Source organism: Sphingomonas endophytica, assembly GCF_014199415.1.
GTDB lineage: Bacteria > Pseudomonadota > Alphaproteobacteria > Sphingomonadales > Sphingomonadaceae > Sphingomonas > Sphingomonas endophytica.
Genome location: NZ_JACIJN010000016.1, coordinates 1 through 41,489, shown reverse-complemented (window position 1 = coordinate 41,489; position 41,489 = coordinate 1). Strand labels below are relative to the sequence as shown.

Annotated in this window: 37 protein-coding genes; 19 read left to right on the top strand and 18 right to left on the bottom strand. The window is 68.7% G+C overall.

Annotated features, from left to right (window positions below):
- Positions 1–122 precede the first annotated feature (122 nt).
- The 12 genes from FHS97_RS16985 to FHS97_RS16930 form a co-directional block, all read right to left on the bottom strand.
- Complete coding sequence (locus tag FHS97_RS16985) at positions 123–1,673, bottom strand: methyl-accepting chemotaxis protein (protein WP_184040945.1); 1,551 nt, start codon at positions 1,671–1,673, stop codon at positions 123–125.
- The gene (locus FHS97_RS16980; RefSeq protein WP_184040942.1) at positions 1,670–1,990 is read right to left on the bottom strand and encodes a hypothetical protein; all 321 of its coding nucleotides are present in this window, start codon (positions 1,988–1,990) and stop codon (positions 1,670–1,672) included. Before FHS97_RS16980 ends, FHS97_RS16985 begins: the two co-directional genes overlap by 4 nt.
- 68 nt (positions 1,991–2,058) lie before the next feature.
- Positions 2,059–2,577 (bottom strand): GNAT family N-acetyltransferase, encoded by a 519-nt coding sequence (locus tag FHS97_RS16975; RefSeq protein ID WP_184040939.1) that lies wholly within the window; start codon positions 2,575–2,577, stop codon positions 2,059–2,061.
- An 11-nt stretch (positions 2,578–2,588) separates the two neighbouring features.
- Positions 2,589–3,392 (bottom strand): enoyl-ACP reductase FabI, encoded by an 804-nt coding sequence (fabI, locus tag FHS97_RS16970; RefSeq protein ID WP_343053485.1) that lies wholly within the window; start codon positions 3,390–3,392, stop codon positions 2,589–2,591.
- A 13-nt stretch (positions 3,393–3,405) separates the two neighbouring features.
- On the bottom strand, positions 3,406–4,359 hold the full coding sequence (locus FHS97_RS16965; protein ID WP_184040936.1) for a YhjD/YihY/BrkB family envelope integrity protein: 954 nt from the start codon (positions 4,357–4,359) through the stop codon (positions 3,406–3,408).
- A gap of 6 nt (positions 4,360–4,365) precedes the next feature.
- The gene (locus FHS97_RS16960) at positions 4,366–5,325 is read right to left on the bottom strand and encodes a DnaJ C-terminal domain-containing protein (protein ID WP_184040933.1); all 960 of its coding nucleotides are present in this window, start codon (positions 5,323–5,325) and stop codon (positions 4,366–4,368) included.
- A 60-nt stretch (positions 5,326–5,385) separates the two neighbouring features.
- Positions 5,386–6,273 carry a transglutaminase family protein gene (locus FHS97_RS16955; RefSeq protein WP_184040916.1) on the bottom strand — a complete coding sequence of 296 codons (888 nt, stop codon included), beginning with the start codon at positions 6,271–6,273 and terminating at the stop codon, positions 5,386–5,388.
- 373 nt (positions 6,274–6,646) lie between these two features.
- Positions 6,647–9,034 (bottom strand): circularly permuted type 2 ATP-grasp protein, encoded by a 2,388-nt coding sequence (locus FHS97_RS16950; RefSeq protein ID WP_184040913.1) that lies wholly within the window; start codon positions 9,032–9,034, stop codon positions 6,647–6,649.
- Positions 9,035–9,191: 157 nt separating this feature from the next.
- Positions 9,192–11,630 (bottom strand): DNA ligase D, encoded by a 2,439-nt coding sequence (gene ligD, locus FHS97_RS16945; RefSeq protein ID WP_184040911.1) that lies wholly within the window; start codon positions 11,628–11,630, stop codon positions 9,192–9,194.
- A gap of 27 nt (positions 11,631–11,657) precedes the next feature.
- The gene (ku, locus tag FHS97_RS16940) at positions 11,658–12,551 is read right to left on the bottom strand and encodes a non-homologous end joining protein Ku (protein ID WP_184040907.1); all 894 of its coding nucleotides are present in this window, start codon (positions 12,549–12,551) and stop codon (positions 11,658–11,660) included.
- A gap of 62 nt (positions 12,552–12,613) precedes the next feature.
- Positions 12,614–12,862, bottom strand: coding sequence for a type II toxin-antitoxin system RelE/ParE family toxin (locus tag FHS97_RS16935; RefSeq protein ID WP_184040891.1), 249 nt, complete (start codon positions 12,860–12,862; stop codon positions 12,614–12,616).
- 26 nt (positions 12,863–12,888) lie between these two features.
- Positions 12,889–13,140 carry a type II toxin-antitoxin system ParD family antitoxin gene (locus tag FHS97_RS16930; protein WP_184040888.1) on the bottom strand — a complete coding sequence of 84 codons (252 nt, stop codon included), beginning with the start codon at positions 13,138–13,140 and terminating at the stop codon, positions 12,889–12,891.
- An 84-nt stretch (positions 13,141–13,224) separates the two neighbouring features.
- On the opposite strand from FHS97_RS16930, the gene pdxH reads away from it, so the two are divergent.
- The 3 genes from pdxH to FHS97_RS16915 are packed head-to-tail and all read left to right on the top strand — an operon-like array spanning position 13,225 to position 15,558.
- Positions 13,225–13,806: a pyridoxamine 5'-phosphate oxidase gene (gene pdxH, locus FHS97_RS16925; protein WP_184040885.1), complete on the top strand. Its 582-nt coding sequence runs from the start codon at positions 13,225–13,227 to the stop codon at positions 13,804–13,806.
- Entirely contained in the window at positions 13,803–14,750 is a 948-nt protein-coding gene (locus FHS97_RS16920) for a cation diffusion facilitator family transporter (RefSeq protein ID WP_184040882.1), read from the top strand. Before pdxH ends, FHS97_RS16920 begins: the two co-directional genes overlap by 4 nt.
- A gap of 13 nt (positions 14,751–14,763) precedes the next feature.
- The gene (locus FHS97_RS16915; RefSeq protein ID WP_184040879.1) at positions 14,764–15,558 is read left to right on the top strand and encodes a PhzF family phenazine biosynthesis protein; all 795 of its coding nucleotides are present in this window, start codon (positions 14,764–14,766) and stop codon (positions 15,556–15,558) included.
- Positions 15,559–15,561: 3 nt separating this feature from the next.
- Here FHS97_RS16915 and radC read toward each other — a convergent pair whose 3' ends face one another.
- Positions 15,562–16,251 carry a RadC family protein gene (gene radC / locus FHS97_RS16910; protein ID WP_184040876.1) on the bottom strand — a complete coding sequence of 230 codons (690 nt, stop codon included), beginning with the start codon at positions 16,249–16,251 and terminating at the stop codon, positions 15,562–15,564.
- 110 nt (positions 16,252–16,361) lie between these two features.
- Here radC and FHS97_RS17735 point away from each other — a divergent pair, with 110 nt between their 5' ends.
- From FHS97_RS17735 to FHS97_RS16845, 13 genes are all read left to right on the top strand, one after another.
- Positions 16,362–19,433 (top strand): intermembrane phospholipid transport protein YdbH family protein, encoded by a 3,072-nt coding sequence (locus FHS97_RS17735; protein WP_184040873.1) that lies wholly within the window; start codon positions 16,362–16,364, stop codon positions 19,431–19,433.
- A gap of 23 nt (positions 19,434–19,456) precedes the next feature.
- Entirely contained in the window at positions 19,457–19,645 is a 189-nt protein-coding gene (locus FHS97_RS16900) for a YnbE family lipoprotein (RefSeq protein ID WP_246346742.1), read from the top strand.
- A 9-nt stretch (positions 19,646–19,654) separates the two neighbouring features.
- Positions 19,655–20,026 (top strand): YdbL family probable chaperone protein, encoded by a 372-nt coding sequence (locus FHS97_RS16895; protein WP_184040870.1) that lies wholly within the window; start codon positions 19,655–19,657, stop codon positions 20,024–20,026.
- 339 nt (positions 20,027–20,365) lie between these two features.
- The gene (locus FHS97_RS16890) at positions 20,366–20,698 is read left to right on the top strand and encodes an AtpZ/AtpI family protein (protein ID WP_184040867.1); all 333 of its coding nucleotides are present in this window, start codon (positions 20,366–20,368) and stop codon (positions 20,696–20,698) included.
- Positions 20,699–20,724: 26 nt separating this feature from the next.
- The gene (locus FHS97_RS16885) at positions 20,725–21,513 is read left to right on the top strand and encodes a F0F1 ATP synthase subunit A (RefSeq protein WP_184040864.1); all 789 of its coding nucleotides are present in this window, start codon (positions 20,725–20,727) and stop codon (positions 21,511–21,513) included.
- Positions 21,514–21,553: 40 nt separating this feature from the next.
- A complete protein-coding gene (locus FHS97_RS16880; RefSeq protein ID WP_019515901.1) occupies positions 21,554–21,781 on the top strand; it encodes a F0F1 ATP synthase subunit C in 228 nt (75 codons plus the stop codon).
- A 61-nt stretch (positions 21,782–21,842) separates the two neighbouring features.
- Positions 21,843–22,337, top strand: a complete 495-nt coding sequence (locus FHS97_RS16875; protein ID WP_184040860.1) for a F0F1 ATP synthase subunit B family protein — start codon at positions 21,843–21,845, stop codon at positions 22,335–22,337.
- Positions 22,330–22,947 (top strand): F0F1 ATP synthase subunit B family protein, encoded by a 618-nt coding sequence (locus tag FHS97_RS16870; RefSeq protein WP_246346741.1) that lies wholly within the window; start codon positions 22,330–22,332, stop codon positions 22,945–22,947. Before FHS97_RS16875 ends, FHS97_RS16870 begins: the two co-directional genes overlap by 8 nt.
- A gap of 251 nt (positions 22,948–23,198) precedes the next feature.
- On the top strand, positions 23,199–25,004 hold the full coding sequence (locus FHS97_RS16865; RefSeq protein WP_184040857.1) for a DUF885 domain-containing protein: 1,806 nt from the start codon (positions 23,199–23,201) through the stop codon (positions 25,002–25,004).
- 196 nt (positions 25,005–25,200) lie between these two features.
- Positions 25,201–27,120: an excinuclease ABC subunit UvrC gene (uvrC, locus tag FHS97_RS16860; RefSeq protein ID WP_184040854.1), complete on the top strand. Its 1,920-nt coding sequence runs from the start codon at positions 25,201–25,203 to the stop codon at positions 27,118–27,120.
- Positions 27,121–27,369: 249 nt separating this feature from the next.
- Positions 27,370–28,101: a DNA repair protein RecO gene (gene recO / locus FHS97_RS16855; protein ID WP_184040851.1), complete on the top strand. Its 732-nt coding sequence runs from the start codon at positions 27,370–27,372 to the stop codon at positions 28,099–28,101.
- A gap of 29 nt (positions 28,102–28,130) precedes the next feature.
- On the top strand, positions 28,131–29,183 hold the full coding sequence (gene leuB / locus FHS97_RS16850; RefSeq protein WP_184040848.1) for a 3-isopropylmalate dehydrogenase: 1,053 nt from the start codon (positions 28,131–28,133) through the stop codon (positions 29,181–29,183).
- A gap of 120 nt (positions 29,184–29,303) precedes the next feature.
- The gene (locus FHS97_RS16845) at positions 29,304–30,398 is read left to right on the top strand and encodes a glycosyltransferase (RefSeq protein ID WP_184040845.1); all 1,095 of its coding nucleotides are present in this window, start codon (positions 29,304–29,306) and stop codon (positions 30,396–30,398) included.
- A gap of 128 nt (positions 30,399–30,526) precedes the next feature.
- Here the strand turns inward: FHS97_RS16845 and FHS97_RS16840 are convergent, their stop codons facing one another.
- Positions 30,527–31,762, bottom strand: a complete 1,236-nt coding sequence (locus tag FHS97_RS16840; protein ID WP_184040843.1) for a glycosyltransferase family 39 protein — start codon at positions 31,760–31,762, stop codon at positions 30,527–30,529.
- 116 nt (positions 31,763–31,878) lie between these two features.
- On the opposite strand from FHS97_RS16840, the gene FHS97_RS16835 reads away from it, so the two are divergent.
- From FHS97_RS16835 to FHS97_RS16825, 3 genes are read left to right on the top strand one after another with little or no spacing between them, the layout of a single operon-like run.
- Positions 31,879–33,084: a trans-sulfuration enzyme family protein gene (locus tag FHS97_RS16835; RefSeq protein ID WP_184040840.1), complete on the top strand. Its 1,206-nt coding sequence runs from the start codon at positions 31,879–31,881 to the stop codon at positions 33,082–33,084.
- Between the two features lie 14 nt (positions 33,085–33,098).
- Positions 33,099–33,497, top strand: coding sequence for a Co2+/Mg2+ efflux protein ApaG (gene apaG / locus FHS97_RS16830; RefSeq protein WP_184040947.1), 399 nt, complete (start codon positions 33,099–33,101; stop codon positions 33,495–33,497).
- A gap of 4 nt (positions 33,498–33,501) precedes the next feature.
- The gene (locus FHS97_RS16825) at positions 33,502–34,293 is read left to right on the top strand and encodes a LysR family transcriptional regulator (protein ID WP_184040837.1); all 792 of its coding nucleotides are present in this window, start codon (positions 33,502–33,504) and stop codon (positions 34,291–34,293) included.
- A gap of 62 nt (positions 34,294–34,355) precedes the next feature.
- On the opposite strand, the gene FHS97_RS16820 is transcribed toward FHS97_RS16825, so the two are convergent.
- The 4 genes from FHS97_RS16820 to FHS97_RS16805 form a co-directional block, all read right to left on the bottom strand.
- The gene (locus tag FHS97_RS16820; RefSeq protein WP_184040834.1) at positions 34,356–35,561 is read right to left on the bottom strand and encodes an MFS transporter; all 1,206 of its coding nucleotides are present in this window, start codon (positions 35,559–35,561) and stop codon (positions 34,356–34,358) included.
- Positions 35,562–35,736: 175 nt separating this feature from the next.
- Positions 35,737–37,518: an EAL domain-containing protein gene (locus FHS97_RS16815; protein ID WP_184040831.1), complete on the bottom strand. Its 1,782-nt coding sequence runs from the start codon at positions 37,516–37,518 to the stop codon at positions 35,737–35,739.
- Positions 37,519–37,762: 244 nt separating this feature from the next.
- Positions 37,763–40,120, bottom strand: a complete 2,358-nt coding sequence (locus FHS97_RS16810; RefSeq protein ID WP_184040828.1) for a DUF3772 domain-containing protein — start codon at positions 40,118–40,120, stop codon at positions 37,763–37,765.
- A 55-nt stretch (positions 40,121–40,175) separates the two neighbouring features.
- The gene (locus FHS97_RS16805) at positions 40,176–41,033 is read right to left on the bottom strand and encodes an SDR family oxidoreductase (protein ID WP_184040825.1); all 858 of its coding nucleotides are present in this window, start codon (positions 41,031–41,033) and stop codon (positions 40,176–40,178) included.
- Positions 41,034–41,489: the final 456 nt, after the last annotated feature.

Below are 41,489 nucleotides of genomic sequence, written 5' to 3'. Positions count from 1 at the left end.
CATACACCCAGAAAATGCCTCGGCTTCCAAACCCCCGCTGAGGCCTTCTTCCCGTTGCACTTCGAATGTGAATCCACACCCGGATCAAGTCCGGGGCGACGGGCGCGAGCAGCAAGCGCCCGCTATTCCGCCGCCGCACGCTCACACGTCAGGAACGCCACGAAGCGATTGGTCGACCCGTGCAGATCGCGCGCGCTGGTCGCCAGCGCCCCCGCGCTATTGCGCACCGTCGCCGACAGCGTCGACGCCTTACCGACCGTGTCGACCAGCGCGCCGATCCCGCCGCCGATCGCCTCCGCCATCGTCGCTGCGCGGGTCGCGCCGCCATCGACCTCCAGCGCGCTGCTGCGCTGCTCGTCGACCGCCACCTTGATCCCATGCGCCGCGCCCGACACTTCGGCGACCGCCTGCGTCACGCTGCGCAGTTTCTCGCCGGTCTCCGCCACCCCCTCGCGGATGCCCGCGATCAACACCCCGATCCGGTCGCTGGCGCGGGTGGTATCGGCCGACAGCGCCTTCACCTCGCCCGCGACCACCGCAAAGCCGCGCCCGGCCTCGCCGGCGCGCGACGCCTCGATCGTGGCGTTGAGCGCCAGCAGGTTGGTCTGCGCCGCGATCCGGCGGATGTCGTCGAGGAAGCCCTCGATCTGCACCGCCTGTTCCTCCAGCATCGCCGCGGTCTGGACGCTGCGCTGCGCCGCGATGCTGACGCCGTCGGTCAGCTGCGACTGCCGGTCGGCCGCCACCGCGATCGTCTGGATCGAGCGCGTCAGGTCGCGGATCGAGGCGGCGACCTGCGCGATGTCGGTCGCGGCCTCGTCGGCGCTGGTCGCGGCGGTCACCACCTCGCCGCGCGCCGCGGCGGTGCCGCTCTCCAGCTGGATCGCGGCCTGTTCCAGCCGCTCGCTCGCCTGCGCGATCCCGCCGACGATCGACGTGACTGAGCGTTCGAATTCGCCCGCCAGCATCATCAGCTCGCCGCGTCGTTCCTGCGCGATCTGCGCCGCCTGTTCCTCGCGCCGTCGCCGCTCGCGCGCCGCGCGTTCCTCGGCAAGCCGCGCCTGTTCCAGCGCGCTTTCGATGGCGCGGCGGCCTTCCTCGGCGCTCGCGGTCAGCTCGCGAGCGCGGCGCAGGCTGCGCTCCTGCGCGGCAAACAGCCGTTCCAGCATCAGCGTCACCACCGTCAGCGCCCCGAATTGCAGGCCGACCGCGACGACATGGAACAGCACCCGCCCCAGATCGCCGCTGCCGTCGAACACCCAGTCGGGCGCGAACCATTCGAGCAGCAGGTGATGCACCGCGGTCAGCCCGGTGGTCAGCAGGATCGGCCGCCAATCGGCGAGCACCAGCAGCGCCGCCATCGCGACGAAGAAATACATGTGCGCGTCCATCTGCCACGCGCGGCCCTGCAGGACGAACACCAGCAGCGCCGGCAGCACCGTCGCCAGCGACCCCATCATCGCGCGCGCCACCGCGTCGTGCCGCCCGAGCACCATCATCGCGGTCGGCCCGATATTGGCGAGCAGCCCGATCGCCAGCACCGCCGGCAGCTTGCCCCCGCCGATCAGCACGTCGCCCGCGCACAGCCCGGCGAGCACGATCCAGCCCGCCCACGCCCAGCCCTTCACGCCGTACATCCGCATCCGGTCGAGCGGTTCACCTTGCGCGGTCATGCGACGCCCGCCGGTCTGGAGGGGGTGCCGCAACCGGCCGGCGGGGCCGCGAGCATCAGGGTTCGCCATGGCCGGATCTGCGCCGCCAGCCGTGCGCGGCTCCCCACCACCACCAGCGACCCGCGCAACGGTCCGGCGCCGAGCAGCATCGCCCCCGACGACAGCGCCAGCCGCGCGGTGGCGTTGACGTCGCGGTCGGCGACCGGGACCAGCAGGATGCGCCCCTCGGCAGGCGGGTACAGGCTCATGATCGCCAGCGCGACGACGCCGACGCCCGCCTGCGCCACGAGTAACAGCCGGTCGGAACGGTGATCCATTCCCCGGGCTTGTAAGGATCGGTGCTTAACTTACCGTAAGGGAGGGAAAGCTGTTTGGGCGATCCCGCTCAGCCGAGCCGCGCGAAGGCTCCGGCATGCGTCGCCGCTCCCCGCTGCCCGCACGGCATCAACCCGCCCTGCACGGGCAGCGCCAGCAGATGCTCGCCCGCATAGGGCGAGGCGAAGTTCTTCGCATAATCGGCATGGAAGCCGAACCGCCCGTAAAAAGCCGCTTCGCCGAGCACGAAGCACAGCACGATCCGCGCCGCCTCGATCCGCTCGATCCCGGCGTGGATCAACGCCTCGGCGACCCCCTGCCGGCGATAGCGCTCCGCGACCGCGACCGGCGCGAGCGCCATCGCGGCGATCGCCTTGCCGCCGACCTCGACCGCCATCCGGCTGAACGCCACCGCCCCGACCAGCGCGCCGCTCTCTTCGTCCATGGCGACCATCATCAGCACCATGTCGCCGTCGACACACAGCTGCCGCACCAGATCGGCCTCGTCCGCACGTGGGAAGACCGCGCGGAGCAGCGCGTCGATCGCGGCGACGTCGCCGCCCGCCGCCGGGCGGATCGCGATCGTCATGCCCGCAACGCTCACGCCAGCGCGATGTCCGGCGCGTCCTCGGCCTTCATCCCGATCACGTTATAGCCCGCGTCGACATGGTGGATTTCGCCGGTCACGCCGCTCGCCAGATCGGATAGCATGTACAACCCAGCGCCGCCGACATCCTCGATCGTCACGGTGCGGCGCAGCGGCGCGTTCAGCTCGTTCCACTTGAGGATATAGTTGAAATCGCCGATCCCGCGCGCCGCCAGCGTCTGGATCGGCCCGGCCGAGACCGCATTGATGCGGATATTGTCGGGACCGAGATCGACCGCGAGATACTTGACGCTCGTCTCCAGCGCCGCCTTCGCCACGCCCATCACGTTGTAATGCGGGATGACCTTCTCGGCGCCATAATAGGTCAGCGTCAGGATCGAGCCGCCGTCGGGCATCATCCGCCGCGCGCGCTGCGCCACCGCGACCAGCGAATAGGCCGAGATGTTCATCGTCATCAGGAAATTGTCGAGCGTGGTGTCGTAATAGCGCCCGCGTAGCTGCGACTTGTCCGAAAAGCCGATCGCATGGACCACGAAGTCGATCGTCGGCCATTCCTCGGCCAGAGCCGCGAAGGTCTCGTCGAGCGCGTCCATGTCCGCGACGTCGCAATCGAACAGCCGCGCGACGCCCAGTTGCTCGGCGAGCGGGCGCACGCGCTTCTCCATCGCCGCGCCCTGATAGGAGAAAGCAAGCTCCGCGCCGGCCTCGCTCAGCTTCTTGGCGATGCCCCACGCCAGCGACTTGTCGTTGGCCAGCCCCATGATGAGCCCGCGCTTGCCCGCCATCAATCCGTTCACGCGTGTACCTGCATTATAATTCACCCTGTCCGGCCCCCTCTACAACCGGTTCGGGCGGCTCCGCCAGTGCCGCGTTGAGATGCGCGCCGAAGACCAGTCCCAGCCCGATCAGATAGAAGAACAACAGCATGACCACCACACCCGCCAGGCTGCCATAGGTCAGGTCATAGCCGCCGAGCTGCGACAGCGCCCATGGCAGCCCCGCGGTCATGCTCACCCACCACAGGGTCGTGAACAAGGCGCCCGGCCATTTGCGCGCATCGCTGCGGCGATATTTGCCCGGCGTCACCGAATAGAACAGCATGTACAGCGCGCCGAACATGATCGCCGCCGGCACCAGCCGCGCGATGTTGAGCCATTCGGCGACATGCTGCGCGACCGGCAGCAGGCGATAGATGAACTGCTCGGCGGCGGTCAGGATGCCCTGCACCAGAAACGCGAACAGCGCGATCACCACCGAGGCGATGATCGCGATGCTCAAGCCCAGCCGCGCGCGCCACAGCGACTGCGACGACCGCGTGCCATAGGCCTTGCGGAAGATGTCGCGGATTGTCTCGGCAAAGCTGCCGACGGTCCACAGCCCGACCAAAGCGCCAAACCACAGCAACGGCCCGGTCCGCGCCTGCAACACGTTGGCGATCGGCGTCCGTAGCACTTCCGCGACGTCGCGCGGCAGCACCGACAGGAAGCTGGCCAGTCCGTGCTGCACCTCGTCGCTCTGCCCGAACAGCGACGCCACCGCCGCGGCGACGATGAAGAACGGAAACACCGTCATCAGCGCGAGATAGGCGAGGTTGCCGGCATAGATGAACCCATCAGTCCACACCCCGATCGCCGCGCGCTTGAACACCTCCCACGCATAGGCGCCGGGGCGGACGCGCGCGAGCTGGCGGTCGAGCCGACGCCGCGCGGCGCCGTGGTGGCGCCCGCGATCTTCAGGCGTCAGCGATAGCGGGGCCTCGGTCACGCACGATCAGACGCCCATCGCCGCGCGTGGGTTCCCGCCGCCGTCCCAGCCGGCGACGAACGCCTTCAGCGCCGCATCGTCCGCCGGCACGTCGACGATCAGCGTCACCAGTTGATCGCCGCGCTCGCCGCCTTTGCGGTGAAAGCCTTTCCCCTTTAAACGCAATGTCTTGCCGGAAGTTGCCCCGGTCGGCACCGTGATCATCACCGGCTTGTCGACGGTCGGGCACTTCACCTTGCCGCCCTCGACCGCTTCCTTGAGCGTGATCGGCAGGTCGAGCCGCACGTCGTCACCGTCGCGCGTGAAGAAGCGGTGCGGCTGGACCTCGATCGTCACGATCGCGTCACCCGCGCCGCCCGGGCCGTCGTCGCCCTTGCCCGCGAGCCGCATCTGCGTGCCGGTCTCGACCCCGGCGGGCAGCTTGAGGTCGATCGTGCTGCCGCTCGCCAGCGTCACGCGCTGCGGCGCGAGCGTCGCGGCATCGGTGAAGGGGACGCACAGCGAATAGGCGACGTTGCCGCCCTTGGGCGGGGGCTGCCGCCGCCCGAAGCCGCTGGCGAACCCGCCACCCGCGCCAGCGCCGCCGCGCGCGCGGCCGCCGCCGAACAGCCCCTCGAAGATGTCGCTCATGTCGGGGCCGCCGGCACCGCCGCCCATCCCGCTCATGTCGAAGCCCTCGGCGCGGAACCCGCCGTTGCCCGCCTGCCCGCGCCCGCCCGCGCCGAACCCGAACGGCGCGGTCGGATTGCCGTCGCCGTCGATCTCGCCGCGATCGAAGCGCGCGCGTTTGTCCTTGTCGGTCAGCAGGTCATAGGCGCTCGTCACCTGCCCGAACTTCTCCGCCGCCTTGGGATTGTCGCGGTTGCGGTCGGGATGCAGCTCCTTGGCGAGCTTGCGATACGCTTTCTTGATGTCCGCCTCGCTGGCGCCGCGCGCCACGCCCAGCGTCGCATATGGATCGGCCATGTCGTCCCCGGTTGGTGTGTTACTCGCCTATGTGGGGAAGTGCGCGGCGAAGCGCAATCGTTACGCGGGCTCCATGATCGGGGCGACGTCGACGCTGACCTCCATCGCCTGCGCCCCCGATCCCAGCACGACCCCGTCGACCGGTGCGATCTCGGCATAATCGCGCCCGATCGCGACGACGATATGGTCGCCCGCCATCCAGATGCCGTTGGTCGGATCGACCCCGACCCAGCCGCGCTGCGGCCCGCACCAGATCAGCACCCAGGCGTGCGTCGCGTCCGCGCCGACCAGCCGCTCCTGACCGGGCGGCGGAATGGTGCGGATATAGCCCGAGGCATAAGCCGCGGGCAGCCCGGCGGCGCGCAGGCCCGTCAGCATGATCTGCGCGAAATCCTGACAAACACCGCTGCGCTTGGCGAACGCCTCGTGCGGCGGCGTGTCGACCAGCGTCGCGGCGGGATCGAACGCGAAGTCGCGCTGGATGCGCCGCGCCAGCGCAATCCCCGCCTCCAGCACGTTGCGGTCAGGCGACAGATCGGGCGCGCAATAATCCGCGATCGCGCGGTCGAGCGGGATCAGCGGCGAGGGGAACAGATACGCCGCCGGCCCCGCCGCCGACACGTCGCCCGACGCCCGCGCCAGCGCACAGACCTCGGCGATCGTCAGGTCGCTCGGGTCGGGCACCGGCACCAGCCGGTCGACGGTCAGCCGCGCGACGCTCTCGATCGTCAGCCGACGGACGCGCTCGTCGACCACCAGTCGCGTGACATGCGCCAGCCCGGCCTCGGCATGCGCCTCGGTCGTCCGCCCCGAAGGCGCGACGTGAAGTGCGTATTCCTCCAGCTTCTGCCCCGGCCAATCGATCGGCTTCAGCCGCAGGTTGCAGCGCGCGAACTTGACCGCATTGCCGTAATCGAAGCGGGTTATGTGGCGAATGTCATAGCGCATCGATCAGGCCCCATTCGTCATTGCGAGCGTAGCGAAGCAATCCAGGGCGTCCTGGCCCAACCCTGGATTGCTTCGCTACGCTCGCAATGACGAAGTATGAGTGTGTCGCTCACGCCAGCGTCAACCCGCTCGCCCGCAACGGCTCTGCGCCCTGCAAGGAATACCGCCGTGCGATCGCCTCCGACAGCCGAAACCGCCGGTGCTCCGCCTTCGACAACGTCTCCCCTCACAGTCCCCGTTCGTGCTGAGGAGGCATTGAGCCTGTCGAAATGCCGCCTCGAAGCACCTTGTGGCACGCACCCTTCGAGACGAGGCTTCGACAAGCTCAGCCTCTCCTCAGGGCGAACGGGGGCGGTGGGAAGAACAACCCGCGTCACGCCAGCGTCAACCCGCTCGCCCGCAACGGCTCGGCGCCTTGCAGGAAATACCGCCGTGCGATCGCCTCGGACAGCCGGAACAGCCGGTGCTCGACCTCCGACAGCGTCTCGGGATCGAGCAACGCCGCCTGCGCCGGGGCGACCAGCGCATGCAGCTCGGTCGCCTCGATCTGCTGCGGCTCGGCCATCCCGTCGTCGTCGAGCACCGGCAGCGCCGCCAGATGCTCGCGGATCCGCTCGACCTGGAACGCCAGCGCGCGCGGGTTGCCGGGGTCGAGCACGGTCAGGTCGACCACCGGCACGCGTGCGATCCCGGTCAGGTAACGCTGGCGATAGCTGATCTGGCTGTCGGCGAGATCGAGCAGCGTCGACAGGTCGCCCGCCGACGCGCCGCTCATCCCGAAGATCCGCGCCGCGCGCGTGATCGCGCGCGCGCGCTCGATGCGACGCCCGAGATCGTGGAACCGCCATGCCGCGGTCCGCCCCATATGCTCGGCGGACAGCCCGGCGATCGCGGCATAGCGGCGCTGGAGCGACCCGGCCCGGTCGAGCATCCCGCGATGCGTCGGGAACGGTGCATCGAGCAAGCGCACCATGTCGACCGACAGCCGGTCGCGCGATCCGCCCGCGATCCGCTGCGCATGGGTATTGATCGCCGCCACCGACTGCCACCCGCCGTCGCGCGCCTCCATCGCGGTGCGCGCGAACGCGATCAGCTCGGCGCGGCGGAAGCCGGTCGGGGCAGGGGCCGCGCCGCTGTCGACGATCTCGGCGACCAGCTTGGCGATCGTCGCGTCGTCGGGGGCGGCGCCGGTGTCGGCGTCGATCGAATGGCCGAGCATGACGCGGATCGCCGCCAGCAGCGCCTCGCCGCGTTCCAGATAGCGCCCGAGCCAGAAGAAATTGTCCGCGACCCGGCTCGGCAGCGTCCCCGGATTGCGCCGGACGTGCAGCGAATCGGGCGCGGGCAGCAACGACACCGGCGACACCGGCTCCGCCCCGTGCACGCAGACGTCCGCCGACCACGTGCCCTCGCCCAGCACCGCCGCGCGCGGGTCGGGATGTTCGCCGATCCGCGCGAAGCCGCCCGGCAACACCTGCCAGTCGCCCTGCGCATCGCGCGCCGCGAACACCCGCAACGTGAACGGGCGCGGCTCCAGCCGGTCCTCGATGATCACCGGCATCGTCGACAGCCGAACGATTTCCTGTCCGACATAATCCTGCGGACGCCGCGTGAGGTCGTCGAGGAAGGCGGCGCGCTGCTCGGGCGTCAGATCGGCCCCCGCGACCGGCGCTTCGCCGGGCAGGCCGAGCGTCCGCGCCCCGAACGCGGAGGACAGCAGCATCGACCCGAACTCGCCCGCGACATGCGCCGCCTCGCGCGGCTGTCCACACCACCAGGTCGCGATGTTCGGCAGGATCAGGTCCGCGCCGGTCAGCCGCGTGCTGAGCTGCGGCAGGAATGCCCCGAACGCCGGACTTTCCAGCACGCCCGCGCCCGGCGCGTTGGCGAGCACGACATTGCCCTGCGCCCAGACGTCGATCAGCCCCGGCACCCCGATCCGCGAGTGCGAATCGAACGCCAGCGGGTCGAGCAGCCGCGGATCGAGCCGCCGCCACAGCGCATCGACGCGCTTCAGCCCGGCGATCGTCCGGACATAGAGCCGGTCCTCCAGCGCGGCGAGATCGTCGCCCTCGACCAGCAACAGCCCCAGATAGCGCGCCAGATGCGCCTGTTCGGGGTAACTGGGATTGTAGCGCCCCGGCGTCAGCAGCCCGATCCGCGGATCGCTGCGCCGGCACGCCGCCGCCAACCCCTCACGAAACGCAGCGAAAAATGGCGCGTGCCGACGCACGTTGAGCCGCGCCTGCAACCCGCCCAGCGTGCGGCTGACCGCGAGCCGGTTCTCCAGCGCATAGCCCGCCCCGGTCGGCGCGCGCAGGTGATCGGCGAGCACGCGCCACTCGCCCGACGGACTGCGCCCCAGATCGATCGCGACGAAATGCAGGTGGTGTCCGCCCGGCGGCGCAAGCCCGACCAGCGGCCGCAGGAAGAACGGGCTGCCGGTGACCAGCGTCGCAGGGAAATGCCCACGCTCCGCCAACTTGGACGGGCCATAGAGATCGCGGAGGATCGTCTCGAACAGATCGGCGCGCTGGACGATCCCGCGCTCGATCCGCGCCCATTCCTGCGCCTCGATCAGCAGCGGCACCGGGCTGACCGGCCACGGTCGCTCGCTATCCTCGCCGATGATGCGAAAGCCGGTGCCGATGTCGATCGCGTGCCGCTGCACCCGCTCGCGCGCATGGCCGAGATCGTCGCCCGCGACCGCGGACAGTTCCTCGAGCACCGCCAGCCACGGCGCGGCGGCACCACTGCGCATCGTGTCGGACGGCGTGCCGGCGTAATCGTCAAAGCGGCGGCGGGCGAGGGTGCCGGGGTCGAAGAGAGGCTGCGTGGCCAGCGGTTCCTCCTTCAGCCAACCGGGGCGGACCCTAGTGCGGCCTTCGGGTTAAGCAATCGGAATCGACCGATTGGTCTCAAAGGTCAGGCAGCACCTGATCGGCGACGCCCCAGCCCTTCAGCGACCGCCCGTTCGCACGCGCGATCAATGCCTCGGCATCGCCGACGTGCCAGTGCGCGGCGCTGTCGAGATCGCGCAGCTCGGTCCACGACACCGGCGCCGCCACAGGCGCACCGGCGCGTGCCCGCGCGGCATAGGGCATGATCGCGGTCGCGCCGCGCTGGTTGCGCAGATAGTCGATGAAGATCCGTCCCTTGCGCTTCGCCTTGCTCATCACCGCCACGAACCGCTCCGGATCGGCATGGGCGAGCGCGCGGGCGAACCGCTCGGCGAAGTCGCGCACCGCCGGCCATTCGGCCCTGGGGGTCAGCGGGACGACGACATGCACGCCCTTGCCCCCCGACAGCAGCGGGAAGCTGACCAGCCCGAGTTCGGCGAGCTGCTCCTTGAGGTGAACCGCGGCGCGCTTGGTCTCCTCGAAGCCGAGGCCCTCGTCGGGATCGAGGTCGAACACCATCCGGTCGGGGCGTTCGAGCGCGTCGACGCGCGATCCCCAGCCGTGGAACTCGATCGTCCCCATCTGCACGCACGCGACCAGCCCGTCGGCATCCTCGACATACAGGTAGTTTTCGGTGCTGCCGTCCTTCTCGCGGATCGGCACCTGATGCACGGTGTCGCCGAACGATCCGGCGTCATGCTTCTGGAAAAAGCATTGCCGCGCGCGTCCCTGCGGGCAGCGCACCAGACTGATCGGCCGATGCCCGGCCCATGGCAGCATGATGCCCGCGATCGCGGCGTAATAATCCGCCAACTGCCCCTTGGTGATCTTGCCCTCCGGGAAGATCACGCGGTCGCGATTGGTGACCTTGATCCGCGACTCGACCTTGGGTGTGGGGGCGGGCGCTTCGACGACCACCTCCGCCGCCGGCTTGTCGCCGCGCAGCCCGATGAAGCTGGAATGGCGCAACACGCCATCGGGCGTCACTTCGGCGAACGCGACTTCGGCGACCAGCTCAGGCTTCACCCACTGCGCGCCTTTGACCGCGGCGCGCGGCGCGTCGACGGTGGCGGTCTTGCGCGACAGTTTGTCCAGCCGCGTCCGCAACTCGTCCATCATCGCCGCATCGAAGCCGGTGCCGACCTTGCCGGCATAGCGCAGCGTGTCGCCGTCATGCACGCCGAGCAGCAGCGAGCGCAGACCGCGCGACTTGGTGGAGGGCAGCCAGCCGACGATCACGAACTCCTGCCGCCGGATGCACTTGATCTTCAGCCACGACTGGGTGCGTCGCCCGCGATACGGCGCATCGGCGCGTTTGGAGACGACACCCTCATAGCCCTCGCGGCACATCGTCTCGAACAATTGCTCGCCGGATCCGACGATATGCTCGGCGAAGCGCAACCGCTCCTCGCCCTCGCCGACCAGCGCGCGCAGCCGCTCCTTGCGCGCGACATTGGGCTGCTCGCGCAGATCTTCGCCGTCGACTTCGAGCAGGTCGAACGCGAACAGCGTCATCGCGCCGCCGCTGCCGATCGCATCCTTCAGCGTTGAGAAATCGGGACGGCCATCCTTGAAGGCGACGATCTCGCCATCGATCAGCGCGGTCGTCGCGGAGAGCGCGGCGGCGGCTTCGGCGATGCCGGCGAATTTGTCGCTCCAGTCGAGTCCGCTGCGCGTGTAGACCTTGGCCGTCCCGCCGCCGATCGCGATCAGCGCGCGATAGCCGTCATATTTGACCTCATGGATCCATTCGCCGCCGGTCGGGACGTGATCGACCAGCGTGCAAAGCTGCGGCGGCTCAAAGGCGGGCGCCTTGGTGGCGCTGCGCTTCCTCGCCGGCCCCGGCTTCGTGCGACTGCCCGTGCGCGGGGCTGCCTTTGCCTTCTTTCCCTCGGCAATCTCCTGCATCGTCCGACCGGTCGCGACGCTGGTCAGCGCGGTCTCGACCAAGATGTCGGTGCCGCCGGCCTCGGCGTCCTCGATCTTGCGCAACAGCCAGTTCTCGCGCTTCTCCTTGCCGCGCGGGCGCAGCCGGATCAGCAGCCACTCGCCCTTCATCCGCTCGCCGTCGAGGATGAAGTGGAGGTGGCCCTTGTCGATGTCGGCGGCGCTCTTCCCCTTGACCGGCGACCAGGTCCCCCGGTCCCACAACATCACCGTCCCGCCACCATATTCCCCCGCCGGGATCGTCCCCTCGAAGGTGGCATAGGAGAGAGGGTGATCCTCGGTCCGCACCGCGAGGCGTTTCTCGTTCGGGTCGAGGCTCGGGCCGCGCGTCACCGCCCAGCTTTTCAGGACGCCATCGACCTCCAGCCGAAAGTCCCAGTGCAGCCGCGTCGCATCATGCTTCTGGACGATGAAGCTGTTGCCCTTGCCCGGCGCGAGCGTCCCCGCCGGCTCGGCGGTCTTCGCGAAATCGCGCTTGGCGTTATAGGAGGCGAGCGGATCGGTCGTCACCCGATCCTCCCGTCATGGCCGTGCGGCTCAAGCACGTTTCTTCGCCGTCGATGCCTTGCCGGTCGACGCCTTGGCCGCCGGCTTGCGGGTTGCGGGCTTGCGCGTCGCGGTCTTCTTTTCCGTGGCGCCGCCCTTGCCCTCCATCGACTTCTTGAGCGCCGCCATCAGGTCGACGACGTTCGATACCGAGCGTGCGCCATCGTCGCCCTTGTCCTCGATGATCTTGCGGCCCTTCGCCTTGCGCTTGCGCTCGATCAGGTCTTTCAGCGCATCGACATAGCGGTCGTGGAACTCGGCCGGGTCGAAGGCGGCGGCCTTCTTCTCGATCAGCGCCTCGGCGAGATCGAGCAAGTCGGCATCGGGCTGGTCATCGGGAATGTCGCGGAAATAGCCCTGCGCGCGGTGCACCTCGTCGGCGTAGCGCAGTGTCTCGAGGATCATCCCGCGCCCGCACGGCTTGAGGCTGACGACATATTCGCGCCCGCGCATCGCGAGTTGCCCGAGCCCGACCTTCTTGGTCCGGCGCAGCGCCTCGCGCAGCACGATGAACGCTTCCTCGGCGAGATCGTCGGCGGGAACGACGAAATAAGGCTTCTCGTAATAGAGCACGTCGATCTCATGCGCGTCGACGAACTGCGTCAGTTCCAGCGTCTTCTTGGACTCGAGCTTGACCGCATCGATCTCGTCCTGTTCGAGCAGGACGTACTCGCCTTTCTCGATCTCGAAGCCCTTCATGATCTCGTCGGTGTCGACCGGTCCGACGCCGGGCGCGACCTTCTCATATTTGATCCGCTGCCCGCTGGGTTCGTGGATCTGGTGAAAGGCCACCTGCGCCCCGGACTTGGTGGCGGAGTAGATTTCGACCGGAATCGACACCAGCGCCAACCGGATCTGCCCCTGCCAATATGCGCGCGCCGCCATCGGATCAGCCTCTCGTTGCGAAGGCGATTCAATCGTCGGGCAAGGCGGGGGTTCCGATCGGATCAGAAAGACATGTTCGGATCGCGCGCGGCATGAACGATCGCGACGATCACGACATCTTCGCCCTGAAGGCGATAGATGATGTGGTAGTTGCGAAAAGTGCGCCGTCTTATGCCGGTGCCGAGCTGGGGCGCTTTCGGAAAGCGACGGGGAAAAATACTTAGCTCGGTACAAGCGACGCGCAGCTCGGTGATGAAGGAGAGCGCGGCATCAGGATTGTCGCGCGCGATCCAGTCGGCGAGATCGCGCAAATTGGTCTGCGCACGCCGCGACAGGCTTACCGAGGCCATTGCCGATATCGGTCTGCAAGGTCGTCGAATGCTTGATCAAGGCTTATGACCCGCCCGGCGTCGACGTCGGCCAGACCTTCGTTCACCTGCGCCTGCACCATCTCCAGCCATGCCTCGCGTTCGTGGACGAGCCGCACGCCTTCGCGGAGTACCTCGCTACGCGATCCGTAGCGACCCTTCTCCACCAGTTTATCGACGTAGCTTTCCAGCCGGTCGCCAAGTTTTACGCTGCTCGCCATAAGTCACCTCCATGGTGATAATAATCAATACCACCCCCAACGACAATGATGACCTTTCCCCGCAGTCGCGGTAAGAGCGCCGCCATGGCCGATGATCCCTTTTCCTTGTTCGACCGCTGGTTCGCCGAAGCGCGCGACAGCGAATTGAACGATCCCAATGCGATGGCGCTCGCGACTGCCGATGCCCGCGGTCGTCCGTCGGTGCGGATGGTGCTGCTGAAGGGGCATGGTTCGGACGGCTTCGTCTTCTATACCAACCGCGGCAGCCGCAAGGCGGGCGATCTCGCCGCCAATGCGCAGGCGGCGTTGCTCTTCCACTGGAAGTCGTTGCGACGGCAAATCCGGATCGAGGGCGCGGTCAGCCACGCCACCGATGCGGAGAGCGACGCCTATTTCGCCAGTCGCGGCCGCGACTCGCAGCTCGGTGCCTGGGCGTCCGAACAGTCGCGACCGCTCGACGATCGCGCCACGTTCGAGGCACGATTCGCGGAGATGAAGGCGCGCTTCGACGGGCAGGACGTGCCGCGTCCGCCCGATTGGGGCGGCTATCGCGTGACGCCCGTTCATTTCGAATTCTGGCACGACCGCGCGCATCGCCTGCATGAACGGCGCGTGTTCACCGTCGACGAACAGGGCGGGTGGCGCGAGGGATTGCTGTTCCCATGACACGCGACGAACGCCGCCGCGTCATTCCGCTCGCGATGCAGGCCGCGCTGGCCAGCGTGGCGATGGCCTGTACGCTGTTGATCGTGAAGGCCTATGCCGCGTGGCATACCGGATCGGTCGCGATGCTGGGCAGCCTGGCGGACACCGGGCTCGACCTGCTCGCCAGCCTCGTCACCCTGTACGGCGTCAAGCTGGCGGCCGAGCCCGCCGACCATGACCATCGCTTCGGCCATGGTAAGGCGGAGGCGTTGGCGGCGCTGTTTCAGGTCGTGCTCATCACCGCTTCGGCGATCGGGATCGCGGTGCAGGCGATCCGGCGTTTCTCGGATCCCGTCGCCAACGAGGATGCCGGGCTGGGGATCGGCGTGTCGATCGCGGCGATCGTCGCGACCTTCGCGCTGCTCGCCTATCAACGCAGCATCATCCGCCAGACCGGCTCGATCGCGATCATGGCCGATAACGTCCATTATCAATCGGATATGCTGCTCAACGTCGCGGTGATTGCGGCGTTGGTGCTCGATCAATATGTCGGCATCTCCGGGGCCGACCCGGTGTTCGGCATCGCGATCGCGGCCTGGCTGGTGTGGGGCGCGTTCCAGGCGTCGAGTCAGGCGATCGACATGCTGATGGACAAGGAGTGGCCGGAGGCGCAGCGCGCCGCCTTCATGGAGGTTGCCGCGCGTCAGCCCGGCATCCGCGGCATTCACGATTTCCGTACGCGCCGCGCCGGCAGCCACGATTTCGCGCAATTCCACATGGAGGTCGATGCCGCGCTGTCGGTCCGCGACGCGCACGACATCGTCGAGCGCGTCGAGCGCGCGCTCCGCGACACCTTCCCGCGCGTCGAGACGCTGATCCACCTCGATCCCGAGGGCCATGTCGATACCGACAACCCGCTGGTCGAGGCGGACGTCACGCCGCATTGGTTCTCGAAACGCCTTTAGGAAGCTACCGCCGATGCGTATTCCCTTCACGCAGGTCGATGCCTTCGCGGCGCAGGCGTTCGAGGGCAATCCGGCGGCGGTGATGCCGCTGTCGGCGTGGCTCGACGATGCGACGCTGCTGCGAATCGCGCAGGAGAACAACCTGTCCGAAACCGCATTCCTGGTTCCCGATGCCAGCGGCTCGGCGGATTACGAATTGCGCTGGTTCACCCCGACCGCTGAGATCGCCTTGTGCGGCCATGCGACGCTGGCCAGCGGTCATGTCGTGCTTGCCTCCGACCCCGACCGCGCGCGTGTCCGCTTCGCGACGCGTCAATCGGGCGTGCTGGAGGTCGCGCGCGACGGGGCGGGCTATGCCCTGGCGCTCCCGGCCTTGGCGCCGGCGCCGCGCGACCTCCCCGGTGTCGTGGCCGCGCTGGGCGTCACGCCCGCGGAGACGCTGTGGCGCGATGGTGGCTATGCGGTCGCGGTGCTCGCCGATGAAGCGGCGGTGCGCGCCTGCGCGCCGGACCAGCGCGCGTTGGAACAGGAGGGGCGGTTGCTGGTGATCGTCACCGCGCCCGGCGACACCAGCGACATCGTCAGCCGCGCCTTCACCCCGGCGTTCGGCATCCCCGAAGACCCCGTCACCGGCAGCGCGCATGCGGTCGTCGTGCCTTATTGGGCGAAGCGACTGGGCCGCGACGCTTTCTCCGCCGTTCAGGCCAGTGCGCGCGGCGGGCGGCTCGGCTGCCGCCTCGACAACAAGCGGGTGGTGCTCAGCGGGACGTGCGTCACCACCATCGAAGGCACCTTTTTGCTGCCCTGATCGTCAGATCAGTCCCTTGGCGCGCAGACTGACCTGCCCGTTCAGCCCGACGATCAGGTGATCGTGGACCGCGATGTCGAGCGGCTTGGCCGCGGCGATGATCGCGCGGGTGATCTCGATATCCGCGCGGCTCGGCGAGGGATCGCCAGACGGATGGTTGTGGACGAGGATCAGCGCCGCCGACCCGAAATCGAGCGCACGCTTGATGACCTCGCGCACGTGAACGGCCGCCTGATCGATCGTGCCGTGCGCCATCACCTCGTCGCGGACGAGCATGTTGCGGGTATTTAGATGCAGCACGCGGAACCGTTCGACCATGTCGTGCGCCATATCGGCATGAAGATAATCCGACAGCGCCTGCCAGTTCGACAGCACCGGCGCCGCGCGCGCACGGGCGCGCACCAGCCGGATCGCGGTTGCGTGCGCGATGCGAATGGCCGCGACGCTGGTCTCGCCGATCCCATCGACTTGCGCCAGCACGGCGGGATCGGCGGAGAAGATGCCCGGCAAATGGCCGAATCTCTCCAGCAGCCGCTTCGCGAGCGGCTTGGTATCCTGCCGCGGGATCGCAAGCGCCAGCAGGTATTCGAGCAGTTCGTGGTCGAGCAGCCCCTCGGGGTCGGCCAGCAACCGCGCGCGCAGCCGGGCGCGGTGCCCCTTCGCATCCAGCGCGCGCGTCTCGTCGTCGGCCATGAGCGTCGGCCTAGGTCGGTTCGCGGTGCCACGCAATTGCACGGCCCGCGCGCGCTGCCCTATGACGGCGAAACCATGAGCGAGGCAGGCCAGCAACCGACAGGGCGCGCGTGAGCGACACGGGGCGGCGCATTGCGATGGCGGTATCGGTGCTGGCGCTCGCCGCCGGCGGCGGGCTGTGGCTGTCGCGCGTGCCGATCGCGACGCGGGTGATCGACAAGGAACTGGCCGCCAAGGGCGTGCCGGCCCGCTATCATATCGCCGATCTCGGGCTCGGACGGCAGCGGCTGACCGACGTCGTGATCGGTGATCCCGCACACCCCGATATGGTTGCCGACTGGATCGAGACGCAGACCGACCTGACGCTGGCCGGACCGAAGCTGATCGCGGTGCGCGCCGGACAGGTGCGCATCGCGGCGCGGCTACGCGACGGCAAGCTGTCGCTCGGCGTGATCGACCGGCTGCTCCCCGCTTCTTCGGGCGGCCCGATGACACTGCCCGTGCTCGACGTGGACGTGGCGGACGCCCGGATCGCGCTCGACACGCCTTATGGCGCGGCGGCGTTGCGGCTGAGCGGGCGCGGGCGGCTCAACGACGGGTTTCGCGGGCGACTGGCGGCTGACGCGCCGCGGCTGACGCTGGCGGGATGCCGGATCGGTGCGCTGCACGCCGACATGGCGCTGCGCGTGACCGCCACCGCGCCGCGGATCGCCGGGCCGGCGCGCGCCGCCGCGATCGCCTGCGACGGCGCGGCGGCCCAGGCGGTGGCGGGCGATCTCGACCTCGGTCTGTCGCCGCGGTTCGACCGCTGGTTCGGGCGGACGCAAGTGACGGCAGCGCGCGTCGAGGCGGCGGCGGCGACGCTCCGCAACGTCAATCTGGCGACACGCTTCCGTGGCGACGCCGCCCGCACCACGGGGATCGGGACCGTGATGGTGGACGGCGTGCAGACCGCGGCGGTGACGAGCGGCGCGACCGACTGGCACGGGCAATGGCGGCTGACGAACGGTCGCGCGACGCTCGCCGGGCGGCTGGTCGCGCAGCATGTCGCGCTGTCGGCGGCCGGACGGCGCGGGATCGCAACGCTCGGCGATAGCGCGGCGGGGTTGCCGGTCGCACCGTTGCTGGCGGGGGCGGCGCAGGATGCGGCACGCGCGAGCCGCGACCTGCAGCTCGCCGCCGAACTCGCGCTGTCGACCGGCGACCGCACGCTGCTGACGGTCGAGCGCGCGGCGGTGACCGCCGCGACCGGCGCGCACGCGACGCTCGACGACGGCGCGGTGACGATCGGCCACCCGGCCGGGGTGCAGCTTGCCGGACGGGTGACGCTGGGCGGCGGCGGGTTACCCGACGCGACGATCAGGCTTGCGCAGGCGGCGCCCGGCGCGGCGGTCAGCGGTACGGCGCAGGTCGCGCCCTATGCGCGCGACGGCGCGGCGCTGACGCTCACCCCGGTGCGATTCACGACCGGCGGGCAGGGCGCGACACGGATCGCGACCGATGCGACCTTGAGCGGGCCGCTGGCGGGTGGGCGAGTCGAGCGGTTGCGCATCCCAATTGCCGCTGCGTGGGACCGGCGCGGCCAGTTGACCGTCAATCGCGATTGTACCCCGATCGAGTTCGAGCGGCTCGCGATCTCCAGCCTGACGCTGGACGGCGGCGCGCTGCGGCTGTGCCCGACGGGCGCGGCGCTGGTCGAGGTGAGCCGCAGCGGTATCAAGGGCGGGGCGCGGCTCGGCGCGACGCGGCTCGACGGGACGCTCGGCGGATCGGCGTTCCGGCTCGACACCCGCGGCGCGACGCTGGCGCTCGCGGATCGCGGCTTCGTGCTGACCGATGTCGCGACCACGATCGGCACGACCCGCATCGCCGCCACCCGGCTCGCCGGGCAGGTCACCGGCGGCGGCGCGCAGGGCACGTTCGCGGGCGGTGGCGGACAGGTCGGGACGGTGCCGCTGCTGATGAGCGCGGGCGAGGGCAATTGGCGGTTTGACGGGCGGCGGCTGGTGCTGGACGGCGCGCTGCGCGTCGCGGACACCGCCGCGACGCCGCGATTCCAGCCGATGGCGGCGCGCGACATCGCCTTCGTGCTCGACGGCGGGACGATTCGCGCGACCGGGCAACTGGTGGAGCCGACCACCGGCACCCCGGTCGCGAGGCTGGCGATCGATCATCGCCTGTCGAGCGGCAGCGGCGCCGCTGTGCTGAGGGTGCCGGGGATCACCTTCACCAAGGGGTTCCAGCCCGAATTGCTCACGCGGCTGACGTTCGGGGTGATCGCCGACGTGTCGGGAACGATGCGCGGCGAGGGGCAGATCCGCTGGACCCCGCAGCGGGTCGACAGCACCGGCCTCTTTTCGACCGACGCGATGAACCTCGCAGCGGCGTTCGGGCCGGTCACCGGACTGGCGGGGACGATCCGCTTCACCGATCTGCTCGGGCTGGTCAGCGCGCCAGATCAGGTCGCGACCGTCACTTCGATCAATCCGGGGATCGCGGTGACCGACGGGCGGATCGTCTATCGCTTGCTCCCCGACCTCAAGGTGCAGGTCCAGACCGCGCGCTGGCCGTTCGCGGGCGGCACGCTGACGCTCGATCCCACGACGCTCGACTTCGGATCGGATGCGGCGCGGCGGATGACCTTCCGCGTCGACGGGATGGATGCCGGCAAGTTCCTGCAACAGTTCGACTTCTCGAACCTCAACGCCACCGGCACCTTTGACGGCGTGCTGCCGATGATCTTCGACGAGCAGGGCGGGCGGATCGCGGACGGGCGGCTGACCGCGCGGGAGGGCGGCGGATCGATCGCCTATCTGGGCGAGCTGACCGAGAAGGATCTCGGCGTCTGGGGCAATCTCGCCTTCCAGTCGCTGCGCTCGCTGACGTACCGCAGCCTCGACGTGCAGATGAACGGGCCATTGGCGGGCGAGATGGTCACCGGAGTCAGCTTCACCGGGATCAAGCAGGGGACGGGCGCGAAGAGCAATTTCCTGCTACGCCGGCTGACGCGGCTGCCGATCCGCTTCAACATCACGATCCGCGCGCCATTCCGTGGGCTGATCGATTCGGCGGCGAGCTTCTACGACCCGCAGCGGCTGGTGAAGCGCAACCTGCAGGCCTTGATCGACGAGCAGAACCGGAAGACGGGCGTTCAGCCGCCCGCAAGCGAGAATGTACCATGACGGCAACAGGATTGACGAACGCGATGCGCCCCACGACCTATGCCCTGATGGCGATGCTGACGCTGGCTGGCGGACTGGGAGGGTGCGTGAACATTTCCGCGCCCGACAAGCCGATCCAGATCAACCTCAACATCAACGTGACTCAGGAAGTGGTGTACCGTCTCGACAATGAGGCCAAGTCGCTGATCCAGCAGAACCCGGGGATTTTCTAAGCCATGCGTATGAAGAGCCTTGTCCAGATCGCCGCGCTGGCCGCGGTCGCGGTGCCGGTCGCCGCCTGGGCGCAGCGCGATCCCGCCTATGCCGCGGCGCGCGCGGCCGGCGAGGTCGGCGAGCAGCCCGACGGCTATCTCGGCGTGGTCGGCAGCGGGTCGGCGTCGCTGCGCGCGCTGGTCAGCAACATCAACATCCAGCGCAAGGCTGCCTATACCCAGAAAGCGCAGGCGTCGGGTGCGACCGTCGAGCAGCTCGCCTTCACCAGCGGCTGCAACCTGATCGCACAGACCAAGCCGGGCGAGAAATATCGCACGCCGGGCGGGGCATGGGAAACGCGCGGCGCCGGTGCGCCGCAACGCGACCCGCGCTGCGTCTGACAGTGGAGTAGGCGGAAGGCAGTCCCGTTCCACGCCGTCGCCCCTGCGCAGGCAGGGGCCCATGTCTGTACCGTCGGGCGCTGCGGTCTGACACATACGCCGACCTCCTTGTGTCAAAGGTTTCCCGGCACGACACAGCCATAGGCTCCTGCCTCCGCAGGAGCGACGGGGAGGGGAGCGCAGGAGCGACGGTGAGGGTGGCTTCGACCATCCGCCCGTGCTTGCAACGGTTGACACCCCTTAACCCCCCGTCTAACCGGGCGGGGCCTTGGCGGGGCTGCTCGCCGCTTGCGCGCACCCGTGTCCCCGGCGAGAAAAAACCAGGGTGAGGGTGGCTGCGTGGCGGAGAACGGTTCCGGACGGGATTTCCACGACGCGGACGACCCGCGCCTGACCCAGCTCGATCGTCGACTGGAACAGGCGCGCCGGGACGAAGCGGTTCGGCAGGGAACGGTGCGTGACGATGCGGATGCCGGGTATTCGCTCGGCAATCGCGTGCTCGCCGCCCTGATCGGAAGTCTCGTCGGATCGGCGCTGATCGGCTGGTGTATCGACCGCTGGATCGGCACCGCGCCGTGGGGACTGATCGTCATGCTGTTCCTCGGAATCGCGGTGGCGTTCAGGCAAATCATTCGGTTGACGAGCAAGCGTCCGGGCGATCCGGGCGCTTGACGTATGTGAGAAACGGGAACCTCGCAGTGGCGGCAGAAGGCGGCAAGATCGATCCGATGCACCAGTTCCTGATCGAGCCCGTGCTCGGTCGGCCCTGGATCGTGGGCGGCTATGATCTGTCGTTCACCAATTCGGCGCTGTGGATGGTCATCACGCTGGTCGCGTTGTGGCTGTTCATGCTCGGCGGGATGAAGCGCGAGCTGGTCCCCGGCCGCTGGCAGGCGGCGGTGGAGGGCTTCACCGGCTTCGTCCAGAACATGCTGGTCTCGAACGTCGGGCCGGAGGGCAAGCGCTTCGTCCCCTACGTCTTCTCGCTGTTCATGTTCATCCTGTTCGCCAACGTGCTGGGGCTGATGCCGGTCGGGATCGTGCCGGGTTGGCACCCGTTCACGATCACCAGCCACCTGACCGTTACCGGTGTGCTGGCGATCATCAGCTTCTCGATCGTGCTGATCGTCGGGTTCGGGAAGCACGGCTTCCATTTCTTCAGCCTGTTCGTGCCGCACGGCACGCCGCTGCCGATGATCCCGCTGATCTTCGTCGTTGAGCTGCTGAGCTTCCTCGTCCGTCCGTTCTCGCTGGGCTTGCGACTGTTCGTCGCGATGACCGCGGGGCACATTTTGCTCAAGGTGCTGGCGGCGTTCGTCATCAACGGCATCAATCTCGGGCTGGGCTATATCGCGATCGTGTCGCTGCCCAGCTTCGTGCTGATGATCGGCATCACGCTGCTGGAGCTGCTGGTCGCGGCGATCCAGGCGTATGTTTTCGCGTTGCTGACCAGCGTCTATCTGAACGACGCGGTCAACCTGCACTGAGTTTCCTTTCCACCACTGAATTTCAACGGGAGTTATTATCATGGACGCAAACGCCGCCAAGCTGCTCGGCGCCGGTCTCGCCGCGATCGGCATGGGCATTGCCGCGCTGGGCGTGGGCAATGTGTTCGCCGCCTTCCTCGAAGGTGCGCTGCGCAATCCGGGTGCCGCCGACGGCCAGCAGGGCCGCCTGTTCATCGGCTTCGCCGGTGCCGAGCTTCTGGGCCTGCTCGCCTTCGTGACGATGATCATCCTGGTGTTCGTCGCGTAACCACGCCGACGACATGGTCCCGCCCGCGTCGGGCGGGGCTGACCTGGGAAAGCGGATCACCATGCCTCAAATCAGTCAGATCGCCGCCACCTACGCTTCTCAGCTCTTCTGGCTGCTCATCACCTTCGGCATCCTGTATTTCGGGATCGGCAAGATGATGGTGCCCAGGGTGCAAGGCGTGATGGAGCTGCGCGAATCGCAGATCGCGCAGGACCTCACCACCGCCGAGGCGGCGCGGGTCGAGGCCGATCGGACCGAGGCGGCATGGAATGCCGACATGGACGCCGCGCGCGCCGCGGCGCAGGCCGAGGTCGCCGCTGCCAAGGCGCGCGCCCAGGCCGCGGCCGAGGCGCAGCTGCGCAGCGCCGACGCCGATCTGGCGGAGCGTGTCGCGCACCACGACGTCGCCATCGGCAATGCCAAGGCGGCGGCGATGGTCAACGTACAGACGATCGCGACCGAAGCCGCGCAGGAGCTGGTGCAGCGCCTGTCGGGCGTCGCGGTCCCCACGGACGCCGCCAACGAGGCGGTCCGCAGGCAGCTCAATCATGGCTAATCCCACTTCCACGCTGGCGCAGGATCTCGAGGCACAGCCGCTCGAGCATCAGGATATGGCGAACGGCAGCGGTATCCATGCCGGCACCAGCGCCGGTGACGGCGAGTCGCACGCCGCGCCGACCGCGCTCGGGCTCAACGATACCGGCTGGGTCGGCATCGCGGCGCTGGTCGTGCTGATCGGCATGGTCGTGTGGAAGGTGCCGGCGGCGATCGGCGCGATGCTCGACAAGCGCATCGGCGAAATCCGCCACCAGCTCGACGAGGCCGCCGCGCTCCGCAAGGAAGCCGAGGCGCTGCGCGACGAATATGCCGCGCGCGCTCGTGGTGCCGAGGCCGATGCCGCCAAGATGCGCGACAATGCGCATCACGAGGCGGCCGAGATCCTCGCGAAGGCCAAACACGACACCGAGGCGCTGATGGAGCGTCGCACGCGCATGGCCGAGGACAAGATCGCCGCCGCCGAGCGCGCGGCGATCGCCGAAGTCCGCGCGCGCACCGCCGAGGCGGCCACTGCCGCCGCCGCGGCGCTGATCGCCGAGCGTCACGACGCGGGTGCCGACCGCGCGCTGATCGACCGCGCGATCTCCGGCGTGGGGCGCCTCAACTGACCTGACGGCCTTCGGGATCGCCGAGACGGAGCGGGCGCCATCGGCGCCCGTTTTCGTTTGGGCGGTTGCTCGTTCGCGCAGTCTGTTTCTTCCGCTGGCAGCAACGGTGGGACAGCGTTGACAAGGAACCTTCTTTCGTCATTGCGAGCGTAGCGAAGCAATCCAGGGCCGGATCAGGACGCCCTGGATTGCTTCGCTACGCTCGCAATGACGCGTCAGGCGAGTGCCGTCCGACCCGAAGGAAGCCCATGATGCGTTTCTCGATCACCGCCGCTCTACTACTCGCTTCGGTCGCGGCGCCCACGATGGCGCAGGCGCCCGCGGCCCCGGCCGCCACGCCCGCCAGCGCCGACGCGCGGCTCCGCCAGCTCTTCCATGACAGCGACGAGGGCAGCCTGCGCCGCAACCCGGTGCAGGCGTTGTTCCGCGGGGACATGCGCTACGCCGACCAGCTCGGCGACTTTTTCTCCGACGCGCATCTCGCCGCCGAGGAAGCGGCGACGCGGCAGGATCTCGCGACGCTCGCGACGATCGACCGCGCCAGGCTGACCCCGGTCGACCAGATCGCCTACGACGTCTTCAAGCAGCAGGCCGAGCTGAACCTGCGCGGCTATGCGCCCGATCTGATGGCGGTGCAGATCGTCCGCCCGCTCGACCATTTCTTCGGGCTGCATACCTTCTACCCCGAACTGGCGTCGGGGCAGGGCGCGGCACCGTTCAAGACGGTCGCCGATTACGACAGCAATCTGAAGCGCAACGCGCAATATGCCGCGCAGATCGACGCCGCGATCGCACGCTTCCGCGAGGGCATGAAGAGCGGGATCGTCCAGCCGAAGCTGGTCGTCCGCAACATGATCGGGCAGCTCGACAATCTGCTTGCCGGCGGGGTCGAGGCATCGCCTTTCTACGGCCCGGTCAAGACCTTCCCCGCCGCGATCCCCGCCGCCGACCAGACCCGGCTGCGCGCAGCGTACACGCGCCAGATCAGCGAGGTGCTCAACCCGGTCCAGCAACGGCTCCGCACCTTCCTGCAGGACGAGTATCTGCCGGTCGCGCGCGACAGCGTCGGGCTGTCGGCGATGCCGGGCGGCGCGAAGCTCTACGATTATCTGATCGAATCGAACACGACGCTGCCGCTCAAGGCCGACGCGGTCCACAAGCTCGGCCTGTCGGAGGTCGCGCGGATCACCCGCGAGATGGAGACGCAAAAGGCCAAGGTCGGCTTCAACGGCACGCTGCCGGAATTCTTCGCGTTCCTGCGCACCGACAAGCGCTTCCAGCCGTCGTCGGCGACCCAGCTCCGCGAGGGCTATGAAGCGATCGGTCGCCGTGTCGATGCGCGCGTGCGCGAGCAATTCTCGCTGATCCCCAAGACGCGGCTCGAGATCCGCCCGGTCCCGGCGTTCAAGGAGAAGACCGACGCCGGCGGCTCCTATCAGTCGGGCACGCCGGACGGTTCGCGCCCCGGCGTCTTCTACTACAACACCTACGACCTGCCGACGCGCTACATGTGGGAGATGGAGACGCTGTATCTCCATGAGGCGGTGCCCGGGCATCATTTCCAGATCAGCCTCGCGCAGGAAAACGACGCGCTGCCCGCGTTCATGCGCTTCGGCGGCAACACCGCTTATGTCGAAGGCTGGGCGCTCTATTCCGAGACCCTGTGGCCGCAGCTCGGGATGGAGACCGATCCATACCAGCGGATGGGCGGGCTGAACGACGAGATGCTGCGCGCGATGCGACTGGTGGTCGACACCGGCATCCACGCCAAGGGTTGGACGCGCGATCAGGCGATCGACTATATGCTCGCCAACTCGCCGATGTCGCGAACCGACGCGACCGCCGAGGTCGAGCGTTACATCGCGATCCCTGGGCAGGCGCTGGCGTATAAGATCGGGCAGTTGACGATCTCGCGCGTGAAGGCGGACGCGCAGAAGGCGCTCGGCACACGCTTCGATCCGCGCCGCTTCCACGCGCAGGTGCTCGACACCGGCGCGCTGCCGATGCCGGTGCTGGAAAAGAAGATCGCCGACTGGGTGAAGGCCGGGGGCAAGTAAGAAGACGCGTCGCCCCTGCGGAGGCAGGGGCCCATGTCTGTTGCGTTATGCGCCAGGGCTGACACACGGAACGCGCTCACTGTGTCAGCCTCTCCGACGCACGACACAGACATAGGCCCCTGCCTGCGCAGGGGCGACGGGTTGACCTTCCCGCACCCCGTTGCCCCACCCGGCCGCACTACCTAGATCGCGGGGGATGACAGGCAGCTACGGCCCCCCCGACCGCTTCAACGAGGAAAAGGCCACCTACGCGATCCGCGGCGCCGACGCGCCCGATCTGGAAGGCGGGGTGGCGGCGATCCGCAACGTGCTCAAGACGTTGCCGCTCAAGCCCGGCGTCTACCGGATGCACGATGCCAAGGGCGACGTGCTGTACGTCGGCAAGGCGCGCGCGCTGAAGAACCGTGTCGGCAATTACGTGCAGGTCGAGCGGCTGTCCAAGCGGCTCCAGCGGATGGTCGCGCAGACGCGGTCGATGACGATCGTCACCACCAACAACGAGGCCGAGGCGCTGCTGCTCGAAGCGCAGCTCATCAAACGCTATCGCCCGGCGTACAACGTGCTGCTGCGCGACGATAAGTCGTTCCCGTTCATCCTGTTGCGCGCCGACCACCAGTTCCCGCGCATCCAGAAGCACCGCGGCGCGCGCCGCGCCAAGGGTGATTATTACGGCCCGTTCGCGAGCGCCGGGAGCGTCAACAACACGCTCAACGCGCTTCAGAAGCTGTTCCTGCTGCGGTCGTGCACCGACGGCTTCTTCAAGACCCGCGACCGCCCGTGCCTGCTGTACCAGATCAAGCGCTGTTCGGCGCCGTGCGTCGGGCGGATCGACGAGGCCGGCTATGCCGAGCTGGTCAGCGATTCCAAGAAGTTCCTCGCCGGCAAGGCGACCGACGTGCAGGCCAAGCTCGGCGCGCAAATGGAGGCGGCCGCCGCCAATATGGACTTCGAGCTGGCCGCGATACTGCGCGACCGGCTCAAGGCGCTGACCTTTATCCAGGGCACGCAGTTCATCAATGCCGAGGGAGTCGGCGACGCCGATATCTTCGCGCTCGCGTGCCATGAGGGGCTGATCGGGATCGAGGCGTTCTTCATCCGCGGCGGGCAGAATTGGGGCCACCGCAGCTTCTTCCCCGCGCACACCGCCGACGTGCCCGAAGACGAGGTGCTGACGCAGTTCATGGCGCAATTCTACGAGGAGGTGCCGCCGGCGCGGACGATCCTGATCGACCGCGTGCTCCCCGATGCCGAGGTGCTGATCGAGGCGCTGTCCGAACAGGCCGGGCGCAAGGTCGAGATGACCGTCCCGCAACGCGGGGTGCGCAAGCGGCTGCTCGATCAGGCGACGCGCAACGCCAAGGAAGCGCTGGAGCGGCGGCTCGCCGAAAGCACCACGCAAGCGCGGCTGCATCGCGAGCTGGCCGAGCTGTTCGAGCTGGGCGACCCGCCCGACCGGATCGAGGTCTACGACAACAGCCATATTCAGGGCACCAACGCGCTGGGCGCGATGGTCGTCGCCGGGCCCGAGGGCTTTCGCAAGGGCCAGTATCGCAAGTTCAACATCAAACAGGCCGCGACCGACGACGATTATGCGATGATGCGTGAGGTCCTGACGCGCCGCTTCGCGCGCGCGCTGGAGGAGGACCCCGATCGCGACGGCGAGACGTGGCCCGATCTGGTGCTGCTCGACGGCGGGCGCGGGCAGTTGAACGCCGCCAAGGCGGTGCTCGAGGATCTCGGGATCGAGGACGTCTGTCTGGTCGGCGTCGCCAAGGGGCCGCACCACGGGCGTGAGGGGCGCGAGGTCTTCCACCTCATGGACGGGCGCGAACTGACGCTGCCGGTCAATGCGCCGCTGCTCTTCTATCTCCAGCGGTTGCGCGACGAGGTCCACCGCTTCGCGATCGGCGCGCATCGTGCGAAGCGCGCCAAGGCGATCGGCGCGAGCCCGCTCGACGAGGTGCCGGGGATCGGCCCGGCGCGCAAGAAGGCGCTGCTGATGCATTTCGGCACCGGCCGTGCGGTGCGGAATGCGTCGCTGGAGGATCTGCGGAAAGCGCCGGGCGTGAGCGCAGCGGTCGCGCAGCAGGTGTACGACTTCTATCATGCGAAGTGAGGCGATCGGTGGTCGGGTTCCTCCCTTCTGCGTCACCCCGGACTTGATCCGGGGCCCGGCAACTTTCTCCCGCCGCCTGCAAGAAGAAGCGGGGTCCCGGATCAAGTCCGGGGTGACGGCGTATCTCCAGACGTCATTCCCGCGCAGGCGGGAATCCAGACGCGCAGGTCTGGCGATAGAAGCACGGCCGATCGGGGTTTCGAATTCCCGCCTCTGCGGGGATAGCGACCTCGTGGACGGCGAGGTCGAATGCACCTGACCGCCGACGCCATCCTGCTCTCCGTCCGGGCGCACGGCGAGCATGGCGCGGTGGCGCGGGCGTTGACGCGCGAGGATGGCGTCCGCCCCGGCTACGTCCGCGGCGGCCACGCGCGCGGACTGCGACCCGTACTACAGCCGGGCAACCTGATCCGCGGCGAATGGCGCGCGCGCACCGAGGAGCAACTCGCCGCGCTGACCTGCGAACTAGTCCACACCCGCGCGGCGCTCCACGAATCGGCGCTCCCGGCGGCGGGGCTCGACTGGCTGACCGCGCTGACCGCGGCGGCGCTGCCCGAGGCGCAGCCTTATCCCTATCTCTACGACGCGCTCGGCGGCGTGCTCGACGCGATTGAGGCGGCACCCAGCGCGCGCGGCTGGGCGGCGGCGATGGCGCGCTACGAACTGCTGCTGCTCGCCGAACTCGGCTTCGGGCTCGACCTGACGGCGTGCATCGCCACCGGCGACACCGACGATCTCGCCTTCGTCAGTCCGAAGAGCGGCGCGGCGGTGTCACGTGCCGCGGCGGCGGGCTATGAGGCGCGGCTGTTCGCGTTGCCGACGTTCCTCCGTGACGGTGGCGCGGCGGACGGCGCGCAAGTGCTTGAGGCGCTGACGATCACCGGCCATTTCCTCGCGCGCGACGTGCTGCACGAACGCCGCCGCGATCCGCTGCCGGCGCGTGCGCGGCTGGTCGAGCGATTGAAGAGGGCGGTTGCGTGACGCGCGCGGGCGCGCCATGCGGTGCGGCCATGACACACGGCAAGCTCATCGCAATCCTGCCCGGCGACGGGATCGGCCCCGAAGTGACCGCCGAGGCGCGGCGCGTGCTCGACGCGCTCGATCTCGGGCTGGTGTTCGAGGAGGCGCCGGTCGGCGGCGCGGGCTATCGCGCCAGCGGGCACCCGCTCCCCGACGCGACGCTGGCGCTCGCCAAGCGCGCCGACGCGGTGCTGTTCGGCGCGGTCGGCGACCCGGAATTCGACTCGCTCGAACGCGCGCTGCGTCCCGAACAGGCGATCCTCGGCCTGCGCAAGAACCTGACGACCTTCGCCAACCTGCGTCCCGCCAAGATGTTCGCCGGGCTCGAAGACGCCTCGACGCTCAAGCCCGAGGTGGCGAATGCGATCGATCTGGTGATCGTCCGCGAGCTGAACGGCGACGTCTATTTCGGCGCCAAGGGCCGCGGCACCACCGACGCGGGCCTGCGCGAAGGCCATGACCTGATGCGCTATGACGAAAGCGAGGTCCGCCGCATCGCGCATGTCGGCTTCCAGACCGCGGCGAAGCGGCGCGGCAAGCTCTGCTCGGTCGACAAGGCCAATGTGCTCGAAACCTCGCAATTGTGGCGCGACGTGGTGATCGAGGTCGCTGCCGAATACCCGCAGATCGAACTGACGCACATGTATGTCGACAATGCCGCGATGCAGCTCGTCCGCAACCCGGGCGCATTCGACACGATCGTGACCGGCAATCTGTTCGGCGATATCCTGTCGGATCAGGCGAGCATGTGTGTCGGGTCGATCGGGATGCTGCCCTCGGCGTCGCTCGATGCGCACGGCAAGGGGCTGTACGAGCCGATCCACGGCTCCGCGCCCGATATCGCCGGGCAGGGCAAGGCCAATCCGTGTGCGGCGATCCTGTCGGCGGCGATGATGCTGCGCCACTCGCTCGACGCAAGCGACGCGGCGGACCGGATCGAGGCGGCGGTGTCGGCGGCGCTGGCGACCGGCGCACGCACCCCCGATCTCGGCGGCACCGCGACGACCCGCGCGATGGGCGATGCGGTGCTGGCGGCGCTGTAGGCGCTGCGACGAACAGCGGAGCCAAGATGACACGTCATTGCGAGCGTAGCGACGCAATCCAGGGCCGGATCAGGACGCCCTGGATTGCGTCGCTACGCTCGCAATGACGAATGGGCTGCGATGCTCGATCTCGCGGTCGTCGTTCCCACCTTCAACGAGCGCGGCAATGTCGCGGCGGTGGTGGCGCGGCTGGCGGCGGCGCTCGATAGACTCGACTGGGAAGTGCTGTTCGTCGACGACGACAGCCCCGACGGCACCGCGCAGGCGGCGCGCGACCTCGCGCGGCACGACCCACGCGTGCGGGTGATCCAGCGGATCGGGCGGCGCGGGCTGTCGAGCGCGTGTATCGAGGGGATGTGCGCAACCGCCGCCCCGGTCGTCGCGGTGATGGACGGCGACCTCCAGCACGACGAAACGCTGCTGCCCAAGATGCTCGCCACCCTTCGCGATGACCCGACACTCGACCTCGCGATCGGCTCGCGCTTCGTCGCGGGTGGCGGGACCGGCGAGTGGGACCGCGACCGCGTCGCCAAATCGGCGCTTGCGACCCGGATCGCCGCACGGGTGGTGCGCACCGACCTGAGCGACCCGATGAGCGGGTTCTTCGCGATCCGCACCGCAGTGCTGCGCGATCTGGTGCCGCAGCTCGGCGGGATCGGCTTCAAGATCCTGCTCGATATCATCGGCGCCGCGCCGCGCCCGCTGCGGTTCGTCGAATTGCCCTATGTCTTCCGCACCCGCGCGGTCGGGGAGAGCAAGCTCGATCACGTTGTGGCGATGGAATATCTGATCGCGCTCTATGACCGGCGGCTCGGGCGCGTCGTCCCGGTGCGCTTCGCGATGTTCTCGATGATCGGGGCCTTGGGCGCGGGGGTGCATATGAGCGTGCTGTCGCTGCTCTATGTCGTTGCCGGGCTGACGTTCCTGACCGGGCAGATCGTCGCGACCTTTGCGGCGATGACCTTCAACTTCTTCCTCAACAACGCGCTGACCTATCGCGACCGGCGGCTGCGCGGCGCGCGTGCGCTGCTCGATGGCTGGGTGGCGTTCTGCCTCGTCTGCGCGGTCGGGGCGGTGGCGAACGTCGGGGTGGCGGCGTTTCTCCACGACGTGCGGCAGGGGGCATGGGCGGCGTCGGCGTTGCTCGGCGTGCTGGTCGGCGCGGTGTGGAATTACGCGCTGTCGTCGCGGTTTACCTGGGGACGGTATCGGTGAACTCTCCACTTCCGTTCGCCCTGAGGAGAGGCTGAGCTTGTCGAAGCCTCGTCTCGAAGGGCATGTGCTTCGAGACGGCATTTCGACAGGCTCAATGCCTCCTCAGCACGAACGGTTCTGGATGAGAACTAAACCCAGCTGTTGAGCCACGTAAAGCGATGAAACGCCGCCGGATTGGCGAGCGCCTGCGCGCTGAGCACCGGCAGGAAATACAGCCACAGCGCAAAGACCAGCAGCAGGAACAGCTCGACCCAGCGGCCGAGCGCCGCGCGATGGTAATCGATCGCCACCGCCAGCGCGACGCACAGCAGCACGCTCGACGGATAGTAATAATAATAGAAGCCCAGCGACTTGGGGATGATCGCGAAGATCGCCACCGAGAAGGTCCACAGCGCGGCCGGGGCGAGCAGCCGCGCCGCGCCGGTCCGCACCCACGCCTGATAGCAGGCGAGCACCGCGACCAGCCCGCCCCACATCACCGCCGGATTGCCGAGCAGCAGGATGCCGCGCTGCGCCCCGTCGACCGGCTCGTACAGATACCAGATCGGGCGGATCAGCAGCGGCCAGGTCCACCATGTCGACTGATAGGTATGCGGCGGCAATTTCTGCGTCTGGCGCAGGTACATGTCCCATTGGAAGCGCGGCAGCGTGTGGAGCGTCAGCGCGTCATGGGCGTAGAAGAAGGCGGGCGCGAAGGTCAGGAAATAGGCGAGCACCGACAGCCCGCCGAGCAGCGTCAGCGCGGGCACCGTGCCGAGCCCTGGCCAGCGCTGCGGCCGTTCGCGGCGCATCAGCACGAAGGTGATCGCGGCCGCGGCGACATAGGGGGCGGCGGTCCATTTGCATGCGGTGGCCAGCCCCATCAGCACGCTGCCCGCGCTCCACCGCGCGACGCTGCCATCGCGGATCGCCGAACTGAGCAACACGATTCCCCAGATCAGGAACGCCACCATGAACGTGTCCAGCATCGCGATTCGCGCCTGGATGTAGATCGTGAAGCCGAGCAGCGCGAACACCGTCGCGAGCAGCGCGGGGCGCGTGCGGCGCGTCAGCACATGCGTCAGCGCGAACACGCCGGCGACGGTGGCGCTGCCCGCCACGGTCGAGGCGATCCGCCATCCGAACGGCCCGTCGCCGAACAGATGGAGGCCGACCGCGATCAACTCCTTGGCGAGCAACGGATGTTCGATGTTGGTGGGTTGCGACAGCGCCAGCAAGGCGCGCGCGGCGGGAAGATAATGAACCTCGTCGAACACCGGCTTGGCCGGCACCGACAGTCGGAAGACGAAGACCAGCCAGCTGAACAGCGCGATGCCGAGCGCGATCAGCCGCGGCGATCCCTGCTCCCGTTCGAACGTCGTCACCGCCGCACTTCCTCCACCGCGCCCCGCCGCGGCTTGCGACAGGAGCGCGGCCGCGACAAGCCCGCGCGGTGACGGTTTGACTTGTTCTGGCGGGCGCGCGGAGGCTAAGCGGGGGCATGAAGCGGCATAGCGGACAGGATCGGTCGATCACCCAGAACTGGCGCCCTGCGACCCTCGCGGTTCGCGGCGGCACCGCCCGGTCGGAATATGGTGAAACATCCGAAGCGATGTTCCTCACATCGGGCTATTGTTACGATCGCGCCGAGGATGCGGCGGCGCGTTTTGCCGGCGAACAGACCGGCATGACCTATTCGCGACTCCAGAATCCGACCGTCGAGATGCTCGAACAGCGGATCGCGCTGCTGGAGGGCGCCGAGGCGTGCCGGACGATGGCGACCGGCATGGCGGCGATGACCGCGGTGCTGCTCTGCCAGCTGCAACAGGGCGATCACGTAGTAGCGGGACGCGCGGCGTTCGGCTCGTGCCGCTGGCTGGTCGATACCTTGCTCCCCAAGTTCGGCATCCAGAGCACCACCGTCGACGCGCGCGATCCGCAGGCGTTCGAGGATGCGGTGCGTCCCAATACCAAGGTGTTCTTCTTCGAGACGCCCGCCAATCCGACCATGGACGTGGTCGATCTGCGCGCGGTGTGCGGGATCGCGCGCGAGCGCGGGATCACCAGCGTCGTCGACAATGCCTTCGCCACCCCGGCGCTCCAGCGACCGATGGACTTCGGCGCGGACGTGACCGCCTATTCCGCGACCAAGATGATGGACGGGCAGGGCCGCGTGCTCGCCGGTGCGGTGTGCGGGACGCAGGACTTCATCGACAACACCTTGCTGCCGTTCACGCGCAACACCGGGCCGACGCTGAGCGCGTTCAACGCCTGGGTGGTGCTCAAGGGGCTGGAAACGCTCGACCTGCGCATCCGTCGCCAGTCGGAGAACGCGCTGGCGGTCGGGCGCTTCCTCGAAGGCCGCGTCCCGCGCATCCTCCACCCCGGGCTGCCGAGCCATCCGCAGCACGACCTCGCCATGTCGCAGATGAGCGCGGTCGGCGGGATCTTCGCGTTCGAGGTCGCCGACCGCGCGCAGGCGCATGCCCTGCTCAACGCGCTCGAGCTGATCGATATCTCGAACAACATCGGCGACTCGCGCTCCCTGATGACCCATCCGGCCTCGACCACCCATTACGGCGTCGCGCCCGAGGCGCGCGCGGAGATGGGCGTCACCGAGGGGCTGCTGCGGCTCAACGTCGGGCTCGAGGACCCGCAGGACCTGATCGACGATCTCGACCGCGCGCTGCGACAGGTCGGGCTGTGAGCACCGCCACCGGCATGGAGGCGTTGTTCACCGACGCCGCCACCACCGAGGACGTCACCGTCCGCGTCTCAGTCAGCTATCTCGCCGAACAGTCCGAGCCGACGCGCGGGCGGTGGTTCTGGGCCTATCACATCCGGATCGAGAATGACGGCGCGGGCGCGGTGCAATTGCTGACGCGGCACTGGATCATCACCGACGGCGCCGGCACGCGCCATACCGTCGAGGGCGAGGGCGTGGTCGGCGAACAGCCGGTCATCCAGCCCGAAGGCAGCTACGATTACGTCTCCGGCTGTCCGCTCGCCACGCCGAGCGGGGCGATGCAGGGCAGCTACCGGATGGTCGCCGAAGACGGGCGCGTGTTCGACGTCGCGATCCCGCGCTTCGCGCTCCACGCGCCCGCGGTGGCGGAGTGACGCGGTGAAGCGGACCCACCTGCCGCTCAACGGCTTGCGCGTGCTCGACGCCGCGGCGCGCCATTTGTCCTTCACCCGCGCCGCCGACGAGCTGGCGGTGACCCCGGCGGCGGTCGGGCAGCAGATCCGCGCGCTCGAGGATACGCTCGGCGTCGTGCTGTTCCGCCGCACCACCAAGGGGCTGGAGCTGACTCCGGAGGGCGAGGCGGGGCTCGCGCCGCTGCGTCAGGCGTTCCTCGAATTCGAGGAAGCGGTGCGCGCGATGCAGGCCGGGCAATCGTCCAAGTCGCTGACGATCGCCGCCCCGCGCGACGTGACCGAGAAGTGGCTGCTCCCGCGGCTCGCCGAGATCGCCGCGACCGACCCCGACCTGCGCTTCGTGCTGGTCGCGGCCGATGAGGGGATGGACTTCACCGAGGCCAATCTCGACCTCGCGATCCGCTGGGGCGAGGGGCCGGGCACGCACGAGGGCGAGGCGATCGAGAGCGAGGGGCTGGTGACGGTCGCGCGCGCGGACGGGGCGGCGGACACCGCGATCCTGTGGCCGGGCGCGCCCGAGCCGGACAGCGCCGGGCAGGTGCGGGTCGGCGACGCCGGGCTGGCGATCGACGCCGCCGCGGCCGGGCTGGGCCGCGCGACCGTGCCCGAGATGCTCGCGGCGCGCGACATCGCCGCCGGCCGCGTCGTGGTGGTCGGCGACGCGCAGCCGTCGCGGCTGGGCTATTGGCTGGTCGCGCCGACTCCGCAATGGCGGCAGCGCAAGGTGCAGGCGCTGGTCGAGGCGCTCGGGCGCTAGAGTCCGACCCAGCAAGGCTGGATCAGCGGGCCGGTGCCGCTGCCACGTGAGTGGATCGAAGTCTAGCGCGCGCCGCCGTCCGCTGCGCGGATCCGCCGCAGCGGCAGGATCAGCACGCCGCCCGCCAGCGTCAGCGCCGCGAGCACCAGCAGCAGCAGCGTGAAGTCTCCCGGCGTCGCCAGCGCCCAGGTCAGCAACGGCCCGAGCAGCGACGGAACGGTGTTCGACAGGTTGATGAGCCCCAGATCGCGTCCGCGATGCCGCGGGTCGGGGAGCAACCGCACCGCAAACGCCTGATGCAGCGCGAGGAACACCGCGGCGGCAACCGAATAGGTGACGAAGCCGATCGCGCCGGCGACCGGGTGCGCGACCGTCGCCATTGCGAGCAGCCCAAGCGTCGCCACCACCGCCGCGCCGACGAGGAACGGCGTGCGCCGCGCTGCCTGATCCGACAGCCGCCCGGCGACCACCGCGATCGGCAGCGGCAGGATATAGCTGATCGTCAGCAGCGTCCCGACCCGTGCGGCAAGCGTCGCGGGCGGAACGCTGCCGGCGATGCTCTGGAAATAATAGAGCAGGTACAGCGACAGCGCCCCCCCGGCGAGCTGCACCAGCAGCCGCGCGAGGCTCGCGACCCACAAGCGGTGGCTCGGTGCGGTGGCAGGCGACGGCGGTGCGACCGCCACCAGCGGGCGGCGGACGACGAGCAGCGGCAGCACCGCGGCGATCGTCAACCCGGCGATCAGCGCCAGCCGCGCCGCCTCGCTCCGCCCGGCATCGGCGACCAGCAGCGCCGAAACCGCGCCCGCGGCCGGCGGCCCGATCGCGAGCAACCCACCGGCCAGCCCGCGCTGATCGTCGGGGATCTCGTCGGCCATGATCGCCATCATCGGCGCGAGCACCGCATTGACCGCGATCTGGAACGCCAGCACCGCGCCGATCAGCGTCACGGGCCGGTCGGCGAGCGCGATTGCGCCATAACTGAGCGCGACCGCGACCAGCCCGCCCGCGATCGAGCCGCGGCGCCCGCCGCCGCGCGCAAACGACCGATCGCTGAGCCAGCCGAACAGAATATTGGCGCCGCTGGCGGTGGCCGCGCCCAGCACGATCGCGACGGTGAGCCACCCGATCCGCGCCTCGCCCGCCAGTCGATCGATCTTGAGCGGCAGCAGCAGCGACAGGAACGGCAGATAGCCGATCACCGCGCCGGCATGGGCGAGTGAAAAGGCGGCGAGCAGCCGGTGGGTCGGGGCGAACGGGCGCGGCATGCGCGGCCGTTAAGGCGCGACGGCAATTGCGGAAAGCGATCATTCGTCCCGGCGGGCATCGACATGTCCGTTCGGCGCGACGGGCCGGGCGGACCAATCTGCACCGATCCGCCGCGCATCCGTCCTTCGAGGCGACGAACGCACCGCGGATCATCGACCTTGCAGTATCGCGCCGTCAGGCGGCGGCGCGGTGTCCGATGAGCGGCACCGCATCGGGAAGCATCGCGACCGGCAGTGGCTCTCCGAAAAGATAGCCCTGCATATGTTCGCACCCCATTCGCAGCAGCGTGTCGAGCTGTTCGCTGGTCTCCACCCCCTCGGCGACGCATTCGAGCGACAGCGCGCGGCACAGCCCGACCATCGCCTCCACCACCGCCCAGCCGCGCTGCGCCTGCAGATCGTTGATGAAGCTGCGATCGATCTTGACCTTGTCGAGCGGCAATTGGTGGAGGTTGCTGAGGCTGGAATGGCCGGTGCCGAAATCGTCGAGCGCGACCTTCATGCCCAGCCGGCGCAGGCGTTGCAGCACCCGCCCGGCCGCGACCGGATCGCGCATCACCGCGGTCTCGGTCACCTCAATCCAGATCCGCGTCGGCGCGATCCCCGAGGCGAGCAGTTCATGCTCGATCGCCCCCAGCGTCGCGGGCGAGTGGAGGTCGCAGGCCGAGATGTTGAACGACAACGCGATGTGCGCCGGCAACAGCCGCGCCACCGCCAGCCCCTTGCGGAACACCGCCAGCGTGATCCCGTGGATCAGGGTCGAGCGTTCGGCGATCGGGATGAAATCGCCCGGCGGCACGTTGCCGACCAGCGGACTGTGCCAGCGGACGAGCAGCTCGATCGCCTCGACCTGCCCGGTGCGCGCGCCGACGATCGGCTGGCCGTGGAGGTGCAGTTCCTCGTCGAACGCGCAGGCGTGCAGCGCCGCCTCGATCTCCCGGTCGCGACGGATCGCGGTCTCCAGATCGGGAGTGAAGATGCACAGGCCGCCACCCTGCACGCGCTTGGCATGGTAGAGCGCGTAATCGGCGCGGTCGAACAGTTCGGTCGCGACGGTCCCGCCGTCGGGGAACAGGGCGATCCCCAGCGAGCCGCCCACGGTCACGGTCAGTTCGGCGATGACGAACGGCTCGCTTAGTGCCGCGCAGAGCCGCTCGCCGATCACCGCCGCGGCATGCGGGTTGCCCGGGACCAGCAATCCGAATTCGTCGCCCCCCAGCCGGTAAAGGGTCGCCCCGCCGACGAGCAGCAACCGCATCCGTTCCGCCAACTTGATCAGCAACGTATCGCCGACATGATGGCCGAACGTGTCGTTGACCGGCTTGAAGCGGTCGAGATCGAGCAGCCCGACCGCGAACGGCCCGGCGGCGTCGCTCGCGACCAGTTCGGCGAGATCGTCGTGGAAGCGGCGGCGATTGGGCAGGCCGGTCAGGCTGTCGGTATGCGCCAGTCGCTCGTTTTCCTGGTTCAGCCGGACCAGCTCGCCATGCTGGCGCGCGAGTCGCGCCTGCGACATCACTTGTTGGTGGAAATGGTCGAAGCTGTTGAACAGCACGCGCAGCAAGACCGCCAGCACCAGTCCGACGTTCACCGCGATGACGGTGTACATCATGTCCTGGTGCGCGAGACACGCCGCGATGAAGGCGGGGATCACGACCAGCCCGACCAGCAGCGCGGCCTGCGGCAGCGCGCTCAGGCAGAAGATGCAGCCGATCGCGGTGGTGGTGACGTAGATCATCACATGCGCCTGCTGGATCGGGCTGCCGTACTCCAGCAACGCGATCGACCACAGGACGTAGGTGAGCGCGAGCAGCGGTCCGGCGATGGTGATCATCCGCAACAGGCGCCGCGCCTCGGCGGGGGTCGGTATCTCCGCCAGCCGATCGCGGCGCCACCAGTGGAACAGGCGTATGCCGCTCAGCGCGAAGAGGAGCAGCGGGATGGCAGTGCTCAACACCATCGGCGCGACGGCGTGGTGGGTTACGGCAATCGCGATGGAGTTGACGAGTAACAGCGCGTAAAGAAAGGATAATTGCCGCTGAAGTGCGACAACTTGCGCAACGGCAAGCCGCGGGTGTCTTCCCAGATCCTGATACCAGCGACGAAATCGCCGGTGCTGCCCCCTGCGCACGTGCGTTGCCTCCCCCCCCCCGCTTTCAACTATCCAGAACTTAATCTAGCGTTAAAATGGAGGCATCACATTAATCCATGTCTTCTTTTCGTCCGATCAATTCCATACGTTGTGGTATTGTACCTATGTCGATGTTTTCTTTGCGAAAGCTTCGAAGCAAGACCGTCAATACTGCGCTGCGCGTGCCATAAGCGACGCGTGGCGAGGCGACATGCGCGAAGCAGTTGAAGAAAATCCTGCCGTCGGCGATCGAATCGATGAACACCTTCGGCGCGGGGTCGTCGAGTATCTCCGTTTCAGCGGCGAACGTCTCGGCGACGATCGCGCTCACCCGGTCGGCATCGGCCTCCAGCGGCACCGCGAACTGGATCTGGATGCGGCCGAGCGGCCCGGCCAGCGTCTTGTTGAGCACCGATTTGGTGATGAGCTCCGAATTGGGGACGATCAGCGTCGAATGGTCGGCGAGCGCGATCTCGGTCGAGCGGACGCTGATCCGCTTGACGTCGCCCTCGTCGGTGCCGACGCGGATCCAGTCGCCGATCTTGATCGGGCGTTCGGCGAGCAGGATCAGCCCCGAGACGAAGTTCGACGTGATCGCCTGCAGCCCGAAGCCGATTCCGACCGACAGCGCCGACAGCAGCAGCGCGATCCGCTCGACGCCGATCCCCAGCGACGCCAGCGCCCAGATCACCGCCAGTGCGATGCCGACGTAGCGCGCGACCAGCCCGACCGAGTTGCGCGCCGATCCGTCGAGATCGGTGGCGGGCAGATATTTGTCCTCCAGCCAGCGGCGGAACGCGCGCACCAGCGCCAGCCCGATGAACAGCACCGCGATCCCGCGGACGATCGCACCCGGCGAGACCGAGATCCCGCCGACCTGCACGCCCTGCGCCAGCAGCCCGAGCCGCGCCAGCAGCGTGCCGATCCCGCTGCCGGTCCCGAACGGCACGAAGAACAGCCCGAGCGCGACCAGCGCGAGCGTCAGCCGCACCACCCCGGACAGGAGCACGCCAAACTGGTCGACGACAGCGCCCCGCAGCCCCAATCCCCGCGACAGCGCGCGACCGAGCGCGCTGTCGCGGGCGAAGACCGTCACCGCCAGATCGTCCGCAGCCGCCATGAGCAGATAGGTTGCGGCAGCGAGCACCACGCTCCAGCCGATCAACTGCATGACGAACAGCGCAAAGCCGAGGAATCCCAGCAACAACGCCGCCAGCGTCGCCAGCGCCAGCAGCCACGCGACCAGCGCCACCGCGCCCAGCCCCGCGCGCATCGGCGCGGTCGCGGCCTCCTCGGCGCGGTTGGCGCGCAGCCGCCCGACCGCCAGCAACGCTCCGGCAAGCAGCGCGAGATGGAGAATGATTTCCAGCACATGCGTAGCGCTCTGCGCCGCGGGGCTGGTGCCGATCGCGCCGTTCAGTGCCTCCAGCATATAGCTGACGAAGGCGATGGCGGCGAGCAGCCAGCTATACGGGCGCAGCTCGATCGCGACATCGTCGGCGATCGGCGCCACCCGCCAGCTCGGCTGGTTCCGCATCAGCAGCGCCCCCGTCACCGCCGACGCGAAACAGGCGTAAGTGGTAGCGACGGTTAGCGCATCCGCGACCGCCTCCCATGTCGTCGGCAGGAGCCGCGCCCAGCGCAATCCGGCCATCAGCACCGCGACGGCGAGGAACGGCGCGACCGTCCCGATCATCACGCGCCAGATCGCGGCGGCGGAGCGCCGCACGCGGTGACCGGGCGCGTCCTCGATCAGGAAGCGCTGCCCCAGCCGCTGCGCCGCGGTGCGCGCCGGAAAGCCGATCGCCAGCGCCGCGAGCAGTCCGAACAACGCCGGCCACACCCGCCCGCGGCTTCGCGTGACCGCATCCACGCCGTTCGCCAGATAGCCTTCCGCGCGCCGCAGATCGCGCGGCAGCGCGTCGAGCACCGCTACCCAGAAGCCGGGCAGCACCGGCGACGGGCTGCGCGCGGCGATCGTCTGGCTGAAGCGTTCGGCGACGCTCTGGTCGAGTTCGTCGGCGAGCTGTTGCGCCTCGACCCCGATCAGCCGCCCGCGCTTCACGCTCGAATCGAGTACCATATGCTGCCGCGACAATTGCTGGCGCTGGGCGCGCAGATCGCCGGCCTCGGCGCCGCCGGCCGGTCCGAGACCGGCGAGTCGCGCATCGACCAGCGCGAGCTGATCGGCGAGGTCGGCCGTCGCGGCGGTCGCAGCGACCCGCGCCGCGATGATCCGCTCGCGCAATGCGCCGCGCGCGTCATCGTCGACGCGCAGGTCCAGCGCGCGATCGACCGCGCGGACATCGGCCTCGGCGCGCGCCAGCCGTGTCGCCGGACTGACCTCGGCCTCCTGGGCGTAGACGCGCGGCGCGAGCAACAGAAGCAACAGCGCCAGCGCGGCGCGGATCGAAGGACGGATCGGCATTGCCGGCCGATAGCAGAAGCGCCCCACCCGCGCGACGGATGGGGCGCCGGCCCGCCTAGAGGAAAGGTCGTCCCCCCGTGACCGGGATCGTCGCGCCGGTAATGTAGCTCGCCTCGTCGCTGGCGAGCATCACATAAGGCGGGGCGAGTTCGGCCGGCTGCGCGGCGCGGCCGAGCGGCGTGTTGCTGCCGAAGGTCTTGACCTTCTCCGGCGGCATCGTCGAGGGGATCAGCGGCGTCCATACCGGACCCGGCGCGACCGCGTTGACACGGATCTTCCGCTCGGCGAGCATCTGCGCCAGTCCGGCGGTGAAGTTGTGGATCGCGCCCTTGGTGGTCGCATAGGCCAGCAACTGCTCGTTGGGGCTGTCGGCATTGATCGAGGTCGTATTGATGATCGACGATCCCGCGCGCAGATGCGGCAACGCGGCCTTGGACAGATAGAACATCGCATGGATGTTGACCGCGAAGGTCAGCTGCCATTCCTCGTCCGGGATGTCGGCGAGCGACTGGAAGCTGGCCTGATGCGCGGCATTGTTGACCAGCACGTCGATCCGCCCGAACGCCGCGGCCGTCTGCTCGATCACCGCGCGGGCATGCGCCGGATCGCTGATGTCGCCGGGGATCAGCAGCGCCTGCCGCCCGGCGTCCTCGACCAGCCGCTTCGTTTCCTCGGCATCGTCATGCTCGTCGAGATAGGCGATCGCGACATCGGCTCCCTCGCGCGCATAGGCAAGCGCCACCGCGCGGCCGATCCCGCTGTCGCCGCCGGTGATCAACGTCTTGCGATCGGTCAGCCGGCCGTGGCCGACATAGCTGTCCTCGCCATGATCGGGGCGGGGGTTCATCGCCGCGGTGCTGCCCGGCATCGACTGCTGCTGCTCGGGATAGGGCGGCGTGGGGCGATCGGTCATGACGGCAAGCTCCTGGAAAAGGGGAGGGAGCGCGACCAATGAGCCGCCGCCCCGCGCCGTTCCCTCAAGTCACCTCGATCAACCTGTTTGAGGGCGTAGCGCGGGCGCTGACGCAGGTTCGTCGCACCCGGGCAAAAAAAGTGTCATCGAATCGCTTGACCGATCTGGCGGACCCCCTTAGAGGGCTGTTCACCGACGGGGCGCACCTATTGAGGGCGCGGTTCTGACGGTCGCCACATCGACGGACAGCGGTCTTTCGCTAGGGATAGCGGGATTGATCGATTGTCCGGTTTGCTGTCGGCGGGCTCTTTGACATTGTAGGTTAGATGAAGGGACATGTGGGCGGCGGCTCTGCGGGTCTTGTGCATTCAAGGTGCACGGGGGTCGATAGAAGCTTAAGTCGTTTCATGTGTCTTTTTTACGTTTTCCATACGTGAAATTGTGCAGGAACGGCTC

What these genes read in the sequence shown, in the direction of transcription:
- pdxH (WP_184040885.1), top strand. Translation starts at nt 13,225, where the DNA reads ATGGCCGATGATCCCTTTTCCTTGTTCGACCGCTGGTTCGCCGAAGCG.
- uvrC (WP_184040854.1), top strand. Translation starts at nt 25,201, where the DNA reads ATGACAGGCAGCTACGGCCCCCCCGACCGCTTCAACGAGGAAAAGGCC.
- FHS97_RS16880 (WP_019515901.1), top strand. Translation starts at nt 21,554, where the DNA reads ATGGACGCAAACGCCGCCAAGCTGCTCGGCGCCGGTCTCGCCGCGATC.
- ku (WP_184040907.1), bottom strand. Translation starts at nt 12,551, where the DNA reads ATGGCGGCGCGCGCATATTGGCAGGGGCAGATCCGGTTGGCGCTGGTG.
- FHS97_RS16895 (WP_184040870.1), top strand. Translation starts at nt 19,655, where the DNA reads ATGAAGAGCCTTGTCCAGATCGCCGCGCTGGCCGCGGTCGCGGTGCCG.
- FHS97_RS16805 (WP_184040825.1), bottom strand. Translation starts at nt 41,033, where the DNA reads ATGACCGATCGCCCCACGCCGCCCTATCCCGAGCAGCAGCAGTCGATG.
- FHS97_RS16950 (WP_184040913.1), bottom strand. Translation starts at nt 9,034, where the DNA reads ATGCGCAGTGGTGCCGCCGCGCCGTGGCTGGCGGTGCTCGAGGAACTG.
- FHS97_RS16975 (WP_184040939.1), bottom strand. Translation starts at nt 2,577, where the DNA reads ATGACGATCGCGATCCGCCCGGCGGCGGGCGGCGACGTCGCCGCGATC.
- FHS97_RS16875 (WP_184040860.1), top strand. Translation starts at nt 21,843, where the DNA reads ATGCCTCAAATCAGTCAGATCGCCGCCACCTACGCTTCTCAGCTCTTC.
- apaG (WP_184040947.1), top strand. Translation starts at nt 33,099, where the DNA reads ATGGAGGCGTTGTTCACCGACGCCGCCACCACCGAGGACGTCACCGTC.
- FHS97_RS16835 (WP_184040840.1), top strand. Translation starts at nt 31,879, where the DNA reads ATGAAGCGGCATAGCGGACAGGATCGGTCGATCACCCAGAACTGGCGC.
- recO (WP_184040851.1), top strand. Translation starts at nt 27,370, where the DNA reads ATGCACCTGACCGCCGACGCCATCCTGCTCTCCGTCCGGGCGCACGGC.
- FHS97_RS16960 (WP_184040933.1), bottom strand. Translation starts at nt 5,325, where the DNA reads ATGGCCGATCCATATGCGACGCTGGGCGTGGCGCGCGGCGCCAGCGAG.
- FHS97_RS16810 (WP_184040828.1), bottom strand. Translation starts at nt 40,120, where the DNA reads ATGCCGATCCGTCCTTCGATCCGCGCCGCGCTGGCGCTGTTGCTTCTG.
- FHS97_RS16980 (WP_184040942.1), bottom strand. Translation starts at nt 1,990, where the DNA reads ATGGATCACCGTTCCGACCGGCTGTTACTCGTGGCGCAGGCGGGCGTC.
- FHS97_RS16820 (WP_184040834.1), bottom strand. Translation starts at nt 35,561, where the DNA reads ATGCCGCGCCCGTTCGCCCCGACCCACCGGCTGCTCGCCGCCTTTTCA.
- FHS97_RS16985 (WP_184040945.1), bottom strand. Translation starts at nt 1,673, where the DNA reads ATGACCGCGCAAGGTGAACCGCTCGACCGGATGCGGATGTACGGCGTG.
- FHS97_RS16930 (WP_184040888.1), bottom strand. Translation starts at nt 13,140, where the DNA reads ATGGCGAGCAGCGTAAAACTTGGCGACCGGCTGGAAAGCTACGTCGAT.
- FHS97_RS16845 (WP_184040845.1), top strand. Translation starts at nt 29,304, where the DNA reads ATGCTCGATCTCGCGGTCGTCGTTCCCACCTTCAACGAGCGCGGCAAT.
- FHS97_RS16900 (WP_246346742.1), top strand. Translation starts at nt 19,457, where the DNA reads ATGCGCCCCACGACCTATGCCCTGATGGCGATGCTGACGCTGGCTGGC.
- leuB (WP_184040848.1), top strand. Translation starts at nt 28,131, where the DNA reads ATGACACACGGCAAGCTCATCGCAATCCTGCCCGGCGACGGGATCGGC.
- FHS97_RS16915 (WP_184040879.1), top strand. Translation starts at nt 14,764, where the DNA reads ATGCGTATTCCCTTCACGCAGGTCGATGCCTTCGCGGCGCAGGCGTTC.
- FHS97_RS16870 (WP_246346741.1), top strand. Translation starts at nt 22,330, where the DNA reads ATGGCTAATCCCACTTCCACGCTGGCGCAGGATCTCGAGGCACAGCCG.
- radC (WP_184040876.1), bottom strand. Translation starts at nt 16,251, where the DNA reads ATGGCCGACGACGAGACGCGCGCGCTGGATGCGAAGGGGCACCGCGCC.
- FHS97_RS16865 (WP_184040857.1), top strand. Translation starts at nt 23,199, where the DNA reads ATGCGTTTCTCGATCACCGCCGCTCTACTACTCGCTTCGGTCGCGGCG.
- FHS97_RS16955 (WP_184040916.1), bottom strand. Translation starts at nt 6,273, where the DNA reads ATGCGCTATGACATTCGCCACATAACCCGCTTCGATTACGGCAATGCG.
- FHS97_RS16920 (WP_184040882.1), top strand. Translation starts at nt 13,803, where the DNA reads ATGACACGCGACGAACGCCGCCGCGTCATTCCGCTCGCGATGCAGGCC.